This is a genomic window from Thioalkalivibrio sp. ALE25, from assembly GCF_000377285.1.
Lineage (GTDB): Bacteria > Pseudomonadota > Gammaproteobacteria > Ectothiorhodospirales > Ectothiorhodospiraceae > Thioalkalivibrio.
Genome location: NZ_KB897935.1, coordinates 1 through 56110, shown reverse-complemented (window position 1 = coordinate 56110; position 56110 = coordinate 1). Strand labels below are relative to the sequence as shown.

The 56110-nt window shown below is 68.9% G+C and carries 49 protein-coding genes and 2 pseudogenes; 33 read left to right on the top strand and 18 right to left on the bottom strand.

Annotation, left to right across the window (positions count from 1 at the left end; all coding sequences use genetic code 11):
- Nucleotides 1-90 precede the first annotated feature (90 nt).
- Together C996_RS0110930 and C996_RS0110925 are read right to left on the bottom strand one after the other, a co-directional pair.
- Nucleotides 91-1575 (bottom strand): annotated as a pseudogene (locus C996_RS0110930) (putative bifunctional diguanylate cyclase/phosphodiesterase); the annotation flags it as partial.
- A 284-nt stretch (nucleotides 1576-1859) separates the two neighbouring features.
- Nucleotides 1860-2099, bottom strand: a pseudogene (locus C996_RS0110925) (diguanylate cyclase); the annotation flags it as partial.
- 172 nt (nucleotides 2100-2271) lie between these two features.
- On the opposite strand from C996_RS0110925, the gene C996_RS0110920 reads away from it, so the two are divergent.
- The 16 genes from C996_RS0110920 (at nucleotide 2272) to C996_RS0110845 (ending at nucleotide 23205) form a co-directional block, all read left to right on the top strand.
- Nucleotides 2272-3180 carry a LysR family transcriptional regulator gene (locus C996_RS0110920; RefSeq protein ID WP_018867482.1) on the top strand — a complete coding sequence of 303 codons (909 nt, stop codon included), beginning with the start codon at nucleotides 2272-2274 and terminating at the stop codon, nucleotides 3178-3180.
- 131 nt (nucleotides 3181-3311) lie between these two features.
- Nucleotides 3312-4058, top strand: a complete 747-nt coding sequence (locus tag C996_RS0110915; RefSeq protein WP_018867481.1) for a type 1 glutamine amidotransferase — start codon at nucleotides 3312-3314, stop codon at nucleotides 4056-4058.
- Entirely contained in the window at nucleotides 4055-4540 is a 486-nt protein-coding gene (locus tag C996_RS0110910) for a hypothetical protein (protein WP_019583982.1), read from the top strand. The genes C996_RS0110915 and C996_RS0110910 overlap by 4 nt, the downstream gene beginning before the upstream one ends.
- Nucleotides 4537-5646 (top strand): AI-2E family transporter, encoded by a 1110-nt coding sequence (locus tag C996_RS0110905; protein ID WP_018867479.1) that lies wholly within the window; start codon nucleotides 4537-4539, stop codon nucleotides 5644-5646. Before C996_RS0110910 ends, C996_RS0110905 begins: the two co-directional genes overlap by 4 nt.
- Before the next feature lie 79 nt (nucleotides 5647-5725).
- On the top strand, nucleotides 5726-7264 hold the full coding sequence (gene rng / locus C996_RS0110900) for a ribonuclease G (RefSeq protein ID WP_018867478.1): 1539 nt from the start codon (nucleotides 5726-5728) through the stop codon (nucleotides 7262-7264).
- Nucleotides 7265-7412: 148 nt separating this feature from the next.
- Complete coding sequence (locus tag C996_RS0110895) at nucleotides 7413-11339, top strand: YhdP family protein (protein WP_038035771.1); 3927 nt, start codon at nucleotides 7413-7415, stop codon at nucleotides 11337-11339.
- A 55-nt stretch (nucleotides 11340-11394) separates the two neighbouring features.
- A complete protein-coding gene (locus C996_RS0110890) occupies nucleotides 11395-12225 on the top strand; it encodes a carbon-nitrogen hydrolase family protein (RefSeq protein WP_018867476.1) in 831 nt (276 codons plus the stop codon).
- Between the two features lie 134 nt (nucleotides 12226-12359).
- Entirely contained in the window at nucleotides 12360-13802 is a 1443-nt protein-coding gene (tldD, locus tag C996_RS0110885) for a metalloprotease TldD (RefSeq protein ID WP_018867475.1), read from the top strand.
- Nucleotides 13803-13853: 51 nt separating this feature from the next.
- Nucleotides 13854-14117 (top strand): hypothetical protein, encoded by a 264-nt coding sequence (locus C996_RS0110880; protein ID WP_018867474.1) that lies wholly within the window; start codon nucleotides 13854-13856, stop codon nucleotides 14115-14117.
- A gap of 108 nt (nucleotides 14118-14225) precedes the next feature.
- Entirely contained in the window at nucleotides 14226-15614 is a 1389-nt protein-coding gene (pmbA, locus tag C996_RS0110875) for a metalloprotease PmbA (RefSeq protein ID WP_026279295.1), read from the top strand.
- A 474-nt stretch (nucleotides 15615-16088) separates the two neighbouring features.
- Complete coding sequence (locus C996_RS0110870) at nucleotides 16089-18005, top strand: M48 family metalloprotease (protein ID WP_018867472.1); 1917 nt, start codon at nucleotides 16089-16091, stop codon at nucleotides 18003-18005.
- 367 nt (nucleotides 18006-18372) lie between these two features.
- On the top strand, nucleotides 18373-18576 hold the full coding sequence (locus tag C996_RS0110865) for a cold-shock protein (protein WP_018140642.1): 204 nt from the start codon (nucleotides 18373-18375) through the stop codon (nucleotides 18574-18576).
- Between the two features lie 232 nt (nucleotides 18577-18808).
- Complete coding sequence (locus tag C996_RS0110860) at nucleotides 18809-19237, top strand: rhodanese-like domain-containing protein (RefSeq protein WP_018867471.1); 429 nt, start codon at nucleotides 18809-18811, stop codon at nucleotides 19235-19237.
- A gap of 67 nt (nucleotides 19238-19304) precedes the next feature.
- The gene (locus C996_RS0110855) at nucleotides 19305-21665 is read left to right on the top strand and encodes a bifunctional diguanylate cyclase/phosphodiesterase (protein ID WP_196799353.1); all 2361 of its coding nucleotides are present in this window, start codon (nucleotides 19305-19307) and stop codon (nucleotides 21663-21665) included.
- Between the two features lie 44 nt (nucleotides 21666-21709).
- Nucleotides 21710-22174 carry a DsrE family protein gene (locus C996_RS0110850; protein ID WP_018867469.1) on the top strand — a complete coding sequence of 155 codons (465 nt, stop codon included), beginning with the start codon at nucleotides 21710-21712 and terminating at the stop codon, nucleotides 22172-22174.
- Nucleotides 22175-22221: 47 nt separating this feature from the next.
- Nucleotides 22222-23205, top strand: a complete 984-nt coding sequence (locus tag C996_RS0110845) for a GGDEF domain-containing protein (RefSeq protein ID WP_018867468.1) — start codon at nucleotides 22222-22224, stop codon at nucleotides 23203-23205.
- Between the two features lie 65 nt (nucleotides 23206-23270).
- On the opposite strand, the gene C996_RS0110840 is transcribed toward C996_RS0110845, so the two are convergent.
- From C996_RS0110840 to purM, 4 genes are read right to left on the bottom strand one after another with little or no spacing between them, the layout of a single operon-like run.
- Nucleotides 23271-24677, bottom strand: coding sequence for an NAD(P)/FAD-dependent oxidoreductase (locus tag C996_RS0110840; protein WP_018867467.1), 1407 nt, complete (start codon nucleotides 24675-24677; stop codon nucleotides 23271-23273).
- 5 nt (nucleotides 24678-24682) lie between these two features.
- Nucleotides 24683-25417, bottom strand: a complete 735-nt coding sequence (locus C996_RS0110835; RefSeq protein ID WP_018867466.1) for a DUF3108 domain-containing protein — start codon at nucleotides 25415-25417, stop codon at nucleotides 24683-24685.
- Between the two features lie 31 nt (nucleotides 25418-25448).
- Nucleotides 25449-26156, bottom strand: a complete 708-nt coding sequence (gene purN / locus C996_RS0110830) for a phosphoribosylglycinamide formyltransferase (protein ID WP_018867465.1) — start codon at nucleotides 26154-26156, stop codon at nucleotides 25449-25451.
- Nucleotides 26153-27211 (bottom strand): phosphoribosylformylglycinamidine cyclo-ligase, encoded by a 1059-nt coding sequence (gene purM, locus C996_RS0110825; protein ID WP_018867464.1) that lies wholly within the window; start codon nucleotides 27209-27211, stop codon nucleotides 26153-26155. The genes purN and purM overlap by 4 nt, the downstream gene beginning before the upstream one ends.
- A gap of 221 nt (nucleotides 27212-27432) precedes the next feature.
- Here purM and C996_RS0110820 point away from each other — a divergent pair, with 221 nt between their 5' ends.
- Genes C996_RS0110820 through hda form a run of 4 tightly spaced genes read left to right on the top strand, consistent with a single transcriptional unit; the run spans nucleotide 27433 to nucleotide 30921 of the window.
- Nucleotides 27433-28464, top strand: coding sequence for a DUF2066 domain-containing protein (locus C996_RS0110820; protein ID WP_018867463.1), 1032 nt, complete (start codon nucleotides 27433-27435; stop codon nucleotides 28462-28464).
- A gap of 20 nt (nucleotides 28465-28484) precedes the next feature.
- On the top strand, nucleotides 28485-29075 hold the full coding sequence (locus C996_RS0110815; RefSeq protein WP_018867462.1) for a CDP-alcohol phosphatidyltransferase family protein: 591 nt from the start codon (nucleotides 28485-28487) through the stop codon (nucleotides 29073-29075).
- The gene (locus tag C996_RS0110810; protein ID WP_018867461.1) at nucleotides 29072-30190 is read left to right on the top strand and encodes an AI-2E family transporter; all 1119 of its coding nucleotides are present in this window, start codon (nucleotides 29072-29074) and stop codon (nucleotides 30188-30190) included. Before C996_RS0110815 ends, C996_RS0110810 begins: the two co-directional genes overlap by 4 nt.
- A complete protein-coding gene (gene hda / locus C996_RS0110805; RefSeq protein WP_018867460.1) occupies nucleotides 30187-30921 on the top strand; it encodes a DnaA regulatory inactivator Hda in 735 nt (244 codons plus the stop codon). The genes C996_RS0110810 and hda overlap by 4 nt, the downstream gene beginning before the upstream one ends.
- A 283-nt stretch (nucleotides 30922-31204) precedes the next feature.
- On the opposite strand, the gene C996_RS0110800 is transcribed toward hda, so the two are convergent.
- The 3 genes from C996_RS0110800 to arsC are packed head-to-tail and all read right to left on the bottom strand — an operon-like array spanning nucleotide 31205 to nucleotide 32522.
- The gene (locus C996_RS0110800; RefSeq protein WP_018867459.1) at nucleotides 31205-31561 is read right to left on the bottom strand and encodes a DUF2069 domain-containing protein; all 357 of its coding nucleotides are present in this window, start codon (nucleotides 31559-31561) and stop codon (nucleotides 31205-31207) included.
- The gene (gene wrbA / locus C996_RS0110795) at nucleotides 31558-32169 is read right to left on the bottom strand and encodes an NAD(P)H:quinone oxidoreductase (protein ID WP_018867458.1); all 612 of its coding nucleotides are present in this window, start codon (nucleotides 32167-32169) and stop codon (nucleotides 31558-31560) included. Before wrbA ends, C996_RS0110800 begins: the two co-directional genes overlap by 4 nt.
- Nucleotides 32166-32522, bottom strand: a complete 357-nt coding sequence (arsC, locus tag C996_RS0110790; RefSeq protein WP_018867457.1) for an arsenate reductase (glutaredoxin) — start codon at nucleotides 32520-32522, stop codon at nucleotides 32166-32168. Before arsC ends, wrbA begins: the two co-directional genes overlap by 4 nt.
- 23 nt (nucleotides 32523-32545) lie before the next feature.
- Here arsC and yccX point away from each other — a divergent pair, with 23 nt between their 5' ends.
- Nucleotides 32546-32836, top strand: coding sequence for an acylphosphatase (yccX, locus tag C996_RS0110785; RefSeq protein WP_018867456.1), 291 nt, complete (start codon nucleotides 32546-32548; stop codon nucleotides 32834-32836).
- Nucleotides 32837-32848: 12 nt separating this feature from the next.
- On the opposite strand, the gene C996_RS0110780 is transcribed toward yccX, so the two are convergent.
- The 6 genes from C996_RS0110780 to C996_RS0110755 form a co-directional block, all read right to left on the bottom strand.
- Nucleotides 32849-33457 carry an Hsp20/alpha crystallin family protein gene (locus tag C996_RS0110780; RefSeq protein WP_018867455.1) on the bottom strand — a complete coding sequence of 203 codons (609 nt, stop codon included), beginning with the start codon at nucleotides 33455-33457 and terminating at the stop codon, nucleotides 32849-32851.
- Between the two features lie 86 nt (nucleotides 33458-33543).
- A complete protein-coding gene (locus C996_RS0110775; protein ID WP_018867454.1) occupies nucleotides 33544-35406 on the bottom strand; it encodes an SLC13 family permease in 1863 nt (620 codons plus the stop codon).
- Between the two features lie 63 nt (nucleotides 35407-35469).
- Nucleotides 35470-35769, bottom strand: coding sequence for a HigA family addiction module antitoxin (locus C996_RS0110770; protein WP_018867453.1), 300 nt, complete (start codon nucleotides 35767-35769; stop codon nucleotides 35470-35472).
- A gap of 25 nt (nucleotides 35770-35794) precedes the next feature.
- On the bottom strand, nucleotides 35795-36076 hold the full coding sequence (locus C996_RS0110765; protein WP_018867452.1) for a type II toxin-antitoxin system RelE/ParE family toxin: 282 nt from the start codon (nucleotides 36074-36076) through the stop codon (nucleotides 35795-35797).
- A 136-nt stretch (nucleotides 36077-36212) separates the two neighbouring features.
- A complete protein-coding gene (locus tag C996_RS0110760; protein ID WP_018867451.1) occupies nucleotides 36213-37922 on the bottom strand; it encodes a proline--tRNA ligase in 1710 nt (569 codons plus the stop codon).
- Between the two features lie 34 nt (nucleotides 37923-37956).
- On the bottom strand, nucleotides 37957-38298 hold the full coding sequence (locus tag C996_RS0110755; protein ID WP_026279294.1) for a phenylpyruvate tautomerase MIF-related protein: 342 nt from the start codon (nucleotides 38296-38298) through the stop codon (nucleotides 37957-37959).
- A gap of 277 nt (nucleotides 38299-38575) precedes the next feature.
- Between C996_RS0110755 and C996_RS0110750 the strand changes: the two genes are divergently transcribed.
- The 5 genes from C996_RS0110750 (at nucleotide 38576) to C996_RS0110730 (ending at nucleotide 47436) form a co-directional block, all read left to right on the top strand.
- Complete coding sequence (locus tag C996_RS0110750; protein WP_018867449.1) at nucleotides 38576-39601, top strand: efflux RND transporter periplasmic adaptor subunit; 1026 nt, start codon at nucleotides 38576-38578, stop codon at nucleotides 39599-39601.
- Complete coding sequence (locus tag C996_RS0110745) at nucleotides 39598-42903, top strand: efflux RND transporter permease subunit (RefSeq protein WP_018867448.1); 3306 nt, start codon at nucleotides 39598-39600, stop codon at nucleotides 42901-42903. Before C996_RS0110750 ends, C996_RS0110745 begins: the two co-directional genes overlap by 4 nt.
- A gap of 266 nt (nucleotides 42904-43169) precedes the next feature.
- Nucleotides 43170-43388, top strand: coding sequence for a hypothetical protein (locus tag C996_RS0110740; protein ID WP_018867447.1), 219 nt, complete (start codon nucleotides 43170-43172; stop codon nucleotides 43386-43388).
- Nucleotides 43389-43430: 42 nt separating this feature from the next.
- Complete coding sequence (locus C996_RS0110735) at nucleotides 43431-43637, top strand: hypothetical protein (RefSeq protein ID WP_017941374.1); 207 nt, start codon at nucleotides 43431-43433, stop codon at nucleotides 43635-43637.
- Between the two features lie 28 nt (nucleotides 43638-43665).
- Nucleotides 43666-47436 (top strand): PAS domain-containing protein, encoded by a 3771-nt coding sequence (locus C996_RS0110730; RefSeq protein WP_018867446.1) that lies wholly within the window; start codon nucleotides 43666-43668, stop codon nucleotides 47434-47436.
- 23 nt (nucleotides 47437-47459) lie between these two features.
- On the opposite strand, the gene C996_RS0110725 is transcribed toward C996_RS0110730, so the two are convergent.
- Genes C996_RS0110725 through C996_RS0110715 form a run of 3 tightly spaced genes read right to left on the bottom strand, consistent with a single transcriptional unit; the run spans nucleotide 47460 to nucleotide 50098 of the window.
- Nucleotides 47460-48836: a nucleoside recognition domain-containing protein gene (locus C996_RS0110725; RefSeq protein WP_018867445.1), complete on the bottom strand. Its 1377-nt coding sequence runs from the start codon at nucleotides 48834-48836 to the stop codon at nucleotides 47460-47462.
- Nucleotides 48837-48855: 19 nt separating this feature from the next.
- Nucleotides 48856-49710 (bottom strand): SDR family oxidoreductase, encoded by an 855-nt coding sequence (locus C996_RS0110720; protein ID WP_018867444.1) that lies wholly within the window; start codon nucleotides 49708-49710, stop codon nucleotides 48856-48858.
- A 10-nt stretch (nucleotides 49711-49720) separates the two neighbouring features.
- Nucleotides 49721-50098, bottom strand: coding sequence for a DsrE family protein (locus tag C996_RS0110715; RefSeq protein WP_018867443.1), 378 nt, complete (start codon nucleotides 50096-50098; stop codon nucleotides 49721-49723).
- Nucleotides 50099-50265: 167 nt separating this feature from the next.
- Here C996_RS0110715 and C996_RS0110710 point away from each other — a divergent pair, with 167 nt between their 5' ends.
- The 7 genes from C996_RS0110710 (at nucleotide 50266) to ruvA (ending at nucleotide 55944) form a co-directional block, all read left to right on the top strand.
- Complete coding sequence (locus C996_RS0110710; protein ID WP_018867442.1) at nucleotides 50266-50529, top strand: FmdB family zinc ribbon protein; 264 nt, start codon at nucleotides 50266-50268, stop codon at nucleotides 50527-50529.
- A gap of 3 nt (nucleotides 50530-50532) precedes the next feature.
- Nucleotides 50533-51183 carry a DUF502 domain-containing protein gene (locus C996_RS0110705; RefSeq protein WP_018867441.1) on the top strand — a complete coding sequence of 217 codons (651 nt, stop codon included), beginning with the start codon at nucleotides 50533-50535 and terminating at the stop codon, nucleotides 51181-51183.
- Nucleotides 51184-51302: 119 nt separating this feature from the next.
- Nucleotides 51303-53087 carry an aspartate--tRNA ligase gene (gene aspS / locus C996_RS0110700; protein WP_018867440.1) on the top strand — a complete coding sequence of 595 codons (1785 nt, stop codon included), beginning with the start codon at nucleotides 51303-51305 and terminating at the stop codon, nucleotides 53085-53087.
- Nucleotides 53088-53108: 21 nt separating this feature from the next.
- Nucleotides 53109-53738: a triacylglycerol lipase gene (locus tag C996_RS0110695; protein WP_018867439.1), complete on the top strand. Its 630-nt coding sequence runs from the start codon at nucleotides 53109-53111 to the stop codon at nucleotides 53736-53738.
- Nucleotides 53739-54061: 323 nt separating this feature from the next.
- On the top strand, nucleotides 54062-54802 hold the full coding sequence (locus C996_RS0110690; protein ID WP_018867438.1) for a YebC/PmpR family DNA-binding transcriptional regulator: 741 nt from the start codon (nucleotides 54062-54064) through the stop codon (nucleotides 54800-54802).
- Nucleotides 54803-54823: 21 nt separating this feature from the next.
- Nucleotides 54824-55339, top strand: a complete 516-nt coding sequence (gene ruvC / locus C996_RS0110685) for a crossover junction endodeoxyribonuclease RuvC (RefSeq protein ID WP_026279293.1) — start codon at nucleotides 54824-54826, stop codon at nucleotides 55337-55339.
- Nucleotides 55336-55944, top strand: coding sequence for a Holliday junction branch migration protein RuvA (gene ruvA / locus C996_RS0110680; RefSeq protein ID WP_018867436.1), 609 nt, complete (start codon nucleotides 55336-55338; stop codon nucleotides 55942-55944). Before ruvC ends, ruvA begins: the two co-directional genes overlap by 4 nt.
- The last annotated feature ends 166 nt before the right edge of the window (nucleotides 55945-56110 follow it).

The following is a 56110-nucleotide window of genomic DNA, read 5'->3' as shown; positions in this document are numbered from 1 at the left end:
ACTCCGGAATTTGGGTCTACCAGAAAGACGGCGGACTATAGCGCAGCCCCGGGGCCGGTGCAAGGGAAAACCGGGTCTGCCGCGGCGCGCTCAGTTGGCCCCGGGGGCGCAGTGGGCCCGGACCCGGGGCGCCACGCCGCATTCGCGGGCCCAGGCCAGCGTCGCATCCAGCGGCATCGGCCGGGCGATGCCGAAGCCCTGGGCCGCGTCGCAGCCCCATTGTTGCAGGGTGTCCAGGGTGGCGGCGTCCTCGGCCCCCTCGGCCACCACCTTCAGCCCGAGATCGCGGGCCAGGCTGATGCTGGCACGGGTGATCTGGGCATCCACCGCGTGTTCCAGCATCTGGCGCACGAAGGCCTGATCGATCTTGAGGGTGGTGACCGGCATCCGCTTGAGATAGGCCAGCGAGGAGTAGCCGGTGCCGAAGTCGTCGATGGCGAGCGCGAGCCCGGCGGCGGTCAGGCGGTTGAGGGCGGTGATCACCTCGTCCGGATCGGCCATCAGGGCGGTCTCGGTGAACTCGAGTTCCAGGGCGCAGGGGGGCAGGCCGGAGGCGTGTACCTGTTCCAGCAGATGATCGGCGAACGCCGGGTCGAGGAAATTGCGTGCGGAGATGTTCACGCTGACCGGCATGGCCAGGCCGTGCTCGCGCAGGGTGGCGAGGTCCGCGAGGGCCAGGCGCAGGACGCGGCGCGTCAGCTCGTGGATCAGTCCGGTGCGCTCGGCCTGCGGGATGAAGTCGCCCGGCGAGATGCGGCCGCGCGTGGGGTGTTCCCAGCGCAGCAGGGCCTCCAGCCCGATCAGCTGCCGGGTCTCCAGGTCCACCTTGGGCTGGTAGTGCAGGTGCAGCTGGCCGTCGTCCAGGGCGCCCTGAAGCTCGCCGAGGAGCTCGACCGTATGCAGGCTGTGGTCGTCGCTGCGCCGGTCATAGCTGCGGTAGCGCCGGCCCGAATGGCTCGCCTGGTGCATGGCCATCCAGGCCTTGGTCAGCAGCCGGGTTGGCTCGTCCTGCTCGTGGAAGGGGAAGGACGAGATCCCCGCGTGGGCCCCGAGATACACCGGGATGTCGAAGACCTCGAAGGGGGCCTGCAGGGCGTCGATCACGGCCTGGGTCACCGCCAGGGCCTCCTTGCGCCCGCGGTGCGGCAGGATCAGCGCGAAGTGGTCGTCGTGGATATGAAACACATCGGCCCCGGCAGGACCGGCCACGCCCTGCATGCGGTCGGCGATGCCGCGCAGCAGGGGGCGCTCGGCGGCCAGGCCCAGGGCGCTGATGCTGTCCTGGTAGTTGTCCATTTGCAGGCTGATCACGAACACCCGTGTGGCGGCGGCCTGCGGGGCCTCCGCCTGGCGCATCAGCTGCTGGACGTACTGTTCCAGCGACTCGCGGTTGGGCAGGTTGGTTACCGGGTTGGTGTAGGCCTGCTCCAGCAGACGGCCGGAATGCCGCCGCAGGGTGTCGAAGAGCCAGCCGGAGAAGCCGCCCAGCACCACGTAGATGCCCGTGCGCGTGAGCCAGTTCAGGGCGGGCTGGGCCGCCCCGGTGGTGGTGTCCAGGGGCATGAAGGGCCCCAGGGAGACGCTGATTGAATCGCACGTCCGCGCTCGAGTCGCTTTTGCGTGCGAACAAGGCGCGGTGACTGCCGTGCAGTCATTCTGCACAAGGGAGCCGCAACGCCGTGCGCGCGCAAAAGCGGCCGAGCCCCTGATTTCGATGGCTTGTGGGGTTGGTGCCCCCTGTTCCCCGATCCTGCGTTGCGCCGCTTGCGGGTAGAACCACTACCCGCTGCACGCCGCGCCTTGTCTCGGAAAACAGGGGGCGCCAACGCGGACGTGCGATTCAATCAGCGTCTCCCTAGGAGCAGGCCGGCCAGCAGCCCGAAGGCCAGCCCGCCCCACAGGCCGAACAGGGCCGCCCCCAGCAGCACCGGGATCAGGATGAAGTTGAGATAGGCCGTGGAGGTGCCGCCGGTCTGATAGACCAGCAGGGTGACCAGTACCATCAGGAGCGCGGCGGCGGCAGTCCCGGCGACCCTCCAGCGCTTGTGGATGCCTTGCGAGCGCCCATGCGACCAGGCGTGGTACGGGGATGCCCCCATTCCGGTTCCTTCGGCTTGCGCCATGATGTCGTGATTCCCTTATAGACGTTTCTCGCGCGGGCGGGGGCATAATCCGGGCCGATGCATCCGGGCGGCGGGTCGCTGTTGCCCGTCGCGGGGGCTTGGTAGCATCCGGGGATGGTACGGACTTTATTCTCCAGGACGGGGCGGCATGGCTGATCGGCGGTTGCAGGTCTTTCTAACGGTTGCGCGCCTGTTGTCCTTCACCCGCGCCGCCGAGGTGCTGCACATGACGCAGCCGGCGGTGACCTTCCAGGTGCGGCAGCTGGAGGAACAGCTGGATACCCGGTTGTTCGATCGCAATCACAATCGGGTCACACTGACCGATGCCGGGCGGCTCGTGCAGCGCTATGCCGAACGCATCTTCGACACCTACGGCGAGCTGGAGGCCGCCCTGCGCGAGCTGAAGGGCGCGAATGGCGGGGCGCTGGTGATCGGGGCCAGTACCACGGTGGCGGAGTACATGCTGCCGGCCCTGCTGGGGGCCTTTCGCCGCGAGCATCCGGATATCGGCATCCGCCTGCGGGTGGGCAATACCGAGAGCGTGGTGCTCATGGTCGAGGAGGGCAGCGTGGATCTCGGCATTGTCGAGGCCCCGGTGACTCACCGCAGCCTGCAGGTGCAGCCCTGCCTGGTCGATCAGTTGCGCCTGATCGTGCCGCCGGATCACGAACTGGCCACGCGCGAGAGCGTCCGCGTCGCGGACTTCATCGAGCGTCCATTCATATGCCGCGAGGAGGGTTCCGGGACCCGCGAGGTCATCATGGAGTACCTTGGGCGCGCCGGGTACGACCGCAGCAGCCTGCGGGGCTGCATGGAACTGGGCAGTTCGGAGGCGATCAAGGGCGCGGTAGTGGCCCGTATGGGGCTTTCGGTGCTGTCCGAGGCGGTGGTGGCCAAGGAGCTGGAACTGGGCGAACTGGTGGCACTGCCACTGTCACCGCCGCTGGAACGGCCGATCTCCCTGGTGCACGCGCGGCAGAAGTTCCGCGTGCCCACGCTGGAGGTGTTGATGCAGTTCCTGCGCGGATACTGCACGGCAGAGGAAAACCGGGATTGAGGTACGCGGTGCCGGGCAACGGCACCGCCGTCATGCGCCTGGGTCGCCGGTCGGAGTGACGCCGCCGCGAGCCGGCCCCGATCCGTGTTTCCCTCGCCCGGCCCCGAATACAAAATCAGGATAGACGCGACATGAAGAACTACTGCGTAGTGCAGCATACCTATTCCGAGTTTCTCGGACTGATCGAGTCACAGCTGGAAAAACGCGATATTGGCTTTTCCTACTATCGGCCGTTCGTGGGGCAGGATCTGCCCGGTTCCGCGGCCCAGTTCGACGGGCTGTGGCTGCTGGGCGGCGCCTGGCCGACCGCGGATCACGAGGAGAACCCGCAGGTCCCGGACGAGCTGTCGCTGATCGACATCTTTCGCCGTTCGAAGCGCCCGGTAGTCGGGATCGGCATGGGCGGATTGCTGGTGGCCGAGCAGGCCGGTGGCACCGCGCACGAGGACCCGATGTATCGCGCGCGTTTCGTGACCGCACACAAGACCGCGGCGGGCGAGGGCGACGAACTCGCCGAGGCCCTGGATGGCCGACGGGTGCTGCAACTGGTCAATGGCCGGGTCGACCTGCCGGACGGCGTGCAGCCGGTGCTGGTGGACGACGACGGCGACTGGCTGGCGATCCGGCCGGACGAACTGACCTATGGCATGCTGTTTCGACCCGAGATGAAGCCCGGGATGCTCGAGGACATCATTATGGAGGCGCGTCACAACCCGCCGCCGAACATGGGCGAACTCCTGGGCGAGGCGCGCGTGGAATGGGGCGAGATGCAGAAGGTGACCGAGGACGTGATCGTGGCGCTGGTGAAGGCGCTGGGCCTGATGCAGGAGCGCCGCAAGATGCCGGTATTCAGCCTGAAGATCGAGGACGAGGGATGATCCCTCCACTGGGCATGGGCAGCGATGGCGGTCTGTCGGGAGGTGATCTCGGCTCGGTGCTGGGGGGCGCGCGCAAGAAGGGCCGCGAGGACCCGGCGCGGGCGATCGCCGAGATCGCGGCGCGGCTGTCGCCCGAGGACCAGGCCAGCCTGCTGAAGTTTGCCCGCTTTCTGGAGCAGGAATCGCCGGCCCCCGCACCGGAGCCGGTGCCCGAGCCGGAGCCCATTCCGCGGCCGGAGAGCGAGTCGGTGATCAAGGCCATGCGCCGCCTGTCGGCGACCTACCACATGCTGGATCGCTCCAAGCTGCTGAACGAGACCTCGGCCCTGATGGGCCAGCACGTGATGCAGGGGCGCCCGGCGGTGGAGGTGATCGACGAGCTGGAGGTCGTCTTCCGTACCCATTACGAGAAGGCGGTGGCCCAGGACCCGACCCGTTCCGCGGACGGGGATGACCCGGAGGCGGGAGGAGCGTCGCGATGATCGACATCCTGCGTCAGTGGTACCAGCGTCATTTCACCGATCCGCAGGTGGTGATCCTGGCGTTTCTGCTGCTCGCGGGATTCCTGGTCATCATCTTTGCCGGGCGTATCCTGGCGCCGCTGCTGGCCTCGCTGATCATTGCCTACCTGCTGGAGGGCGCGGTACGGAGGCTGGTCCTCTGGCACATCCCGCGTATCCTCGCGGTCACCTGCGTGCTGCTGGCCTTCCTGGCACTGACCGTTGCGGCGCTGTTCAGTGTGGTGCCGCTGATGTCGGCCCAGGTGACCCAGCTGGTGCGCGAGCTGCCGGGCATGATCTCGGAGGGCCAGAAGCTGCTGCTGCAGCTCCCCGAGCGCTACCCGCAGCTGATTACCGACGAACAGGTCCTCGAGCTGATGGGGGCGATCCGCGCCGAGGCGACCCTGCTGGGGCAGCGTGTGGTGTCCTTCTCGCTGTCCTCGGCGCGGCACATCGTGGACGTGGTGATCTACCTGATCGTGGTCCCGCTGATGGTGTTCTTCATGCTGAAGGACCGTGACCTGATCCTCGGCTGGGTGCGCGGGTTCATGCCCCGGGATACCCACCTGGCCAGCCAGGTGTGGCGCGAGGTGAACCTGAAGATCGCCAGCTACGTGCGCGGCAAGTTCATCGAGATCGTGATCGTCTGGGCGGTCACCTTCCTGACCTTCAACTGGTTCGGGCTGGAATACGCGGTGCTGCTGTCGTTCATGGTGGGCATCTCGGTGATCATCCCGTACATCGGGGCGGCGGTGGTGACCATCCCGGTGGCCGCGGTCGCCTATTTCCAGTTCGGCCTGAGTTCCGAGTTCGCCTGGGTGCTGATCGCCTACGGGGTGATCCAGTTCCTCGACGGCAACGTGCTGGTGCCGCTGCTGTTCTCCGAGGTGGTCAACCTGCACCCGGTGGCGATTATCGCCGCGGTGTTCGTGTTTGGCGGCATCTGGGGGCTCTGGGGGGTGTTCTTCGCCATCCCGCTGGCGACCCTGGTGCATGCGGTGATCAAGTCCTGGCCGCGAGCCCAGCACCCGCCGCCCGAAACCTCGACGGACGGCGAGGCCGGTTCGGCCGAAGCCGTCACCAAGTAGCCCGAAATCCCGGACCTCCGCCGCGCTCGCCCGCGGGCCCGGCGGCTGGTTGGTCCCCATTCGATAACAAGAAGAACGCATGACCGGAACCGAGATCCTGATGAATGTGACGCCCCAGGAGAGCCGTGTGGCCCTGGTGGAAAACGGCGTCCTGACCGAGCTGCACCTGGAACGCACCCGTCGCCGCGGGATCGTGGGCAACATCTACAAGGGCCGGGTGGTGCGCGTGCTGCCGGGCATGGACGCAGCCTTTGTCGACATCGGCCTGGAGCGTACCGCCTTCCTGCACGCCTCCGACGTGGCGCCGGTGGAGCGCGAGGAGCTCAATGGCAATGCGCTGTCGGGCGGGGATGCCCCGGCAACCGCCGCGGGCAACGGGACCGCCAATGGCGGCGCGGCGCCGGCGCGCGAGGGCATCCGCGAACTGCTGCGCGAGGGGCAGGACGTCCTGGTCCAGGCGGTCAAGGACCCGCTGGGGTCCAAGGGCGCGCGCCTGACCACCTACATCACGCTGCCGTCGCGCAACCTGGTGCTGATGCCGAACCAGTCGAATGTCGGGGTGAGCACGCGCATCGAGGACGAGGGCGTGCGCGCGCGGCTGCGCGAGTCCATCGAGCAGCTGCGTGACGAGCTGGCCCCGCAGCACGGCTTCATCGTGCGCACCGCCGCGGAGCTGGCCGACTACGAGGCCCTGTACAACGATACCGCCTTCCTGAAGAAGGTCTGGGACAGCCTGCAGGAGCAGGCCGCCAGCGCGCCGCCGGGGACCGAGGTCTACGCCGACCTGCCGCTGGTCGAGCGCATCCTGCGCGACATGGTGGGAGTGGATATCGAGCGCATCCGTATCGACTCGCGCGAGACCTATCAGAAGGTCTGCAGCTTCGTCGAACGCTACCTGCCGGAACTGATCGGGCACATCGAGCATTACCCCGGCGAGCGCCCGATCTTCGACCTGTTCAACGTCGAGGAGGAGATCCACCGCGCCCTGGAGCGCAAGGTGGAGCTGAAGTCCGGTGGCTACCTGATCTTCGACCAGACCGAGGCGATGACCACGGTCGACATCAACACCGGCGGCTTTGTCGGCCATCGCAAGCTCGAGGAGACGATCTTCAAGACCAACCTGGAGGCGGCCCAGGCCATCGGGCGCCAGCTGCGCCTGCGCAATCTCGGCGGGATCATCATCATCGATTTCATCGACATGCAGGACGACGAGCACAAGCGCCAGGTAATCCGCGCGCTGGAAAAGGCGCTGGAACGGGATCACGTGAAGACGCAGATCTGCGACGTCTCGCCACTGGGGCTGGTGGAGATGACCCGCAAGCGTACCCGCGAGAGCCTGGAGCACCAGATGTGCGAGCCCTGCCAGGTCTGTGGCGGGCGCGGCTACCTCAAATCGGCGGAGACCGTCTGCTACGAGTTGTTCCGCGAGATCCTGCGCGAGGTGCGCCAGTACGACGCGCGCGAGCTGCGGGTCCTGGCGTCGCAGAACGTGATCGACCTGCTGCTGGACGAGGAATCCGCCGCGCTGGCGGAGCTGCAGAGCTTTGTCGGCATCCCCATCCGCTTCCAGGTGGAGACGCTCTACACCCAGGAACAGTTCGACGTGGTCTTCGTCTGAGCTATACCTAATCTAGATGCTCGCCCGGTGCGGGCGATCGTCGCCAGCGGGGAGGGAGAGACACCAAGGTGAAGCACGCGTGCGGACCCAGCATGGATCGGGGTCCCGGTCGGCCGGGCAGGCCGCGTTTTGATCGGGTGGGTGAAAAATGAGCATCCGTTCACAAAGTGTACGGGTGGCCCTGGGGATCCTGCTGGCCCTGGTGCTGGCGCTGGTGATCGCCATCCTGGCATTGCGCCTGGCGTTGCCGCACTGGGACGGCCTGCACGCCTGGGTGGAGACGACCGTCAGCGAGCAACTGGAGCGCGAGGTCTCCGCCGCGGGCATCGAACTGGGCTGGGCCGGCTGGTCCCCGGCGCTGGTGGCGCGGGAGGTCCGGGTGGCGATGCCCGAGGGCGAGCCGGTTGCCATCGAGCGCCTCGGGATATCGCTGAGTGCCGGGGCCAGCCTGCGCAGCCGGCATCCGGCGCTGGCGGTGCGGGTCGAGGGGGTGGACCTGCGCCTGGTGCGCCATGCCGATGGCCGGTTTTCTCTCCACGGGCGCGAGATCGGCATGGGTGAGGGGCGCTTGCTCACCATCCCGGTGGCGCAGTGGCCCGATGTCGAGGCGGAGGCGATCCGGCTGATCTGGGAGGACCGCGGCGCGGGCCTGGAGTCCGCCGCGCGGCTGGACCGGGCGGCCCTGCGCACGGCGCACGATGGCTCGCTGCGGCTGTTTCTCGACGGGGCCCTGGATGCGCCGGATGCGGGCGGGCATTTCGTGCTCGGGTTGCAGGCGCCGGCGGCCGATCTGCGCGATGCGCGTTTCTTCCTCGAAGCGGATGCGGTGGACCTGACCGCCTGGCAGCCGTGGCTGGCCTACCTGGGCTGGCCCGCGCCCGAGGGCACCGCGACGCTGCGCCTGTGGGGTGCGCTCGACGATGGCCGCATGGCCTGGCTGCGCGGGGATCACGAGACGACTCTTGGCCTGGCCGGGGAACCGGACGGTCCGGCCATCGGCCATCGATTCGACTGGCGGGTCCGGGACGGTCGGCACCGGTCGTCCTGGAGCGGGACGCGGCCGGGTTCCGGGGACCTGCGCCTGGCCTACCGCCTGGAGGGCGAGCCCCGCGAGCTGGTGGTGGATGCGGTGGAGCTGGCGGCCCGCGATGTCGACGTCGAGCCCTACGCGCCCCTGCTCACCCTGCTGCGCCAGGCGGCGCCCGAGCTGGCCGAGCGTATCGCCGACCTCCATCCGCGCGGAACACTGGACCTGGCCCGGTTCGAGGCACGCCGCGAGTCGGACCGGCTGCAGCCGGTCTGGGCCGAGGCCGATGTGCGGGATCTCGGCTGGCGCGCCGCCGGGCACGGGCTCGGGGTGCAGGGAGCGGCGGGCTACCTGCAGTGGCGTCGCGGCGGCGTGGAGCTGCTGCTGGACAGCCGCGACCTGGAGATCGACCTGCCGCGGGTACTGGCCGAGCCGGTGGTGCTGGACACCGCCCGTGGCCGCCTGCGCGCCGAGCGTGACGACTCCGGGCACTGGCATCTGGCGGGCGAGGGCCTGAATGCCGCGAATGCCGACGCCGCGGTACGCGGGCGCATGCGGATGCGGCTGGACGGGCACGCGGCCGGCCCGCGGGTCGATATCGCCATGGACATCCTGCGTGCCAACGGCGACCGTACCGCGCGCTACCTGCCGCTGTATCACCTGCCGGAGAACACCTATCAGTGGCTGGTGGACAGCATCGTGACCGGGGTCTCCACGGGGGGCGGCATGGCCTACCGGGGACGCGGAGAGGACTTCCCGTTTGCCGACGGCGAGGGGGTGTTCGACCTGTGGGCGGATGTCGAGGCGGGCATCCTCGACTACCAGGAGGGCTGGCCCAGGGCCGAGGACGTCAGCGGGCGGCTGCTGTTCCACAACGCGGGCTTCCGCGCCGAGGACGCGCGGGGCCGCATCCTCGACACCGAGGTGCATGCCACCCGGATCGGGATCGAGGATATGGAGAACGCGGTCCTCGAACTGGAGGGCACGGCCGATGGTGATGCCGCTGATCTGCTGACTTATCTGCGTCAGGCCGACCTGCTGGACGAGGCGGCGGAACTGCGCGATCAGGCGCGCCTGACGGGCCCGACCCGGCTGGGGCTCTCCCTGACCCTGCCGTTGCAGGAGGGGCGCATGGACCAGACGCGGGTCGCCGGCACGCTGGATCTCCAGGGCACGCGCGCCGAGGTCCCGGGCTGGCCCGCGGTGCTGGAGGCCGTCGAGGGCCAGGTCCGGTTCGATACCGCCGATCGCATCGCGGCGGAGGATGTGACCGCGCGTGTCCATGACGAGACCGTCACCCTGGGGGCGGACTGGCCCCTGGGTGGCGAGACCGCACGGCTCACGGCGCGCGGGAGACAACCCCTGGGGCCCTGGCTGGAGGATTTTCCGGAGCTGGCCCCCTACCTGGAGGGTGCGGCTCAGTGGGAGGCGCAACTGCGCCTTGGCCAGGCGGTGGATGGTGTGCGTCTGGATCTGACCTCGGATCTGGTGGGTGTGGCGATCGACTGGCCGGAGCCGATCGGCAAGCCGGCGGAGGAGGCCCGCGCGCTGGAACTGACGCTGCCCTTGGGGCATGACGGCGCGGGCATTGGCCACCTGACACTGGGCTCGGTCCTGCGGGCCCACCTGCGTCTCTCCCCGACTGCCGCCCCCGAGGATCCGGCCGTGCGCGGCGCCGAGCCCCGCACGGCGGCGCGCGGGGTTGCCCTGCAGGCCCTGGCGCTGGAGATCGGCGCTCCCCGGGCCAGCGCCCTGGCCCTGCCGGGGGCGGGTGTGTCGGTGCGTGCCCGCCTGCCACGGCTGGAGGTGGACCCGTGGCTCGAGGCCCTGGGCGAGGCCCCCTGGGGCGGTGCGGTGGATCTGGGCGCGGCCGGCGACGATGCCGAGGAGGCGGCGCAGGCCGTGGCGCTGACGCGCCTGGAACTGGATATCCGCGACCGTATCCGCTGGAGCGGGCGGGACCTGCCCGGGCTGCGCTTTCTGGGCCGGCGCGGGGACGCGGGCTGGGATCTGGAGGTGGCGTCCGACTGGCTGGCCGGCGAGGCCCGCTGGCGCCCGATGGCCGCTGGCGGGCGTGATCGCTGGGAGGCGCATCTGCGTCACCTGATTCTGGACGATCTCGAGTGGACCGGCGCTGGCGAAGAGGCCGAAGCGGAGGTGCAGCCCGTCACAGCCGGGAGTTTCGAGGATCCGCGGGCCTGGCCGGCGGTGGACCTGACGCTCGACAGCCTGGCGCTGGGCGATTACCGTTTCGCGGATATCGAACTGGGCCTGGAGCCGCAGTCCAGCGGTCTGGTGATCCGGGACCTGGAGGTCCGTGCCCCGGAAGGCGATCTCCACGCCGACGCCGTCGGCATCTGGCGGGTGTCCGGGGAGGGTCTGCCGGAGACACGCCTGGATGCGACCCTGTCCGGTGACGACTGGGGCGCGGCCCTGCGGTCGGCGGGGCTGTCGCGGGCCCTGGTCGGGGGCGCCGGCGACGGGTCGCTGTCGCTCGTCTGGCCGGGGCCGCTGTACGCCCCGAGCCTGGCGCAGCTGACAGGGTCCGTGGAGCTGTCGCTGTCCGACGGGCGCCTGGCGGATGTCGAGCCGGGGGCGGGTCGCCTGCTGGGGCTGGTCAGCCTGGACGTACTGCCGCGGCGGTTGCGGCTGGATTTCCGCGACGTGTTCACCGAGGGTTTGACCTTCAGCGAGCTGACCGCGGACGCCGTGCTGCGCGACGGGGACCTGCATGTGCCCGACCTGCGCCTGGAGGGACCCTCGGCCAAGGTGCGTCTGAGCGGCCGCACCGGGCTGGTGGCACGTGACTATGATCACGAGATCGTGGTCGTGCCGAGCCTGCGCACCGCGCTCCCGATCGTCGGGGCCCTGGTGGGCGGCCCCGTGACCGGGGTTGTGGTGCTTCTTGCGGAACGCGTGCTGGGGATCGGGGATCAGATAGAAGAGGCGGCCCGCGTCGAGTACGCGGTGACGGGCCCCTGGGACGACCCGCAGGTACGCGTGCTGGTGGAGCCGGCAGCGGAGACCGACGGGGCCGACAACGACTGATACCGGCGCGGGCAGTGGCGCCCCGACCGGTCTCGCAACGGACAAGCGGAGCAACATGACTCAGGTAGCGGCCATCCAGATGGCCTCCGGACCCCAGCCCCAGGCGAACCTCCTGGAGGCCAAGCGACTGCTGCAGGAGGCGGCCGACAAGGGCGCGCGCCTGGCGGTGTTGCCGGAGAACTTCGCCTTCATGGGCATGCAGGAGACCGATGTCCTCGGCATCGCCGAGGTCGCCGACGGGGCCGGTCCGCTGCAGGCCTTTCTCGCCGAGCAGGCTCGGCGCCTCGGGCTTTGGATCGTCGGCGGGACTATCCCGCTGCAGACCGCGGGCGGCGACCGGGTGCGGTCCGCCTGCCTGGTGTTCGACGATCAGGGGCAGCAGGTGGCGCGCTACGACAAGATCCACCTGTTCGACGTGCGCCTGCCGGACAGCAGCGAGGCCTATACCGAATCGAAGGTCTTCGAGCGCGGCGACCAGGTGGTGGTCGTGGATACGCCGGCCGGCCGCATGGGCCTGGCGATCTGCTACGACCTGCGCTTCCCCGAGCTGTTCCGGGCCCTGCTGGATCAGGGGGCGGAATGGGTCGCCCTGCCGGCGGCCTTCACTGCGCAGACGGGGCAGGCGCACTGGGACGTGCTGCTGCGGGCGCGCGCCATCGAGAACCAGTGCTACATGCTGTCGGCAGCTCAGGGCGGGTTCCATGTGAACGGCCGCGAAACCTATGGCCACAGCGCCCTGGTGGATCCGTGGGGCCGGATCGTCGGCCAGCTCCAGCGCAACCCGGGCGTGCTGCTGGCCGATCTGGACCGGGCCCAGGCCGCGCGCATCCGCAACAGCTTCCCGGCCGTGGAGCATCGCCGCCTGCCGTGCCCCGGGACCACCTGATCCGGCGACATAAACCCGCAACGCCGGCGCGCTTGAAAGCGCGGGCGGTGCCCCAAGCTCCATACTGAACCGACAAGTGCTGCCCCGCCTGCAAGTGCGGCGGGGCAGCCGATCTCCGAACCCGAGAGGACTGCATGATCGACCGTCTTGCGCAACAGACCCTGCTCGACCCCGCCGGTCTCGGCGACAGCGAGCTGAGCACCCTTCTGGGTACCACCTTCGGTCACGGCATCGACGGGGGCGACTGCTACTTCCAGTTCGCCAGCCAGGAGGGGTGGTCGCTGGAGGATGGCATCGTGAAGTCCGCCAGCTTCAATATCGAGCGCGGGGTCGGCATCCGCGTGGTGCGTGGCGAGCAGACCGGGTTCGCCTATTCCGACGACATCGCGATGCCGGCCATGCTGGAGGCCGCGAAGACCGCGCGCAGCATCGCGAGCGCCGGTCAGAGCGGGCGCATCGCTGTGGCCTCGCGGTCGCCGTCGCGCCCGGCGCTGTACGCCCCCGACAACCCGCTGGATTCGCTGGACGAACAGACCAAGATCGACCTCCTCAAGGAGGTGGATGCTGTGGCCCGCGCCGAGGATTCGCGCGTCACCCAGGTGATGTGTTCCCTGGCCGGGGTGCACGAGGTCGTGCTGGTGCTCAACGCCCGCGGCGAGCTGACGACCGACGTGCGCCCGCTGGTGCGCCTGAACGTGCAGGTCATCGTCGAACAGGGAGGGCGTCGCGAATCCGGGACCTCGGGCGGCGGCGGACGCTTCGGCTACCAGTACTTCCGCGAGTCGGACCGGGCCGCCGGCTATGCCCGCGAGGCCGTGCGCCAGGCGCTGGTCAACCTGGAGGCCCGCGAGGCCCCGGCCGGGACCATGAAGGTGGTGCTCGGCCCCGGCTGGCCGGGCGTGCTGCTGCACGAGGCGATCGGCCACGGGCTGGAGGGCGACTTCAACCGCAAGGGCACCTCGGCGTTCTCCGGGCGCGTCGGCGAGCAGGTCGCGGCGAAGGGCATCACCATCGTCGATGACGGCACCCTGGAGGGGCGGCGCGGCTCGCTGAACGTCGACGACGAGGGCAACCCCACCCAGCAGACCGTGCTCATCGAAGACGGCGTACTGCGCGGCTACATGCAGGACGAGATGAACGCCCGCCTGATGGGCACGCGCTCCACCGGCAACGGCCGCCGCGAGTCCTATGCCCGGCTGCCGATGCCGCGCATGACCAATACCTACATGCTCGGCGGCGACGCCGACCCGGAGGAGATCCTGGCCTCGGTGGACGACGGCCTGTACGCAGTCAATTTCGGCGGCGGCCAGGTGGACATCACCTCCGGCAAGTTCGTGTTCTCCGCCTCCGAGGCCTATCGGGTGGAGAAGGGCAAGGTGACGTACCCGGTCAAGGGTGCGACCCTGATCGGGAATGGCCCGGATGTGCTGACGCGGGTATCGATGATCGGCAACGACATGAAGCTCGATTCCGGTATCGGGACCTGCGGCAAGGAGGGCCAGGGCGTGCCGGTTGGCGTGGGTCAGCCCACGCTGCGGATCGATGGCATGACCGTGGGCGGTACCCAGGCGGCGTGAGCGCTGCGGGACCGGAGAATCGGCGTCGAAACGGCGACAAGGAGGCAACAGATGAATCTCGATTTCCTCGAACAGGAACGTTCCCTGCCGGAAGGGCATGGCCACGACCAGATCGTGCAGTGGCATGTGTTCCGCGCGCGCGACAAGGCCGAGCAGTTTGCCCACCACGTCGAGCTGGGCGAGGGCCAGGACCTGGTCGGCGGCTGGACCCGCGACAGCGTCGGCATGCTGTACTGGGTCGGCGTGCATGTCGACGACCTTGAGCGCTGGGGTAACGCCGGCGCGGTCCACAAGCACGGCGCCCGGGTGGACTAGATCGCCCGGCACCGCTCGCGGTCCCGGGTTGAATGGCCCGGGGCCGTTTCCCTGTTTCTGTATCCCTGACGGATATCCCCGACTCGTCCCTTTATAGCGGAACCCTGCATGAGTACATCTCCCGAACGCGTGAGCCCGGAATCCCTGTCCCAGGACGGCGAGGTCCAGGCCCTGTCCCATTCGCCGGAATCCCTCCAGGCACGGGTCCAGCGCACGCTGGAGGCCGCGCGCGAGCGCGGGGCCTCGGACGCCCAGGCGGTGGTCAGCCACAGCGTCGGGCTGGAGCTGGGTGTGCGCAAGGGGGAGATCGAGAGCCTGGAGCACGAGCGCGACCAGAGCCTGTCGCTGATCGTCTACTTCGGCCAGTCCAAGGGGGCGGCCTCCACCACGGACTTCAGCGACCAGGCCCTGATCGACACCGTCGAGGCCGCCTGCCGCATCGCCCGCTACACCGAGCCGGATCCGTATGCCGGGATGCCGGACCCCGCGTTCAAGGCGAGCGACTGGGAGGACCTCGACCTTGACCACCCCTGGGGCTGCAGCGCCACTGAGGCGACCGAACTGGCCCGCGCGATCGAGGCCGCGGGCTTCGCGGCCGACGACCGGATCGAGAACTCCGAGGGCGCCAGCGTCAGTACGCGGCGCGCCATGGCCTTTCTCGGCGACAGCCAGGGCTTCATGGGGGGCTATCGCAGCACCCGGCACTCGCTGTCCTGCGCCTTGGTGGCGCGCGACGCGGCCGGCATGCAGCGCGACTATGCCTACACCGTGGCCCGCCACGCGGGCGACCTGACCGCCGCCGAGGCGATCGGGCGCGAGGCGGCCGAGCGCACCGTGCGCCGGCTGGGCGGGCGCAAGCTCTCCACCCGCACCTGCCCGGTGCTGTTCGCGCCGGAGATGGCGCGTACCCTGATCGGCAGCTTCACCCGCGCGATCTCCGGGCCGGCCCAGTACCGCGAAAGTTCGTTCCTGTTGAATGCCGTGGGCGAGACCGTGTTCCCCGCCTGGATGCAGATCGAGGAACGCCCGCTGACCCCGCGCGCGCTGGGCAGCGCACCCTTCGACGGCGAGGGGGTGCGCACCCGCAACCGGCCGCTGATCGCCGATGGCGTCCTGCAGAGCTATACCCTGGACAGCTACGCCGCGCGTCGGCTGGGGCTGGAGACCACCGGCAACGCCGGTGGCGCGCGCAATGTGACCGTGGCCCCGGGGGACAAGGACTTTGACGCCCTGCTGTCCGAGACGGGTACCGGCTTCCTGGTGACCGAGCTGATCGGGCAGGGCGTGAACATGGTGACCGGCGACTACTCCCGCGGGGCTGCCGGGTTCTGGGTCGAGAACGGCGAGCTGCAGTACCCGGTGGAGGAGATCACCATCGCCGGCAACCTGAAGGACATGTTCCGGCGCATGGCGGCCGTGGGCACCGACGTCGACCGCCGCGGCAACATCCACACCGGCTCCATCCTGATCGAGTCGATGACCGTCGCCGGCGACTGAGCCGCCCTCGCGGCGCGCGCCCGGCAGTGGGCGTGCGCCGCGCATTCCCCGGTACCCTCCACGCTGCTACGCTCGTCGTGTGGCTGCATGGCCGTGACCGCCCGATCCCGCGAGGCGGCGGCCTAGGGAGACGCTGATTGAATCGCACGTCCGCGTTGGTGCCCCCCAGTTTTTCGAAACAAAGCGCTCCGAGACAAGGCGCGTCGTGCAGCGGGTAGTGGTTCTACCCGCCCCTTTTTGATGGATTGGGGCGCAACGCAGGATCGGGGAACAGGGGGCACCAACCCCACAACTCATCGAAAGCAGGGGCTCGGCCGCCCGTTGTTGATCGAAAACGGGCGCGCGCACGGCGTTGCGGCTCCCTTGTGCAGAATGACTGCACGGCAGTCACCGCGCCTTGTTCGCACGCAAAAGCGACTCGAGCGCGGACGTGCGATTAAATCAGTGTCTCCCTAGCGCGGGCGAGGGACAGCCATGAACTTTTTCGAACAGCAGGACCAGGTGCAGCGCAGGACCCGCTGGTTGCTGGTTCTGTTCGCCCTGGCGGTGCTGGCGGTTGTCGGAGTGCTGGGCATTGCGGTCTGGCTCCTGGGCGGCAGCGGTGCGGCGATCGCCTGGACCATGGGGATCACGGCGGGGCTGATCGTGCTCGCGAGCCTGTACCGGGCCTGGCAGCTGCGGGCCGGGGGTGGCGGCCTGATCGCGCAGGAGATGGGCGGCGTGCGCATCGCGGGCAACCCCGCCGACCCCCAGTGGCAGCGGCTGCGCAACGTGGTCGAGGAGATGGCGATTGCCTCCGGGATGCCGGTGCCCGAGGTCTACGTGCTGGAACAGGACCTGGGCATCAACGCCTTCGCGGCCGGGTTTGCCCCGAATGACGCGGTGATCGCGGTCACCCGCGGCGCCCTGGACAGCCTGGAGCGGGCCGAGCTGAAGGGGGTGGTCGCGCACGAGTTCGGACATATCCTCAATGGCGACATGCGCCTCAACATGCGCCTGATCGGCATCCTCTACGGCATCGAGGTCCTGGCGCTGCTGGGCCAGGGCGGGCTGGCGCGCCGGCGCCGCCGCCACAAGGGGGATGTCGCGGATACCGGGGTCGGGGTGCTCAGTGTCACGCTGATCGTGGTCGGCTATGCGGGGTTGGCGCTGGCGCGCTGGATCCGCGCGGGCATCTCGCGCCAGCGCGAATACCTGGCGGATGCCCACGCGGTGCAGTTTACCCGCGAGCCGGACGGCCTGGCCGGCGCCCTGAAGAAGGTGGCGGCGCGCTATGCCGGTCTCAACGGCAATACCGAGGAGATCACCCATATGCTGTTTGCCAGCGACGCGATCGGGCAGCTCTTCGAGACCCATCCGCCGCTGCTGGAGCGCGTACGCATCCTGCAGCCGCAATTCGATCCGGAGGAGCTCAAGGGCCTGCGCGAGCGGCTCAATGCCCGCGTGCGCGAACGGGCGCGCGAGCGCGCGGTGGATGGCATGCAGCGCGAGCGCGAGGGGCGTCTGCCCGGGGCGGAGGCCGTGGAGGACGCCCTGGGTGGCCATCCGGCCCTGACCCACATCCTGGGGGCGGGGATGCTGCTGGCCGCCATCCCGGGGCCGCTGGCCTGGGCCGCGCGCTCGGAGGCGCGGGCGATCGAGGTGGTGCTGTATCTGCTCCTGAACCCGGACCCGGAGGTACGCGAACGGCAGCTGGCGGTGATCGGCGAGGCGCTGGGTGGTGACCTCCAGGAGGCCGTGCGTCGCCTGCAGACAGCGGAACCCGAGCTGCGGGACGATCTGCGCCTGCCCTTGCTGGAGCTCGGATTCCCGGCCCTGCGGCGCCTGGACGCGGACGACAGGGCACGCCTGCGGTCCCTGGTCGATCGCCTGATCCATGCCGACGGGCGAGTGGCGGTCTTCGAATACGCGCTGGGGCGTCTTCTTGACCGGCAGCTCGGGGACATTCAGGACCCGGCCGCCGCGTCCCGGCCGCGCCACGCTGCCCTGGAGGACCACCAGGAGGGCGCGCATTTCCTGCTGGCGGTGCTTGCCCATCACGGTCACGCGGCGGATCCGGCCGCGGCGCGCGCGGCGCTGACGGCCGGCGTGGGTGTCCTGACCGGCGCCCTGCCGCTGACAGTCGAGCTTCCAGAGGCCCTGACCGGTCCCTCCGGGGCCCGCGCCTGGGCCAGTGTGCTGGACCGTGTGCTGGAGCAACTGGATGGCCTGCGCATGCGCGACAAGGACCAGCTGATCCAGGCCATGGTTACCACCGCGAGCCATGGCGGGCAGGTGGTGACCGCCGAGGTCGAACTGATGCGGGTGATGGCGGCCGCGCTGCATGTCCCGTTGCCGCTGGCCGTGGACGATTGGGCTGGATCCCAGCCGACCGGCGAGGGCGGCGTCTGAACGCGATGCCGGCAGAATCGCGGGTTTTGCGCTCGGTTGCCGCGGGGACGGTCTGGCCCGTGTGCGAACCGAAAAATAAATTCGCTGGCAAGTCACGGATCCCAAAGGGGTTTCGGGTCGGCGCCCGAGAAAACCCGAAAAAACACTATCAATGCACCGCGGTTTGGGCGGACAATGGCCGCGAGGTAACGGTAACAGGCTCCATGCAGCACCAGGCGACACCCCGCAAGGGGCGTTCAGATTCGCAGTTCCGGTCCCGGTTGGGGCCGCAGAGAATCACGATCAATCTTCACCGTCGTTCGGTTGCCCTCCAGTCTCTCCCCCCTCGAAATCCCAATCCAGTACGTACAAAACAGAGGTAACCGAAATGGCTACAGGTACAGTGAAGTGGTTCTCCGACGAAAAAGGCTTTGGCTTTATTACCCCGACCGATGGCTCCAAGGACGTGTTCGTCCATCACAGCGCCATCCAGGGTAGTGGCTTCAAGTCCCTGGCCGAAGGCCAGAGCGTCTCGTTCGACGTCGAGCAGGGCCAGAAGGGTCCGGCTGCCGCGAACGTCGAAGCGCAGTAAGACAACCCCGGCGCGCAAGCGCCAGGTTGTTGAAGAGCCCCGCCTTGTGCGGGGCTTTTTCGTGTGGGGCCGGGTGCGCGGGGGAGGGCTGATGCGGGCCGTGCCTGCACGGATCTGCCCCGAAACGGCCGCATTTTCGCGTGGTTCGGGACGCGGACCGTGCTACCGTTCGCGCATGAATGCTGTATTTCACCAGGCCCTTTTCCGGCCCCGCCGCGGATCGCTCGTCCGGGTGGGGCTGGTGGTCCTGTGCCTGCTGTTATTCGCGCAGCAGGCGGCGGCCCAGGGGCCCTACCGCGCGCCGGAGATGATCCCGGGCAGTCAGACCATCGAGGCCGCCGAGGCCTGGGCGCTGTTCCGCGCGGGGGTGCCGTTTGTCGACACCCGGTTGCGTGCGGACTACGAGGCGGGGCGGGTGCCCGAGGCGCGCAATCTGACCATCATGCGGGACCGGGACGACGAGCGGAATCGCTTTACCCGCGAGAACCTGCTGGACTTCATCGGCGATGTCGACGCGCCGGTGGTGATGTACTGCAACGAGCGGGACTGCTGGCGCACCGAGGCGGCGACCCGCCGCGCCCTGGAATGGGGCTTTACCAACCTCTACTACTTCCCCGGCGGCTTCCCGGAGTGGATTCGCTCGGGGTATCCGTTTGAATAATCGGGTGGTGTCCGCAGGCGCACCCACCGGCCGGCGAATCCGGCTCCAGACGATCCTGGCCGGGGTCATGTTCGCCGGGCTCCTGGTGCTGGCCGCGACTCTGGCCACGGGCACTCATCTCGCCGTGGGGCAGGCCGAGCAGCGCCTGGACCGGCTGGGCGTGGAGGGCCAGTCGGCCGCCTGGCGCCAGACGCTGGCGAACGAATGGCAGCGGATGCGCGCCGAGGCGACGGCCGTGACCCGCAACGAGGCGCTGATCGGAGCGCTGCGCGACGATGCCGGCATCCGGACCTATGCCGACCCCCTGTACAACCGGCTGCGCGCCGGGGGTATCGCGGACCGGATCGTGGTCGTCGATGCCCAGGGGGACGTGCGCTACGACTCCGCGGACAACCACGGCGAGCGCGTCCCGTTGGCGCGCGCGGCGCTGGAGGACGGGCGCTTCCACGAGGGGCTGCATCATGTACCCGGGGAGCGGGTCTATGCCGGGCTGGCGATCCCGGTGTATCGGGGGGGCAATCCGATCGGTGCAGTCGTGCAGTTGCGCGACCTGTCGACCTCCGCGCTAGAGTCCATGGCCGAAGCCATCGGGGGGCGCGCCGCGCTGCTGGATGAGCGCGGGCCGCTGGCGCTGACCGCGCCGTTCTTGATGGCGCTCGCGCCGGGCGAGCGACTGCACCAGCAGGCGGCGGCCAGCCGCGTTGACGCAGATGGCCGGCATTCCCAGCTGGTCTACCTGCCGCTGGTCCCGTTTGGTGGCGAAGAGGCGACGGCCACGGTGGTCCTGGCGCGGGATCTGACCGAATCGGTGGCGACCCAGAACCTGATCAATGCCACGACCTACGTCGCCGCCTTCGGGATGCTCGTGCTGATTGCCGGCGGGCTGTACCTGTGGCTGGGGCGTACCCTGCGCCCGATGCGGCGGGCCATGGACACGCTGGACCGGATCGGGCACGGGGACTTCCAGACCGATCTGCAAGCCGACTCGCGCGTGGCCGAGATCGCCCGCCTGCAGGAGGTGACCCGGACCATGGCCGGCCGCCTGGGGCATATCGTGGAGATCGAGGAAGAGAATGCCCGGCTGGCCTTCCGTGATGCGCTCACCGATCTGCCGAACCGGCGGCTGCTGCTGGAGCACCTGGAGCACGCCATCCACACGGTCAATCGCACCCGGCGCCACGCGGCACTGCTGCTGATCGACCTGGACAACTTCAAGACGCTCAACGACACCTGCGGCCATTCCGCCGGCGACCGCCTGCTGCAGGCCCTCGCGCAGCGGTTTACCGCGCGCCTGCGCGATCAGGATATCGTGGCCCGTCTGGGCGGGGACGAATTCGTGGCCCTTCTGGAGGAACTGAGCCCGGATCGCTCGCAGGCCGGCGCGGACGCCCAGCGCATCGCGGGCGAGTTGCTGAAGGCCATGCGCGAGCCGGTGCGCATCGACGATATCGAGCACGTGATGTCCGGGAGCATCGGTATCACGCTGTTCCCGCGTGGCTTTGACACCCCGGAGGAGCTGCTCAAGCAGGCCGATTTCGCGATGTACCAGGCCAAGCAGCAGGGGCGCAACGGGGTGCGCTTCTATGATCCCGCCATGCAGCGCACGCTGCTGCGCGAGGCGGAACTCGAGCGCAAGCTGCGCCGGGCCCTGCAGGGCGAGGAACTGGTGATCCACCTGCAGCCCCAGATCGACCCGGAGGGGCGGATCCTCGGGGCGGAGGCCCTGATGCGCTGGCCGCAGCCCGATGGCAGCTGGATCTCGCCCGGTGAATTCATCCCGGTGGCCGAACACACCGGCCAGATCCTCGAGGTTGGGCGCCTGGCGCTGCAGCAGGCCTGCCACACCCTGCGGGCCTGGCAGGGGCGCCCGGTTCTGGACAGGCTGCCGATCTCGGTGAACCTGTCCCCGCATCATTTGCGCCAGCCCCGGCTCATGGAGGAGGTGACCGCCATCCTGGACGAGACCGGGGCCGCCGCGCAGCGGCTGCATATCGAGGTTACCGAGAGCGTGATGGCGGATGCCTCGCAGCCCCTGATTGCCAACCTGGAGGCTCTGCGGGCCCGGGGCGTCGCCCTGGCGCTGGACGACTTCGGGACCGGCTACTCGTCCCTTGGCTACCTCAAGCGCCTGCCGCTGGACGTGCTGAAGATCGACCGTTCCTTTGTCCAGGACATCGAACACGACGCCGATGACGCCAATATCGTCGCGACCATCGCCGCCATTGCCCACAACATGGGGCTCAGCCTGATCGCGGAGGGGGTCGAGAACGAGGCCCAGCGGGACTTCCTGGTGCGCCACGGCTGCCATCGTTTCCAGGGCTATCTGTACCACCACGCGATGCCGGTGGCCGATTTCGAGGCACTGGTTGCGGCCGGAACGGACGCCGCCGATCACGGGACGATTGATACCCAAGGAGAGCAGGAATGATTCGGATACGGCAGGGCAGGTGGCGGTCGCGGGTGCTTGCCGGATTGTGGATTGGGCTCCTGGCCGTTCCGGCCGCCCTGGTTCACGCGGAGGAGACCCCGGCACCCTGGGGAAGCGCCGCGCCGGTGGAGCAGGACTATGCGGGCCTGAAGGCCGTCTATGATGTGACGGCCGGTACCCCGGAGGCCCTGGAGGACGTGCTGGATCACGCCGCCTACCTGAGCCGCATGACGGGTGACGATCCATTCGACAGTCACATCGTGCTGGTCATCCACGGGGACGCACTGGACCTGTTCGCGCGTGAACACTTTGCCGAACATGAAACCCTGATGACCCGCGCCCGCGGGCTCACGCTGAATGGCGTCATCGAGTACCGAATCTGCCAGGCCGGCGCCGCCCGCCGTGGCTATGGACCGGAGGACTTCCACGGCTTCGCCAGCGTGGTCCCGATGGCCGATGCCGAGATCGTGCGCTTGCAGCAACAGGACGGCTACGGTTACATGCGCTGAGCCCGGGGCTGCCGGGCACGCAACCCGGACCCAGAGGGATCGAACGCATGACGGACCGCCAGCAACCGGGATTTCTGGAAGCCATCGAGCAGGCGGGCCTGCTGGTGGAGATCTGGGAGCACTTCCCGGAGAACATGTTCCTGATCCGGGTCGAGGGGCCGGACTTCCTGGTCGAGGCGGCCAACCCGAAGATGACGGAACTGTTTGGGCAGGACTGCAGCGGCAAGCGCCTGCACGACTTCCTGCCCTGGTCGGTCGCGGAGGAGGTGGTGGCGCACTACCGCGAGTGTCTGCGCCAGGATGCCCCTCTGCGCTACGAGGAACACGCAACCTTTCACGATGCCCGTGGCCAGGAACGCGAGGGGCACTGGCTGACCCTGCTGGTGCCCGTACACGACCCGAACGGGACCATCACGCACCTGTTCGGGGTCTCCCAGAATGTCACCGAGCTGCGGCTGGCGCGCGCGAGCCTGGAGCGCTACAACCGCGACCTCGAGGCCGTGGTCGACGAGCGCACACGGGCCCTGAACGCGGTGAACCAGCAGCTCCAGGAGGCGAACCGGCAACTGGAGGCGCTCGCCTCGAGCGATACCCTTACGGGGGTGGGCAACCGCCGGCATTTCCAGGCGGGGGCCGAGCGCGAGATGGAACGCGCGCGACGGCATGGTGGCGCCTTGTCCCTGCTCATGTTCGACCTCGACGGCTTCAAGAGCATCAACGACCAGGACGGTCACGCGGCGGGCGACGCCGTGTTGAGAAAGGTAGCGGCGAGCGTGCAGACGACCCTGCGCGCGAATGACCTGTTTGCCCGCTATGGCGGGGATGAGTTCGTGCTGCTCCTCCCCGATACGCCCCTCGCGGCCGCGCGCCAGATGGGCGAGCGCCTGCGTACTCAGGTGCAGGAGGACGCGGGTGTGGCCCTGAGCCTGGGGGTCGCCGGTTTCGAGGCCGCCGATACGCAGCTCGAGATGCTCGTACAACGCGCCGACGCCGAGGTCCTCGCGGCCAAGCGCGCCCGCAAGGCAAAGTAGAGCCCGGCCCGGCCCCCCGGATCACCCGCGGCGGCGGTCCTGCCGGCCGCACACGGGCCGGTGGTTCAGAGGCCGAAGATCTCGGACTTGAGGTTCCACTTGGAGGCGAGGGTCTCGGTGGCGTTGAGGAACTCCTCGGCGCGGGCCGGGTGGTTCCACTGGCCCTGGGCGATCCAGGCCAGCGCGGTGTCGCGGTCGGGGGCCAGAGACAGGATGTGGATCAGCTCGCCGGCATCACTGCCGATGACCTCGCCGCCCAGCAGGGCGCCGGTGTCCATGTCGCCGATCAGGCGGACGAAGCCCTCGGGCTCGTCCTGGCCCAGCGCGCGCGGGGAGGTCTCGAAGGCGGCGAAGCCGACCGCCGGTTCCAGTTCCTCGTCCTCGGCGTCATCCTCGTCCATACCCAGACGCGCCATCTCCACCGCGGAGTAGATCGCGATTGGCACGAAGCGCTCGTCCTGTTCGCGGGTATTGCCGTTCTGGATGTTCTCCACCGCGATGGTGGCGTCCGCCAGGGCGTGGTTGGCGGTCTGCCATTCGCTGGCGACATCGCCGATGGCGTAGATGTTGTCGACATCGGTCTGCAGGGTGGGGCGGCGCTTCACGAAGCCGCGGGCGTCGGTCTTCACCCCGATTGCGTCGAGGTTCAGGCCCTCGGTCTGCGGGGTGCGTCCGGTTCCGAGCAGGACCCAGTCGACCTCGAAGCTGTTGCCTTCGCTGTCGGTGATGGTGACGCCGTCATCCGAGGTCTCGACGCTTTCGTAGCCCTTGACCCGCACCGGCTCGATGCCGTCCGCGGCCAGCTGTTCCTTCAGCGTGCCCAGTGCCTGCGGGCTGAACTTCTGGGTGGACAGTGGCTTGGAGCGCGACAGCCAGGTCACCTGCTTGCCGAGATGATGGAAGATCCAGGCGAACTCGGTGGCGACAACGCCGGAGCCGATGATCGCGACGCGCGCGCCCGCCGGCGGTTTGTCGTCGAACAGCATGTCGGTGGTCAGTACGCGCCCGGGGTCGGCCGTGAACGGGGCCGGAACGGCGGCGGTGGCGCCGGTGGCGATGATGGTGTGGCGGGCGCTGACGGTCTCGGTACCGTCATCGGTGACGACCTCCAGGGTCTCGGCGTCGCGGAAGCTCGCAGTGCCGTGGCGGTACTGGATCTTCAGGTGCTTCATGTAGCCGAGGTAGGAGTTGCGCACCTCGGTGACCACGTCCTTCTGGTGGTCCCAGGCGCGATCCATGTCGGCCGTGAGGCTGCCGCTGATGCCGCGGCCCTCGAAGTGGCGCTGCGCGGCGACGGTGCGGGCGGTGTGGTACCAGTCCTTCTTGGGTACGCAGCCGCGGTTGAGGCAGCAGCCACCCCAGTCGCCCTTCTCGATGATGACGACGCTCAGTCCGCGCAGGGCGCCCAGAACGGCGGCACGATAGCCCCCGGGGCCACTGCCGATGATGGCCAGGTCAAAGGTCTCGCTCATGGTGTCTACTCGGTCAGGTCAATGATCGGGTCGTGCCATTCCAGCTGCGTGAGGTTCAGCTCGAACACGCGGCCGTCGGCCTCGTAGTCGAAACGCACCGGGACGTGGCGCAGCTCGCGCGCAAACCAGGCGGACAGCGCAACGTCGCTGTCCTTGCTGCGGCGGTCGATGCGGATGGTCTCCACGCGGCCGATCGGGGAGTCCATGGTCTCGCGTCCGACGACCTCGAACTCGTATTCGCGCAGGCGGTCGCGTTCCAGCGCCTGGATGGTCTCGCGGTCCCCCGCGGCGGCCAGTTCGCCGGTCTCCAGGCGCTGCATCATCAGGTACAGCGAGCCGAGGAAGTCCAGGGTCTGTTCCGGGACCTCGAGATCGAAGCGCTCGCTATTGATGGTGCCGATCGCGCGGTTGCTCTCCCAGTCGAAACGCGTCTCGACCTTGCGCTCGCGGCGCGGGGTGATCTGCTGGCTGCGCGACTGCACCAGCTGGAGGTCGCCGTTGCGGCTGTTCATCAAGGCCTCGCGGCTCAGCTCGAAGCGGCCGAGGATGCGCAGGAAGCCGGAGACGTGGGCATCCATCGCCATGCGGGTCTGCACATCCTCGTGGTTGAGGGTGATGCGCGCCTTGAGCGTATTGCCCATGGCGCTGGCCTCGTAGCTGGCGGTGTAGGGCGGGATCGGGCGCAGGTCGCGGTCCGCGGCTGCCGGGGTGGCCAGCAGGGCCAGCACCAGGGCCAGCATTATGGAAACAGCACGCCGGGTCATCGCGCGGCTAGCGCCGGTCGTCGGGGCCTGAACGTTCATGGGTGTCCTCGTCGAGTTGCAGCGGTGCCTCAAGCGGCCTGCCGTCGTCTTGCAGGATCCGCCCGCACCACTGAATTTCGCCTGAACACACGCGCCGGACGACCTCGGGGTACAGCCGGTGCTCGGCCCGTTGCACGCGGGCGGCCAGGGTGTCGGCCGTATCGTCGGGCGCCACCGGCACGCGTGCCTGCATGATCACCGGTCCGCCGTCCAGCTCCGGGGTGACAAAGTGGACGCTGGCGCCGTGCTCGGTCTCGCCATCGGCCAGGGCGCGGGCGTGGGTGTCCAGGCCGCGATACTTGGGCAGCAGCGAGGGATGAATGTTCAGCATGCGGCCGGTGAATCGGTCCACAAAACCGGGGGTCAGGATGCGCATGAAGCCGGCCAGGATGACCAGGTCCGGGGCATAGTCCTCGATGGCGGCGGCCAGGTCGGCGTCGAAGGCCTCGCGCGAGGGGTAGTCGCGATGGTTCAGGACACGCCGCGGGATGCCGTGCTGTTCGGCCAGCGCGAGCCCGCCGGCATCCGGCCGGTTGCTGATGACCCCGACCACCCGCGCGGGGATGCGGCCCTGTTCGCAGGCCTCGATCAGGGCGCCGAGGTTGCTGCCGCGCCCGGAGATCAGGACGACCAGGCGCCGCGGAGTCGTGTCCGATTGCCCGATGGGTCCGCTCATGCGGCGGCGTAGGTGACGCCGGGCTGGTACTCGTCGCGTTCGCGGATCACGCCGATCGGCCAGCTGCGGATGCCGGCCCGCGCGAGCTGTGTGCTGGCGGCCTCGACCCGGTCCTCGGGGAGGATGACGGTCATGCCGATGCCGCAGTTGAAGGTGCGCAGCATCTCCTCGTCGGCGATGTCGCCAGCCTGCTGCAGCCAGTGGAACACCGGCGGCCGCGCCCAGCTGTCGGGGTCGATGCGTGCGCCCAGGGTGTCGGGCAGCACGCGCGGGAGGTTCTCGGTCAGGCCGCCGCCGGTGATGTGGGCCATGGCGTGCACCGGGAACTGCTCCAGCAGTTCCAGCAACGGGCGCACGTAGATCCGGGTGGGGGCCATCAGGGCCTCGCCCAGCGTGATGCCGTCGGCGCCCGGCAGCGGTGCGTCGAGGCGCGTGCCGGCATGCTCCAGCACGCGCCGGATCAGGGAGTAGCCATTGGAATGGGGGCCGCTGGCCTCCAGGCCGAGGACGACATCCCCGGCGGCGACCCGGCTGCCGTCGATCAGGGCGTCCTTCTCGGCGATGCCGACTGCGAAGCCGGCCACGTCGTAGTCCTCGCCCTGGTACATCCCGGGCATCTCGGCGGTCTCGCCACCGATCAGGGCGCAGCCCGCCTGTTCGCAGCCCTCGGCGATGCCGGTCACCACGTCCGCCGCGATGTCCACATCCAGGTGGCCGGTGGCGTAGTAATCAAGGAAGAACAGCGGTTCGGCCCCCTGGACGACGATGTCGTTGACGCACATCGCGACCAGGTCGATGCCGATGCGGTCATGCCGGCCGGTCTCCTGCGCCAGGCGCAGCTTGGTACCGACGCCGTCCGTGCCGGATACCAGGACCGGCTGCCGGTAGCGATTCATCGGCAGTTCGAACAGGGCCCCGAAGCCACCCAGGCCGGCCATCACGCCGGGGCGTCGGGTGCGCGCCGCATGCGGCTTGATACGTTCGACCAGCTCGGCGCCGGCCTCGATGTCGACACCGGCCTCGCGGTAGGTCAGGCCTGAACGGGATTCGGACATGGGTTCCCCGATGTTGAATGAGCGCGGGTGGAGGCCGCGCGCTGCGGCGGTCTCGCAGAACCCGGCATGGTAGCGAGCCGGGTGCGGGGGTGCAAAGCCGGGAAGCGTTTCGCGGCGAAGAAGGCGGGTGCGAACGGGCGGCGCTGGCGAGCCTTCTCCGGCGATGCCGGGGCGCATGCCTGTGGTATTTTGTGGCGCCTGTCGAACAACCGATCATGACCATGCCCCTGCATCCTCGAGCGCATTCCCGCCTGGCCTTCCTGCTGGGCCTCCTTTTCCTGGTGCTGACCCCGGCCGGGGCCGCCGATGACGCGCTGGTGGTGACGGTCACCGCCGAGGACGAGGCCCGGGCCCTGGAGCAGGGGCTGGAACAGGCGCTGGTAAGGTTGGCGGGGCTGCGTTCGGGCCCGGTGCTGGATCTGGCGGGTGAACTGCTCGAAGGCCGCGACGACGAGGGCTGGATCGCGGCGCTGGAGCGGCGGCAACAGGTCGAAGAAGATCGCTACCGCCTGGAGTTCGACCCGTTTCGTCTGCGCACCGCGTTGCGAGACGCGGGTGTGCCGGCCTTGCTGGGCGAGCGTCCGGCGCTGCTGGTATGGGCCGTACATGATGCCGGCGGGCAGCGTGACCTGCTCGGGGATGCGGTGGACGGCCCGGGGATCCTCGCGGCGCTGGACGAGCTGGCCGAGGCCCGGGACATGCCGTTGCTGTTCCCGCTCGGCGATCTGGAGGATCGCCGGTCCGCCCAGCCCTCCGATATCGTGGGCGGTGTGAGCGAGCCGCTGGTTGCGGCCGCGCGCCGATACGAGGCCGACGGGGTTCTGCTGCTGCACGTGCGCGAGACCGCGAGCGGGGCCGAGGCGCGGGTGGTCGCGGTGCACGACACCCGTGAATACCGCAGTTCCGCCAGTGGGGACAGCCCCGCAGTGGCGGCCCGCGAGGCGGTGGCGCGGGCGCTGGACCGGGTGGCCGAGCCCCTGGCACGGGTCGCGGCCGAGCCGGAATGGCTGCGCCTGGGGTTTGCCGGGATCCAGGGCTTTGCGGCCTTCGAGCGCCTGCGCGCGGAATTGGCGCGGCTGCAGGCGGTGGAGGCGGCGCGTCTGGATGCGCTGGCCGGCGACAGCGTGGTGCTGCAGGTGCGCACCGGCCTTGATCGCGATGACCTGGTCGACCTGCTGCGCGGCTCCGGCTTTGCCCGGGCCGAGGCGCCGGATGCGGCACCCGAGGCCGATGCCTGGCTTGATCGGCGCTGATTGCTGTCACGGCGAACCGGATGCTGCCCCGCCACCAGATCCCCAATGCCGTCACGATCGGCCGGATCCTGCTGATCCCGCCGATTGTCGTGCTGCTGGCGCTGGAGCACTACCTGGTGGCGGTGGTGCTGCTGGCAATCGCCGGACTGAGTGACGCCCTGGACGGCTGGCTGGTCCGGCGTTACGGCTGGCATACGCCGCTGGGTGCCTGGCTGGATCCGGCGGCGGACAAGCTGCTGATGCTGGGGATCTATGTGGCCGTGACCCTGTCCGGACTGCTGCCCCTCTGGCTGCTGTTGCTGGTGGTGGGGCGGGATGTCTGGCTGACCCTTGGCTCCGCGTTGTACCGGGTGTTTGTCGGGCCCCTGGCCATTCGGCCGTTGCTGATCAGCAAGGTGAACACCTTCCTGCAGATCGCGCTGGTGCTGGTGGCCATCGTGAAGGTCGGTCTGCTGGCACTGGACCCGATCTGGGTGCAGCTGCTGATTATTGTCGTGGCCTTCACGACCCTGGCCAGCGGTCTGGCCTATACCGTGCAGTGGGGCCTGTATGCGTGGCGTTACCTGCGCGGCCAGGGCGGGTCGGACGCGGCGAACGGGAGGGCGTCATGAGCACGGGGATCGAGTTGCGCGAGCGCGTCGGCCCGGTCTCGGCCGCGACCCTGGCCGCCCTGGTCGGATTGCTGGTACTGGGCGGGGCGCTGTACCTGCTCGCGCCAATCCTTACCCCCTTCGTCGTGGCGCTGCTGATCGGTTATCTGTTCAATCCGCTGGTGACACGTCTGGCGGTGCGCACCGGGCGTTCGCGCACCCTGGCCACGGTGGTCATCTTCCTGCTGGTGATGCTCGGGCTGGCCGCGCTGATCCTGATCCTGATCCCGCTGGCGATCGCCCAGTTCGAACGACTCACGCTGGCGCTGCCGCAGATCCTCGGCTGGTTCGATGCGCAGGTGCGGCCGTGGCTGGAGGAACTGGCCGGGGACGGCCTGCCGCCGCTGGACGCCGGTGCGCTGCAGGGGCTGGTCACCGAGCACTGGCGCGAGGCCGGCGGGCTGGCCGGGGGTGTACTGCAGTGGATCGGCAGCTCCACCGGCGCGCTGGTGCTGGGGGTATTGAACCTGGTGCTCATCCCGGTGGTGAGTTTCTATCTGCTGCGCGACTGGCCGCGCCTGCTGGACGGATTGCGCGACCTGCTGCCGCGGGCCTGGCGTTCGGCGGTGATGACCTTCGCCGCGGAGTCGGACGAAACGCTGGGGGCCTTTCTGCGCGGACAGATGCTGGTGATGCTGGCGCTGGGCCTGTTCTATGCGGTCACCCTGACCGTGGCCGGGGTCGAGATGGGGCTGGCGATTGGCCTGATCGCCGGGCTGGTCAGCTTTATCCCCTATGTTGGCGTGATCGTCGGGGTGCTGCTCGCCAGCGCCGCCGCGCTGGTGCAGGGCGACGGCTGGACCCTGCTGCTGATCGTGCTGGTGATCTTCGCCGTGGCCCAGGTGCTGGAGTCCATGGTGCTGACGCCCTGGCTGGTGGGCGACCGCACCGGGCTGCATCCGGTCGCGGTGATCTTTGCCGTGCTGGCCGGCGGACAGCTGTTCGGCTTCTTCGGCGTGCTGCTGGCCCTGCCGGTGGCGGCGGTGCTGGCTGTCGGCGTGCGCCACCTGCTGGTGCACTACCGGCGCCTGAATGCCGGGGAAGCGCCCTCGGAGCCGGGAGCCCGCCGGGAATGACTGCCGGCCAGGGTCGCGAGGCTGCCCCGCAGCGCCAGCTGCCGCTGGACCTGCGCCTGCGGGATACGTCGCGCTTTGCCGGCTTCTATCCCGGCGGCAATCCGCTCGCCCGGGATGCCGTCGAGGCGCTGGCCGTCGGGGTCGGCATGAGCGAGCCACAGATCCTGCTGCACGGGCCGTCCGGCGTCGGCAAGACCCACCTGCTGCAGGCGGCCTGTCATCAGGGCCATGAACGTGGCGAGCCGGTGGCCTACCTGCCGCTGGGCGAGGTCGCATCCGCCCCGCCGCTGGCGGTGCTGGACGGCCTGGAGCGCGCCCGCCTGGTGGCGCTGGACGATCTCGACGAGGTGGTCGGGCAGGGCGACTGGGACGAAGCCCTGTTCGGGCTGCTCAACCGCCTGCGCGACAGTGGCTGCCGGGTGCTGCTGGCGGCGACCCATGCGCCGGACGGGCTGGGCAGCCGCCTGCCGGACCTGACCTCGCGCCTGGCTTGGGGACCGGTGTTCCGGATGCAGGCACCGGAGGAAGACGACCTCAAGCGCATCCTCGCCCAGCGCGCCGCACTGCGCGGGCTGGAGCTGCCGGAGGCGGTGGCCGACTACCTGCTGCGCCACTACCGCCGTGATCTGGTGGCCCTGCTGGCCCTGCTGGACCGCCTGGACCTGGCCGCCCTGGCCGAACAGCGGCGTCTGACCATCCCCTTCGTCCGCGACCAGCTCGCGCGTTCCTGATCTTCACCACGAAGCACACGAAGGCACGAAGAAGGGCCAGGTCAAGGGCGTTTAACAGGAAGACGGGAAGGACGGAAGATTCTGGATGGGGCGTACCGGGAGGCGGTCCTCGGCCCGGGGATGCTGGCTGGGCGCCTCGCTCCGGCCGAAGCGTGGGTACATTGCGCACCGGAAAGGACTTTCCCGCAACCTCCTGTAAACAAAATGCCCTCTTCCAGCCTTCCCGTCTTCCTGTGAACGGGTTTTGACCTTCTTCGTGTCTTCGTGCGCTTCGTGGTGAATATCAGGAAGTAAGCTTGCGAGCGCGGCGGGCGTCGAGTTTGACGTAGAGCAGGCAGCCGGCGAACCAGGCGAGGCTGGCGGCGGTCATCAGCAGCCCGTACAGGCGCGCATCGGCCGCCGCGGCCAGCGTGATCCCCAGGGTCACGTAGGCCAGCGCCAGCAGGCTGGACCAGGCGTGGGTGTAGCGGCGCCCGTGCAGCATCCCGCGCAGCGGGAACAGCAGCGGCAGGACCAGGATCACCAGCGCCAAAGAGACCGGCACGATCTCCGGCCGGTCGATCCAGGTGGTCCAGACCAGGATCAGGCCGATCAGGGCCAGATAGGCGACCAGCGCCAGCGCGCGCGCCGCGAGGATCATGCCGATTCCCCGTTCTGCAGGCGGCGCGTGATCCGCCCGACCCGCTCGCCCAGGGCCGTGGCGATGCGCTGCTCCTCGCGGGTCACCGGGTGCTCGCCCTGGCCACCGGCGACATGGCTGGCGCCGTAGGGCGAGCCCCCGGAGGTCGTGGTGCTCAGTTCCGGCACGGTGTAGGGCACGCCGACCCAGAGCATCCCCTGGTGGATCAGGGGCAGGGCCATGGTCAGCAGGGTGGTTTCCTGCCCGCCGTGCTGGGTGGCGGTGCTGGTGAACAGCCCGAACGGGCGATCGACCAGGCCGCCGCTGGCCCACAGGCCGCTGGTGCCGTCGAGGAAGTGCTTCAGCGGCGCGGCCATGTTGCCGAAGCGCGTGGGCGAGCCCATGACCAGCCCGGCGCATTCCTCCAGGTCGCGGGTCTCCGCGTAGGGCGGGCCGTCGGCGGGAACCGCCGGCGCCTCGCCGGTGATGTTGGTGCTCACCGGCGGCACGGTGCGCACGCGGGCGACGGCGCCGGCCCGCTCCACGCCGCTGGCGACGTGACGGGCCAGCTCGGCGGTCGCGCCGTAGCGGCTGTAGTACAGCACCAGGACCTCGGGGGCCGCGCTCATGACAGGATCTCCAGCACCTGCTCGGGCGGACGCCCGATGCGGGCGCGGTCACCCATGACCAGGATCGGGCGTTCGATCAGTTTCGGGTGCTGCACCATGGTCTGGATCAGCGCCTCGTCGTCCAGCTCGGCATCCTTCAGGCCCAGTTCGCGGTACTCCGCCTCGCCGGTGCGCAGGAGATCGCGCGGGGCGATGCCCAGCCGGTCGACGATGGCGCGCAGGGTGGCGGCATCCGGCGGCGTCTTCAGATATTCGACAATCTGCGGCTCCACGCCCTGCTCGCGCAGCAGTGCCAGGGTCGCGCGCGACTTGCTGCAGCGCGGGTTGTGGTACAGCGTAGGGGCATCGGACATGAATCCACTCCGGAGGACGAAAAATGACGGAGGCCAATGATAACCATGCCCGCCGCTGGCGTGTCAGCGGTCAGGTGCAGGGGGTGTTCTTCCGCGCCTCTACCCGCGACGAGGCCCGGCGGCTCGGGTTGACCGGTTATGCCCGTAATGAGCCGGACGGCAGCGTCGAGGTGCTGGCCGTGGGCCCGCGCAGGGCGCTGGACACGCTGGAGGAGTGGCTGGCCGACGGGCCGCGCATGGCGCGGGTGGATGCGGTGGAGGCCGAGGAGCTGGAACCCCCGGAGCCGGCGCCGCGCGAGTTCTCCACGGGCTGACTCGGCGGTGCCTCAGTAGCGCCGCAGCGGGCGACCCGGTGGCGGAATGACCTGGACGAAGGCACGCACGTCGCGCAGCCGGTGCGGACCTTCCGACCGGATGCGGGTCTCGGCCCCCTGCATCCAGGCGCCGTCCCAGGCGAGGCGGGCCGCCCCGGTGCGCGAATGGCGCGGCAGGTCGATCAGCAAGAGGCCGTCTTCATAGGCGACCTCGAGCTCACTGCGGTAGCGCTCGGCGTGTACCTCGATGCTGCGGCTCTCGCCACTGGCGAGGGTAAAGGCCGTTGGCTCCAGCGCGCGTTCGCGACCGCCGATCCGCAGCGTGCCGCCGCTGAGACTGACGCGGATCAGGTCTCCGGGCAGGCCGGCCTGGCCACTGCGGATGGCCGCGACCCGCTCGGCGCGTTCGGCTGCCCGTGCCGCCTCCTGCTCGGCTTCGGCCTGCAGCCGGGCCTCGCGGGCCTTCTGCACCGATTCCCAGGCGCGGATGGCCTCGACCCGTTCGGCCTCGCCCATGGCGTCCCATTGTTCTTCGCTTACCCCGTAGATCCGCGGGCTGCAGGCGGCCAGCAGCAGTGCCAGGGCTGCCAGGACCGGGTACAGACGAAGCGTTGCGGGCATGCGCGATTTCCGTGTGGGTTTGTAGCCGAGTCTGTCCGAGTAGCCTGTACCGGCCCTGAACCGGGCTGAGGGAAACACTGTTTCCCTCAGAACAGCAGGTTGATGACGAGCAGCGAGACGACCATGAACAGCAGGGTCACACCGGCGCCGGCGCGCAGGTAGTCGGCCACGCGGTACCCGCCGGGATCCATGATCAGGGCATTGACCTGGTGGGTGGGCAGGATGAAGGAGTTGGATGCGGCGATCGCGACGATCAGCGCGAACACGCGCGGGTCGGCGTCGATCCCCATGCCCTGGGCGACGCTCGCGAAGCTGACCGCCAGCGGGACCAGCAGAACCGTCGCCCCGACGTTGGACATCACCAGCGTGAAGAAGGTGGTCAGCAGGAACACCGCGACCTGCAGCACCCAGACCGGCATCCCTTCCAGTTGCTGCATGCCGTTGGTCGCGATCCACTCGCCGGCGCCGGAGTTCTCCACCGCCAGCCCCAGCGGGATCAGCGAGGCGAGCAGGAAGACGGTCTTCCAGCTGATGCCGCGATAGGCCTCGTCCATCGTGATCACGCCGGTGAAGATCATCCCCAGGGCCCCGCCCAGCAGGGCCAGTGCCAGCGGCAGGTCGGTGAACAGCACCAGCCCCAGCCCCAGCGCCAGGGAGCCGAGCGCGGCCAGTGGCCGGTGGGTCTTTGACGCCTCCTGCTTGCGTCGTGGATAGCGGCTGGTGACCACGACGAAGTCGCGGTCGTCCTCCAGCGCCTGCAGGTTCTCCCACGGGGTATGCACGACCAGGGTGTCGCCGGCCTTCAGTGGGGTATCCGGGACCTCGTCGACGATCAGGTCATCACCGCGCTGGATGCGCAGCACCGAGATGCCGTAGCTGCGGCGCATGCCCTTGTCGCGCACGGTCTGGCCGATCAGGTCGGAGCCGGGCGGGATAATCACCTCCGCGATGCCGCCGTGGCGAGCGGACAGGGCGCGGGCGAACACGTCCAGTTCGTCCTTCAGCAAGGTGCCGGTGTGGTCGCAGGTCGTCTCGATGGTGGTGACCGGGCCGAGGATGGCGAGGTGTGCCCCGCGCTCCAGCTCCACGTCCCGGTTGGGTTCGATGCGGGTCTCGTCGCCCGTGGTGACGCCCACGACGTGCACCCCGAAGGCCGCCTCGAAATCGCCCACACGCATTCCGGCCAGGGAGCTGTCCTCGTCCAGGCGTGCCTCGCGCACGCCGAAATCCATGCCGTAGACATCGCGGAACCAGGCCGAGGTCGTCTGCACCCGGCTCTCGTCCGGGTCCTCGGTCTGGGGATCGCGGGCCGGCAGGACCCAGCGTCCGAACAGCGCGAAGTAGAGGATCAGCGTACCCAGCAGGGCGAGTCCGATCGGGGTGACGTCGAACAGCCCGAAGCCCTCGACATCCCGCGGCAGCAGGTCGTTGAGCAGGATCAGCGGGCTGGAGGCCACCAGCGTCAGGGTGCCGCCGACGATCGCGGCAAAGCCCATCGGCATCAGCAGGCGCGAGCGCGGGATGCGCGCGGCGGCCCCGATGCGGTTGATCACCGGCATGAACAGGGCGGCGGCACCGATGTTCTGCATGAAGCTGGTGATGATGCCGACGGCCCCCGAGGTGGTGGCCATCACGCGGCGCTCGGTCTGCCCGCCAAAGCGCAGGATCAGGTCCGCCAGGCGGTTCATGACCCCGGAGCGGTCCAGCCCCTTGCCGATGATCATCACCGCGATGATCGCGATCACCGCGTTCGACGCGAAGCCGGAGAACAGCGCCTCGCCCTCGACGATCGGCGCCACCCCCGGCACCAGCGCGACCATGCCGAGCAGGAAGAGCACGCTCAGCGCCGCCAGGTCGATCCGGATCACCTCCGTCACGAACAGCAGGATCGTCAGCCCTAGTAGGCCGAACACGATCCCCATCTCCAGGGTAAAGGCGACCGACCCCATCAGAAGCGGCCCTGTTTGCGGGGATCGGTTGCGGCGGGGCAGTCGATGAGGGGGCCGCGTGAATCAGGCAACGCGCGGATGTACTTCTTGTTCAAGCCGAGGCCCCAGGGACTGGCGGGCCTGCTCGAGCTCGAAGTGATCCTGGAGGTTCATCCAGAACTCGGGCGAGGTGCGGAAATAACGGCCCAGGCGAAGCGCCGTATCCGCCGTGATCGCGCGCTTGCCCTGCACGATCTCGTTGATTCGGCGGGGGGGCACGCTGATGTCGTGCGCCAGGCGGTACTGGCTGATGCCTGCCTCCTCGATGAATTCGGCCAGGTGCTGGCCCGGATGGATCGGGGCCTCGATATCCTGTGCTGTCATCGTTGCCTCCCTGGTGGTCGTCGGATCAGTGGTAATCCACGATCTCGACGTTGTAGGCGTGACCGTCTCGCCATTCGAAACAGATGCGCCACTGGTCGTTGATCCTGATGCTGTATTGACCCGCGCGGTCGCCTTTCAGTGCCTCCAGTCGATGCGAGGGAGGCTGGCGCAGATCCTCGAGGCGGGTGGCAGCGTGGATGCGCGCCAGACGCATTCGTGCCCGGCGCGTTACCTCGTCGGGCAGGCGGCGTGCCCTCTCGCCCCGGGCCAGCCGCGCGGCTTCCTTGCCGCGGTAGCTCTGGATCATGGATAAATGTTAACGCGCTGCGTTATTAGCGCGCAAACGGTTGTCGAACCGGACTCTCCCGGGAAATACCGGTCCCGAATACGCCCGTCACTTCGGCGCTGTTTTCTGCGGGCGAGGCACGGTGACCGCCGAGCCCTTATTGCAAGCGTTGGCGCAGGGCGTCGAGCAGGCCATCCATCGGGAGGTGTTCGGCCTCGGTGGCCGTGCGTGCCTGGTATTCGAGTTCGCCGGCGTCGAGGCCGCGCTCGCCGATGACCAGGCGGTGCGGGATTCCGATCAGCTCCATGTCGGCGAACATCACGCCGGGGCGCTGTTCGCGGTCATCCAGCAGGACCTGGAAGCCGGCGGCCTCCAGCTCGTCGTGCAGCTTCTCGGCCGCCTCGCGCACGCGCTGGGACTTCTTGGCGCCGATCGGGCACAGGGCGATGTCGAAGGGGGCGATGGCGGTGGGCCAGCAGATGCCGCGCTCGTCGGAGTTCTGCTCGATCGCGGCGGCGACCACGCGCGAGACGCCGATGCCGTAGCAGCCCATGGTCACCACCTGTTCGCGGCCGTCCTCGTCCAGTACGCGGGCGCCCAGGGCCTGGCTGTACTTGTCTCCCAGCTGGAAGATATGGCCGACCTCGATGCCGCGGCGGATCTCGATCGCCCCGGAACCGTCCGGGGCCGGCTCGCCCTCGAGGATGTTGCGCAGGTCGGCGGTCTCCGGCTGCGGCAGGTCGCGGCCCCAGTTCACGCCGGTCAGGTGGTAGCCGTCCTCGTTGGCGCCGACCACGAAGTCCGCCATGCCCAGCATGGCCTGATCGGCGAGAACCGGAATCGGGCTGTCCACCGGCCCCAGCGAGCCGGGGTCGGCGCCGAATGCGGCCCGGATCTCGGCGGCTTCGGCCATGCGCAGCGGCTCGGCGACCCAGGGGTGCTTCTCGGCCTTCACCGCGTTCAGTTCGTGGTCGCCGCGCAGCACGATGGCGACCAGGTCGGCGTCGATCGCGTCGGAGGCGGCCACCACCAGGGTCTTCACCGTCCGCTCGGTCGGGATGTCCAGGAATTTCGCGAGATCGTCGATGGTGTGCACGTCGGGCGTGGCGATCTTCTCCAGCGCCGCGCCGGGGGCCGGGGCCGGCGCGGGCACCGGGCAGGGGGCCAGTTCGACGTTGGCGGCGAACCCGGCCGGGGAGAACGCGATGGCGTCCTCGCCGGAGCTGGCCAGCACGTGGAACTCGTGCGAGGTGTTGCCGCCGATGGCGCCGGTGTCGGCCTCCACCGCGCGGAAGTCCAGACCGCAGCGTTCGAAGATGCGGGTGTAGGCCGCGTGCATCTGCTGGTAGGTGTCGCCCAGGGAGTCGGCGTCGATATGGAAGGAGTAGGCGTCCTTCATCAGGAATTCGCGGGCGCGCATCACGCCGAAGCGCGGGCGGCGCTCGTCGCGGAATTTGGTCTGGATCTGGTAGTAGTTGACCGGCAGCTGGCGGTAGCTGCGGACTTCGCGGCGTACCAGGTCGGTGATCACCTCCTCGTGCGTCGGGCCGAAGCAGAAGTCGCGGTCATGGCGATCCTTGATGCGCAGCAGTTCGGCGCCGTAGAAGTCCCAGCGCCCGGACTCCTGCCACAGCTCGGCCGGCTGCACCGCCGGCATCAGCACCTCCAGGGCGCCGGCGCGGTTCATCTCCTCGCGTACGATGTTTTCCACCCGGCGCAGCACCCGCAGGCCCAGTGGCAGCCAGGTGTACAGCCCGGAGGCCAGCCGGCGGATGTAGCCGGCGCGTAGCATCAGCTGGTGGGAGATGATCTCGGCGTCGGCCGGGGTTTCCTTCAGGGTGTTCAGCGGGAATTGCGAGACGCGCATCGGGGGCAGTCCGTGGTTGATGGCTGGAAAGGGTTCAGAACGTGGTGCCGTTGGTGCCCCAGAAGTGGCGCGGGGCGTCGGCGAATTCGATGTAGACGCGGGCCGGCTCGATGCCCAGTTCCGCCTGCAGGCTGTCGCACAGCTTGCGCGACAGCTCGCGGGTCAGGCCCTCGGGCAGGCCGATGCTCTTCAGCTCGCAGTACGCGAGCGGATCGGTGCGCCCGCCAAAGCACATGGCCGGGTTGTGGCGGCAGGCGACCATCACGTAGCCCTCGGGCTTGCCCAGCCAGTCGGCGACCGCGGCGGACAGACGCTGGCACAACGTGGCGGTGTCGTCGGGCAGGGCGGCATTGGTCTCGACTTGCAGCAGCGGCATGGCATCCTCCGGGGCGTTGCGGCGAAAGGTCGCCATGATACGGGGAGCGCGGGGTCGGTGCAGCGCTCGCGTCTCCCTAGCGGGTGAAACCCTTGTCAGGGTGGCTATACTCGCTGCGAGGGAGACGAACGCGGCGGGGCCGGACGGCCGGATTGCGTTCAACATCAGGAAATAATAAATTAGAAAAATCTAATATATGGTTCCGGGCCCGGTGCGCGCCTGCGCACCCCCGACGACCTCTTCGAGCAAGGACAGACGCCTCATGACACGAAACCGGATGCGCCACACCCTGTGGGCCCTGCTGCTGTTGCCGTTTGCGGCCCAGGCGGAGTTGCCGTTCGAGACGGCCACCGCCGAACGCCAGACGATCACCCAGGAACGGATCCTGGATGGCCGCGTCGAGGCAGTGCAGCGGTCCACGATCTCGGCGCAGACCTCCGGGCGGATCCGCGAGATCTACGTGGATGTCGACGACTTCGTCGAGGCCGATGAATTGCTGGTCCGGGTCAGCGACACCGAGCAGCAGGCCCGTGTAAGCCAGGCCGAGGGCGATCTGGCCGAGGCCCGCGCCCGCTTCAACGAGGCCCGTTCGGAGTTCGAGCGCATTCGCGATGTGTTCGATCGCGGGGTGGTGTCGCGCTCCGAGTTCGATCGCGCCGAGGCCGCGCTGGAGTCGGCGCGTGCCCGCCTGCGCTCGGCCGAGGGTCGGGTCGAGGAGGCCCGTGAACAACTGGGCTACACCGAGGTGTACGCGCCCTATTCGGGGATCGTGACCGAGCGCCATGTAGAGGTCGGCGAGTCGGTCAGCCCGGGGTCGCCGCTGCTGTCCGGGATCAGCCTGGACCAGTTGCGGGTGGCGGTGGATGTGCCGCAGCGTCTGATTCACAGCGTGCGTGAGCGGCGCAGTGCCGAGGTCCTGCTGAACGGAGACCGGGTGGCGGCCGAAAGCCTGACCATCTTCCCCTACGCCGATCCCGCCAGCTCGACCTTCCGCATCCGCGTGAACCTGCCGGAGCAGCAGGATCTGGGCTTGTTCCCCGGCATGTTCGTGAAGACCGCCTTCGTCGTGGACGCGGTGGAGCGCCTGGTGGTGCCGACCGAGGCCGTGGTCTATCGCAGCGAGGTCATCGCCGTCTATGTGGTGGATGCGGACGACCGGGTGGCGTTCCGCCAGGTACGGGTCGGGCGTCAGCATGACGGCCTGATCGAGATCCACGGCGGTCTGGAGGCCGGCGAGCGCGTGGCGCTGGATCCGGTCCACGCGCAGATCTGGCTGAAGGAACATCAGCAGGTGAACCCATGAGCGATGCCACCACGGAGGGGGCGTCCGAGCGGATGGGGATCTCCGGGCGCATCGCGCAGGCCTTCCTGACCACCCAGATCACCCCGTTGCTGGCCCTGCTGGGGCTGCTGCTGGGGCTGTTCGCGATTCTGGTGACCCCGCGCGAGGAAGAGCCGCAGATCAACGTGACCATGGCCGACGTGTTCATCCCGTTCCCCGGGGCGAGCGCGCAGGAGGTGGCGCAACTGGTCGCCACGCCGGCCGAGCAGGTGCTCTCGGAGATCGAGGGCATCGATGACATCTATTCCGTCTCGCGCCCGAACATGGCGCAGATCACCATTCAGTTCGAGGTCGGCGAGGACCGCACCGCGGCGCTGGTGCGCCTGTACAACCAGGTGTTCTCCAACCAGGACTGGCTGCCGCCGGGGCTGGGGGTCGGCGAGCCGATCATCAAGCCGATGGGCATCGACGACGTGCCGATCGTCAACGTGACCCTGTGGACCGAGGACCCCGAGCGCGGCGGGCACGATCTGCTGCGCGTGGCGCACGGGATCGAGGCCGAGCTCAAGCGGGTCCCGGGTACCCGTGATATCTACACGGTCGGCGGCCCGGACCACGTGGTGCACGTGCGCTTCAAGCCGGAGACGCTCGCTGCCTACAACCTGTCGGTGGATGACCTGCGCACCAGCCTGCAGGCCTCCAACTTCTCGCGCGACGCCGGTCAGCTCTATCAGGACGATGAAGAGATCCTCGTCCAGGCTGGCGACTTCATTACCGAACCCGAGGCTTTCGCCAGTCTGGTGGTCGGCATGCACGACGGCCGTCCGATCTACCTCGAGGACGTTGCCGAGGTGGTGCAGGGCCCGGCCTATGCCACCGAGCACGTGCGCTTTGCCCATGGCGCGGCCGCCGGCGATCGAGCGCGCGCGGGCGAGAGCCACCCGGCGGTCACCGTGGCGATTGCCAAGCAACCGGGGACCAACGCCCCGGATATCGCCGACGCCCTGGTCGAGCGCCTGGAACAGCTGCGCGGGACCTATATCCCTGACGGTATCGAGACGACTATCACCCGGAATTACGGCGAGACTGCGGACGACAAGGCCAATACCCTGATCCAGAAGCTGATCCTGGCAACCGCGTCGGTGGTGATCCTGGTCTGGATCGCACTGGGCTGGCGCGAGGCCTTCATCGTCGGTGTGGCCGTGGTGATCACGCTCGCGATCACCCTGTTCGCCTCCTGGGCCTATGGCTTCACCCTCAACCGCGTGTCGCTGTTCGCGCTGATCTTCTCCATCGGGATCCTGGTGGATGATGCCATCGTGGTGGTGGAGAACATCCACCGGCACATGGCCAAGGGCGGCAGGAAATTCCTCGAGGCTATCCCGCTCGCGGTGGACGAGGTCGGCGGACCGACCATCCTCGCGACCTTCACCGTGATCGCGGCCCTGCTGCCGATGGCCTTCGTGACCGGGCTGATGGGGCCCTACATGAGCCCGATCCCGATCAACGCCTCGATGGGGATGATCATCTCGCTGGCGGTGGCCTACGTGGTCACGCCCTGGCTGACGTACAAGGTGCTGCGACGCCAGGCCGAGCAGCACGCGCATGCCGCACCGGCCGGCGGCGGGCACGGCGCGGAAGGCGAGAGCGCCTCCGCTGGGCTGATGAAGATCTTCAACCGCCTGCTGCTGCCGTTTCTCGGGACCTCCGGGCGCAAGAAGACCAACCGCCTGGTGCTGTGGGTCGGGACCCTGGTGCTGATCCTCGGCTCGGTGTCGCTGGCCTACTTCCAGCTGGTGGTCATGAAGATGCTGCCGTTCGACGACAAGTCGGAGTTCCAGGTGGTGCTGGATATGCCGGAGGGCACCAGCCTGGAGCGTACCTCCCGCGTGCTGGCGGAGATGGGCGACTATCTGAAGACCGTGCCCGAGGTGCACAACGTGCAGACCTACGCGGGTACCGCGGCGCCGATCAACTTTAACGGCCTGGTGCGGCAGTACTACCTGCGTGAGGGCTCGCACGTCGGCGACATCCAGGTGAATCTGGTGGATGCCTCCGAGCGCTCGCGCCAGAGCCATGCGGTGGCGCTCGGTGTGCGCGAGGCAATCAACGAGATCGCCGATCGTCACGGTGCCGCGGTGAAGGTGGTCGAGGTGCCGCCGGGGCCGCCGGTGATGTCGCCGATCGTGGCCGAGATCTACGGGCCGGACTACGACGGTCAGATCGAGATCGCCCGCCAGGTGCGCGAGCGCTTCGAGAACACCGACGGCATTACCGATATCGACGACTCGGTGGAATATCCGGGGCAGAAGAAGATCCTGCAGGTGGACCGCGAGCGGGCCGCGCGCCTGGGCGTGTCGCAGCAGGCGGTGGTGCAGGCGATCGAGACCGCGCTGTCCGGCGAGGACGTGACCTACCTCTACGGCTCCAACGTGAAGTACGCGGTGCCCGTGCGGCTCGAGTTCGAGCAGGCCGAGAAGGGCAGCCTGGACCCGGTGCTGGGGCTCAAGGTGCGCTCGCGCGACGGCACCCTGGTGCCGCTGTCCGAGGTGGTCAATGTGGTGGACTCGACCCTGGAGCATTCGATCCATCACAAGAACCTGCTGCCGGTCGTCTACGTGATGGGCGACCTGGCCGGTGGTCTGGACAGCCCCCTGTACGGCATGTTCGACATGTTCTTCGGCCTGCGCGATCAGCCGATGGCCTATGGCGAGCCGCTGGAGCAGCTGTTCATCAGCCAGCCGGCCAACCCGTACAACTTCTCCCTGAAGTGGGACGGCGAGTGGCAGGTGACCTACGAGACCTTCCGCGACATGGGCATTGCCTACTCGGTGGGGCTGATCCTGATCTACCTGCTGGTGGTCGCGCAGTTCCGCTCGTACATGGTGCCGCTGATCATCATGGCGCCGATCCCGCTGACCGTGATCGGGGTGATGCCGGGGCATGCCTTCATGGATGCCTTCTTCATGGACGCCAAGTTCACCGCGACCTCGATGATCGGGATGATCGCGCTGGCCGGGATTATCGTGCGCAACTCGATCCTGCTCGTGGACTTCATCAACGAGGAGATCCGCCGTGGCGTGGAGGTGATCGAGGCAGTGGTGCACGCGGGTGCGGTGCGCGCCAAGCCGATCATCCTGACCGGGCTGGCGGCGATGGTCGGCGCCGGGTTTATTCTGGATGACCCGATCTTCTCCGGCCTGGCGATCTCGCTGATCTTCGGCGTGTTTGTCTCCACGCTGCTGACGCTGGTGATCATCCCGGTGCTGTACTACCTGTACGTGCGCAACCGGGTCGAGCTGATCCGCGCCCAGGCGGCGTAAGCGGATCCCGTCATCGCGAGGCGCGCAGCGCCGTGGCGATCTCTGTGGCCGGCCTCGACGCTGGGTGGGGCGAGCATCGGGATTTCGTCGCGGGGTTCCCGCTGCGCTCGCCCTTCGGACCGGCCTGCGGCCGCTCAACGCGCATCGCGCTTTTGTGCCATAGCCCCTTGCGGGGCCTCGCAATGACGCGGGCGGGTTCCGGTGTTTTCGCCGTGTGCCGGCATGCGGCTACAATCGGTGCCACTTAACCGAACCGGAGACGCTCGATGGATGTCGAGATGGGAGAAGAGGGCCTGAACGTCCTCGGAATCAGCCGCGAACAGTGCGCCACCCTGGTCGAGACGCTGAAGGCCAGCGAGGACCAGCGCTTCATGGATGACCCCGAACTGCGCAAGCTGTTCAAGCTGCTGGCCGTGCTGCAGAGCGATCTGTGGGACGACATGACCGCCGGGCAGTTCGACTTCGCCCCCTACAAGAAGCAATAGCCCTGCCCGGTGCCGTCCCTGGCACCCGTACCGGAGTGCTCCATGCCCGACAATGATTCCCGCCGGCCGTCCAATTTCGTGATCGGCAACATCTTCCTTGGCGCCGCCGCCATCATGCTGTTCTTCTTCGTGACGCTCTGGGAGATCCTCGGGGTGTTTGCACTGCTGATGTGGATGGGCCTGGCGGCGATTGGGGTCTACTTCATCGTCAAGGACAAGGACATCAATCCGGGCGGCCCGCCGAACTGATTCGGTGCATCCGTCACGTACGCCTCTCGTGACACCAGCCCCGGCATCGCCGGGGCTAGCGCGCCTGCGGGGCGAATTCCTCGAGTCACTGGGGCAGCGGGTCGCGGATCTGGAGGCCCTGTCCGGTCAGCTCGACGGCACGTTTGCGGATGGCGAACGCCTGATCACCCTGTACCGCGAGGCCCAGGCGCTGGCGCAGTCGGGGCAGGTCTTCGATGTCGGCTTGATCCGCGGCGCGGCGGAATCCCTGCGGGCCGCCGTGGCCGGCGTACGCCGGGCCCCGCCCGGACCGGATCGTGACCTGATTGTCGCGGGGGTGCGCCGCCTGGCCACGGCCGTGGAGGCCTATCGGCAGCGGGCGCGGCCGGCGGCGCAGGCGCGCATGCAGCCTGTGGGGGGGCGTCCGGCGGAGTCACGAGTCCGCCTGATCGACGACGGCGGCGCGGTCGGCGAGGCGGTGGCCCGCATGCTGGCCGACCAGGGTTTTCGTGTAACCCGGGGCGAGGTTGCCGTGGCCGACGACGAGCCGCTTTCCGCAGTGGTGCTGTGTGCCGACGTGGTCGCGGCGGACGGGGGCGGCTTGCCGGGGCTGGCGTCTGCGCTGGCCAGCGGGCTTCCGGTGCTGGCCGTCGCTCAGGCCTGGAGTCCCGGCGCCCGCCTCGAATGCGTGCGCCAGGGGGTGACGCGCTGCCTCGATCACCCCCTGGTAACCGACACCCTGGTCGAGCAGCTGATGCAGATCGGCGGCGTAATCGTGGAGTCGGATTATCGCGTGCTGCTGGTCGCCGGGGAGGCGGACAGCGAACTCGCTCATCATCTGGCCGCTTCCGGGCTGGAGGTATCGACGGTGTCCGACCCGGAGGATGCGCGCCTCCGGCTGGGCGAGATCGGCGCCGATGTGGTGGTCCTCGATCTGCAGGGGCTGGACGAACCGGCGGAATCGTTTGTCGCGCTGCTGCGTACTCGGGACAACGGGGGGGCGGTTCCGCTGCTGTTCCTGACCGAGGACCCCGGACGGATCAACGCCCTGATGACGGTGCACCCCGGTGTGGCGGGGGTGTTTCTGAAGCCCGTGGAGCCAGCCCGTATCCAGGCCGCGATTGCCGCGCGGGCGCGCCAGATGCGCCAGATCGACGGGGTCAGCCAGTCCTATCGCGATGCCCTGTACGAGCGCGAGCGCGAGCATGTGGCCGTCAACGAACATGCCCTGGTCAGTATCGCGGACGTGGCCGGCAACATCGTCTACGCCAACGAGCGCTTTTCCCGGATCAGCGGCTATGCGGTGTCCGAGCTGATAGGCCGCAATCACCGCATCCTGAAGTCCGGCCAGCATCCACCGGAATTCTATGCCGAGCTCTGGTCCACCATCGCGTCCGGGCGCGTCTGGCAGGGCGAAATGTGCAATCGTTCGCGCGACGGCTCGCTGTACTGGGTGGAGACCACCATCGTCCCGTATCTCGGGAGCAACGGGCGCCCCTACCAGTACGTGTCGATCCGCACCGAGATCACCCACGTGAAGCATCAGGAGCACCGCCTGCGCTCCAGCCAGATCTTCGCCAACATGGGGACCTGGGAATGGGCGCCGAACCGCGAGGCGCTGGGCTGGTCGGAGCGCATCCCGCCGCTTCTGGGCTATCCCGAGGGCGGGCTGGAACCCACGGTCGCCAATTTCGTGCAGGCGGTGCACCCCGACGATCGCGTCCGGGTGCGCAATGCGATCGCCAGCAGTCTGCGTCGCGGGTCCTATCTTGAACTGGAGCATCGCGTCATCTGGCCCGACGGCTCGGAGCACTGGCTGCTGGAGCGCGGCGACGTGGTCCGGGATCAGGACGGCGAGGTTCTGTACATGCTGGGTGTGATGCAGGACATCACCAAGCGCAAGACCTCGGAACTGGCATTGTCCCAGCTGTCTACCCGGCTGCTGGAATCGCAGCGCCTGGCGCGCATCGGCAACTGGGATATGGACCCGCAAAGCGGGGCGATCACATGGTCGCGGGTCATCCACGAGATCTTCGAGGCGGATGCGGGGGATGCGTCCTTCGGGCGCGACGCATACCTGGCGCTGGTGCACCCGGAGGATCGCGAGCCGGTGACGGCCTTTCTGCAGGGCCTGAATGCGGCCGGACACCACGAACTCGGTCACCGGGTGCAATTCCGGGACGGGCGGACCCGCTTTGTCCACGTCATCGCCAGTGTCAGCCTGGATGCAGAGGGCCGACCCGCGCACATCGCCGGGAGCCTGCAGGACATCACCGAACTGCACGAGGCCCAGGAACATCTGGCCCTGTTCCAGCGCATCTTCGAGTCCTCCGGGCAGGGCATCGCGGTAGTGGACCGTGCGGGCCGCTTCGTCTACGTGAATGCCGCCGCGCGCGAGATGGTGGGCTACGAGTCGAGCGAGATGCTGGGCCGGAGCTTCCGCGAGATGGATATCATCCCCGAGGACTCCGAAGAGGAGGCGCGGGAGATCGACCGGGTGCTTTCCGAAGGCGGTTCCTGGGCCGGAAAGCTACCCCACCGCTGCGCCAATGGGGCGGTGTTTATCACCGTCAGCAACATCGGGGTCGTCCTCGACGATCGCGGCGAGCCGCAATACGGCTTCAACATCTTCAGCGACTTCACCGACGAGTTGCGCCGTCGCGCCGAGCTGCACCGTGCGCGCGAGGCGGCCGAGGCGGCCAACCGGGCCAAGTCGGATTTTCTGTCCAACATGAGCCACGAGCTGCGCACGCCGATGAACGCGGTTCTCGGGTTTGCCCAGCTGCTGGAGCGCGATCCGGCTCTGGATGAACACCAGCGCGGCCATCTCGATGAAATCATGCGCGCCGGGCGCCATCTGCTGGACCTGATCAACGAGATCCTGGACCTGGCGCGGATCGAGGCGGGGCGCATGCAGGTGGAGCCGGAACCGGTCGCCGTGGACCCGCTACTGGATGAATGCCTGTCCCTGCTGGAGCCCCTGGCGCGCGAGCATCGCGTGGTGCTCGCAGCGGAGCCCCTGCCGACGGTGATGGTGCAGGCCGACCCCCGGCGTTTGAGGCAGGTACTCCTGAACCTGTTGTCCAACGCGGTCAAGTACAACCGGCCGGACGGGCGCGTGCGCGTGACCTGCGAACACGAGGGCTCCGGCGTGCGGATCGCGGTGCACGACGACGGGCCGGGGCTGACGCCGGAGCAGTGCCAGCGGCTGTTCCAGCCCTTCGAGCGCCTGGTGGCCGAGGAGCAGGGAATCGAGGGGAGCGGGGTGGGCCTTGCGGTGACCCGCAACCTGGTGGAGCTGATGGACGGCGAGATCGGCGTCGACAGCATACCGGGTACGGGCAGCACCTTCTGGTTCCGTTTGCCCGCGGCGCAGGAGCACCTCCCGCCCGCGGCCGGAGAGGACGTGGGCGCAGCCTCGGACGTTGCGATCCGGGAGGGTTGCCGGGTGCTCTGCATCGAGGATCATGCCGCCAATCAGCGTCTGCTGCGCGAGATGCTGAGGCAGCAGGGGGTGAGCGACTGCCGGGTGGCGGACTCCGCCGTGGCGGGCCTGGACATGGCCCTGCGGGACCCGCCGGGGCTTGTCCTGCTCGATCTGAATCTGCCGGTGATGGACGGCTTTCAGGTGCTGCGCGCGCTGCGCGCCGAGGCGGCGCTGGCGGCGATCCCGGTGATCGCGGTGACGGCCGATGCCACCGAGGCCACGCGCGAGCGGGTGGCGGCGGCCGGCTTTGATGCTCTGCTCACCAAGCCGATCGGGGCGAGCGATCTGCTGGGCGCGCTGCAGCGCTGTGCCGCGGGTCGCGCGAGCGGCTGAGCCGCCGCGCGCGTCGGCGATTCTCAAAGAAAGAGGAATGCGACGATCGCGATCGCCGCGGCCACGGCGACGGCGTCCGCGGTCAGCGCGGCCGCCAGAGTGTGGCGCACGCGCTTGATGCCGATGGCGCCGAAGTACACCGCGAGCACGTAGAAGGTGGTCTCGGTCGAGCCCTGCAGGGTGGAGACCAGGATGCCGACGTGGGTGTCCGGGCCGGTGGCCGGGTCCTGCATGATGCCGGCCATGATGCCGTAGGCGCCGGAACCGGACAGCGGGCGCAGCAGCGCCATCGGAAGGGCCTCGGCCGGCAGGCCGAACGGCGTGGTCAGCGGCCCGACCAGCCCGACGAACATGCCCAGAGCGCCGCTCTCGCGCAGCATCCCCACCGCGACCAGGATCGCCACCAGATAGGGGATGATGCGCAGGGCCACGTTGAAGCCCTCCTTGGCCCCCTCGACGAAGACCTCGTAGACCGGCACGCCGCGGATCACCCCGTAGGACAGGAAGCCGACCACTAGCCCGGGGATGATCCAGGGCGCGATCGCCTGGCCGTAGAGGATGGTCAGCGGGATCATCGCCAGCACCCCGGCCAGTACCGTCAGCGAGACCCAGGCCGGGTAGCCCTCGGTGGGCACCTCGATGTTCATCGGTTGCTGCTCCGGGGCGGGTTCTTCGGTCGCGCGCACTTTGGCATCGGCCGGGGCGCTGCGGGGCTCGGTCGCGCGAACCGTGTCGTCCAGGTCCGGGGCGCCCTCGCGATCGGTGGCATTCGGGTCGACCGAGCGGGTCGGCGCCGGGCTGCGGAAATAGCGCTGCAGGATGAGGGCGCTGGTGATGCCGGCGATGGTCGCGAACAGCGTGGCGAACAGTGTGGTCGGCAGGATCGCCGCCGGGGCCTCGGAGCCGAGCGAGGCGCGCAGCGCGATCACCCCGGTGGGCAGCAATGTGATGCTGGAGGTGTTGATCGCCAGGAACAGGGCCATCGCATTGGTGGCGGTGCCCGGGTGCGGGTTCAGCTTCTCCAGTTCCTGCATCGCGCGGATGCCGAACGGGGTCGCGGCGTTGCCCAGCCCCAGGATGTTGGCGGAGAAGTTCAGGATCATCGCGCCCATCGCCGGGTGCTCCGGCGGGACCGACGGGAACAGGCGGGTCATCAGCGGGCGCAGCAGGCGGGCCAGTACGGTCAGCAGGCCGCCGGCCTCGGCGATCTTCATCAGGCCCAGGAACAGTGCCATCACCCCGACCAGACCCAGCGCCAGTTCCACCGCGGAACCGGCTGCCTCGATCGCGCCCTCGGACAGCGCCTGCATTGGCTGCTCGTCCGGGTCGGTGGAGCGGATCTCGCGGATCGCGGCCGTGGCCACGGCGATCACGATCAGGGCGAGAAAGATCAGGTTCATGCGGCGCAGTTTGCCACGGTCAGCGGTTCTCTCCGCGTGATACACCGCGCAGCACAGCATCCAGCGCCCGCGCCGGGAGCAGCCACTTGAGGAAGGCGAACAACCGGGTGGGGAAGGTCACGTGATAGCGCACCCGTGGCCGGCGGGCCTCCAGGGCGTGCACCACACAGCGCGCGACCGCCTCGGGCCCCAGTGTGAACGGCGCATCGGACTCGGCGTCCGCCATGCGGGCCTCGGCGGCACGGTAGGTCTCCTGCCAAGGGCTGTGCTCGCGCTGGATGTGGTAGCGGAAGGCCTTCAGGGCGTTGGCGCGGAATTCGCTGCGGATCGGGCCCGGCTCGATCAGCGAGACATGGATACCCGTGCCGTGCAGTTCCTGGCGCAGGGTGTCGCTCATGCCCTCGATCGCGAACTTGGAGGTCACGTAGGCGCCGCGCAGGCGCAGGGCGACCAGCCCAAGGACCGAGCTGTTCTGGATGATGCGGCCCTCGCCGGCGCGGCGCATGGCGGGCAGCACGGCATTCGTCAGCTCCAGCCAGCCAAGCACGTTGGTCTCCAGTTGTGCGCGCAGGGTGGCGCGATTGAGGTCCTCCACCGCGCCGGGCTGACCATAGGCGCCGTTGTTGAACAGGCCGTAGAGGTGGCCGTCGGTGCGGTGCAGAATCTCGGTGACTGCGCTGTGGATGCTGGCGGAGTCATCCAGGTCCAGCTGCAATGCCTCGAAGCCGTCCTTCTTCAGCCGCGCGACATCCTCGCTGCGCCGGGCGGTGGCGAAGACCCGGTAGCCGCGTTCGCGCAGCATGCCCGCGGTGCAGGCCCCGATGCCGCTGGAGCAGCCGGTGATCAGGACCGCGCGCTGGGAGGGTTCGCTCATGGCGGCCGGATCAGTAGGTGAGGGTGGCGACGCCGTCCTCAACGACCTCGCCGATGAAGGCGCCGCCGCCGCGCATCCCGTCCAGTTCCGGGACCGCGTTGTCCAGGGTCAGTCCGTTTTCGTCCATTGCACCGGCGCAGGCGTAGAAGGCGCAGCCGGCCTCGTGGGCGTCCTGCATGAAGCTGTAGACGGATTTCTCCTTCGCCTCGCCGGGGTAGATCTGGTCCGCCACGCCCGCGCGCAGCAGGCGCGTGGTGCCGGCGGCGAAGTAGATCTCGACCTCGAGATCCATCGCGGCGGCGACGGTGGCCTGGAAGAACGGGGCGCCCAGGGTGCCGGGGCGGTCGAGGTCCAGATTCAGCAGCATGATCACGATCTTTTCGGCCATGGCAGGTCCTTGCGGGCAGTACATTCGGGTATGGGGCGAATCATCCGCGCTGCGGCCGCGCGGCGCAAACACCGCCTGTCGGTGCGGAAGGCCTTTTATTCCCGGCGAACGGCCGCATAATACGCCTCAACCCGTGTTTTCGCGGATGTGTTCCGAGGATTCCAGCCATGCCCATCTATGAATACCAGTGCAAGGATTGCGGCGAGATCTCCGAGATCCTGCAGAAGATCTCCGATCCGCCCGCCACCACCTGCCCCGAGTGCGGTGCCGAGGCCCTGACCAAGCAGGTCTCCGCCGCCGGTTTCCGCCTGGCCGGGGGCGGCTGGTACGAGACCGATTTCAAGAAGGACGGCAAGCGCAACCTGAAGGATTCGGGCGGTGGCGCCGGCAAGTCCGATACTTCCACGAGCAAGGCCGCGGCCAGCACCTGACCCATGCTGGTTTCCCTGCGCCGCTACCTGATTGCAGGGCTGCTGGTCTGGCTGCCGCTGATCGTCACCGGCTTCATTATCAAGCTGCTGGTCGACCTGCTGGACTTCACCATCCTCCTCCTGCCGCCGGGCTGGCGGCCGGAGGCGCTGCTGGGCTTTTCCATCCCGGGCGTGGGGATCGTGGTCGCGATCGTCGTGGTGTTCGTCACCGGGGTGATCGTGGCCAACATCGTCGGGCGCAAGCTGGTCGCGCTGGGCGAGTCCATCGTGCACCGCATCCCGCTGGTCAACTCGATCTACGGGGCAGTGAAGAAGGTGACCGAGACGGTACTGGCGGATGGCGGCCAGGCCTTCCGCAAGGTGATGCTGATCGAATACCCGCGTCGCGGCCTGTGGTCGGTCGGGTTCATGACCGGCGTCGGCACCGGCGAGGTGCAGGAGCGTACCGAGCACGAGGTAATCACCGTATTCGTCCCGACGACCCCCAACCCGACCTCGGGCTTCGTGCTGATGGTCCCGCGCGAAGAGGCGATCGAACTCGACATGACGGTGGAGGACGGCCTCAAGTTCGTGATGTCCATGGGGGTCGTCACGCCCCTGAAAGGACCTGAAGAGGCCCCGGCTCCGGTTGCGCAAGGGCAGGGCAAATCGTAAGATTTCCGGCCTTTTCGCGGGTGCGGACGTCGCGTGCGCCCCGTTTTCCCGACTAACCGTGCAGGCCTCTCAGGAACCACCGATCCCTGGCGGGCGTGCCCTTCGGCTGGAACAGCGCAATGCGAACTCATCTGTGTGGACGTGTCACCGAGAACGAACTCGACTCGGAGGTGACCCTTTGCGGCTGGGTGAATCGCCGGCGTGACCACGGGGGCGTGATCTTTGTCGACCTGCGCGACCATACGGGGCGGGTGCAGGTGGTGTTCGATCCCGACCGCGAGGACGTCTTCGCGCGCGCCGAGCAGCTGCGCAGCGAGTATGTGATCCGCATGACCGGCCGCGTGCGCCGGCGCCCCGAGGGCACCGAGAATCCGGACCTGACCACCGGCGCGGTGGAGATCCTGGGTCTGGAACTGGAGGTCCTGAACGCCGCGAAGACCCCGCCGTTCCCGCTGGACGACGAGGACGTCGGCGAGGACACCCGCCTGCGCTATCGCTACGTGGACCTGCGCCGCCCGGTGATGCAGGAGCGCCTGCGTCTGCGCGCAAAGGTCTCCGCGGCCATGCGCCGCTTCCTCGAGGAACGCGATTTCCTCGACCTCGAGACCCCGATGCTGACCAAGGCCACGCCGGAGGGCGCGCGCGACTACCTGGTGCCCAGCCGCACGCATCCGGGCAGCTTCTTTGCCCTGCCGCAGTCGCCGCAGCTGTTCAAGCAGCTGCTGATGATGTCCGGCATGGACCGCTACTACCAGATCACCCGCTGCTTCCGCGACGAGGACCTGCGCGCCGATCGCCAGCCGGAGTTCACCCAGCTGGACATGGAGATGGCCTTCGTCGACGAGGCCGACGTGATGGACGTGACCGAGGGCCTGATCCGGCACCTGTTCCACGAGGTACAGGGTGTCGAGCTGCCCGACCCGTTCCCGCGCATGGCCTACGCCGAGGCGATGGCCCGTTTCGGCTCGGACAAGCCCGATCTGCGCATCCCGCTGGAGCTCACCGAGCTGACCGAGGTGATGCAGGCGGTGGAGTTCAAGGTCTTCAACGGCCCGGCGAACGACCCCGAGGGCCGCGTGGCCGCGCTGCGCGTGCCGGGCGGAGCCAAGCTCACGCGCAAGGAGATCGACGTCTACACCGAGTACGTCGGCCGCTACGGCGCGAAGGGCCTGGCCTACATCAAGGTCAACGACCCGGCGGATATCGAGGGCGGGCTGCAGTCGCCGATCCTGAAATTCCTGCCGGAGGACGTGACCCGGCAGATCCTGGAAAAGACCGCGGCCGCCGCCGGCGACCTGATCTTCTTCGGTGCGGACAAGGCCTCTGTGGTCAACGAGGCGATCGGCGCGCTGCGGGTGAAGCTCGGCCACGACCTCGACCTGGTCGAGGCGGGCTGGCAGCCGCTGTGGGTCGTCGACTTCCCGATGTTCGAGTACGACGACCAGGACAAGCGCCTGTACGCCCTGCATCACCCGTTCACTGCCCCGGCGGTGGACAGCCCGGACGCGCTGCGCAATAACCCGCGCGAGGCCCTGTCCCGTGCCTACGACATGGTGCTCAACGGCACCGAAGTGGGCGGTGGCTCCATCCGTATCCACAACCCCGAGATGCAGCAGGCTGCGTTCGAGGCCCTGGGTATCGGCGAGGACGAGGCCCGCGAGAAATTCGGCTTCCTGCTGGATGCGCTGGAGTTCGGTGCCCCGCCGCACGGCGGCCTGGCCTTCGGCCTGGACCGCCTGGTGATGCTGATGAGCGGCGCCCACTCCATTCGCGACGTAATGGCCTTCCCCAAGACCCAGACGGCCGCCTGCCTGCTGACCGACGCCCCGGCGCCGGTCGGCGAGAAGCAGCTGCGCGAGCTGGGCATCCGCCTGCGCGCCAGCGCTACGCAACAGGCCGGGTAGGCAACGGGCCGGTCGTTCACCATGGCCGGCATGCGTACCAGTGTGGTTACGGTCCATGGCTGGCATATGTCCGGCCTGGAGATGGCCCTGCTCGCCCGGCGCCTGCGCGCGGCCGGTCACGCGGTTCACCCCTTCCGCTACGCCTCGCGGCGCCAGACGCCGGAGCAGGCGGGGCGCGCGCTGGCGGCCTTTCTCGACGACGTCCCCGGCGACCTCGTGCACCTGGTCGCCCACAGCCTGGGCGGCGTGGTGGTGCGCCACCTGTTCGAGGTCGCGCCCGTGCAGCGTCCCGGCCGCATCGTGATGCTGGGTTCGCCCCTGGCCGGCAGCCGCGTGGCGGCCCGGCTGGCGCGCAACCGGGCCGGGCGCTGGTGGCTGGGCGCGCCCCTGGAACGCGGCCTGCTCGGTGGGAGCCCGATCCTGCGCGGGCGCGACATCGGCATGCTGGCCGGCAGCCGGCCGTTCGGGCCGGGCCCGCTGATTGCGCGCCTGCCGCATCCCCATGACGGCCTGGTCGCGGTGGACGAGACGCGGGGCCCCGACGTCTCTCGTCACCTGACCCTGCCGGTGACGCATATGGGCATGCTGTTCGACACCGTCGTGGCGCGCGAGACCCTGCACTTCCTGGAGGCGGGCGAGTTTCTGCCCTGACGCCGGACGGGCCCGTCAAGCCCGACCACCGCGGTCATCGCGAGGCGCGGAGCGCCGTGGCGATCTCCGTGGCTGGCCCCGGCGCTGGCCCGGGCGGGCGTCGGGGGTTCGGTCCGGAGGTTACTCGCTGCGCGCGCCCTTCGAGCCGGCCTGCGGCCGTTCACCGCCCCTGCGCGGCCTCGCAATGACGAAGGGACCACGGCAGGGGCATGCCGCCCGCATTCGTGATTAGCGCGGCCCCAGCGATTAGACTGTGCGCATTCCGGTGCCCGGCGGCATGCCGGGTCGGCATAACCGAACCCAACTCAAGGAGTCGTGACCGAATGGCAGGCCACAGCAAGTGGGCGAATATCCAGCATCGCAAGAACGCCCAGGACGCCAAGCGCGGCAAACTCTTCACCAAGCTGATCCGCGAGATCACCGTGGCCGCCCGCCAGGGCGGCTCGGACCCGGAGACCAACCCGCGCCTGCGCCTGGCGATCGACAAGGCGCTGGGTGCCAACATGACCCGCGACACCATCGAGCGGGCCGCCAAGCGTGGCGCCGGCGAGACCGATGGCGACAACGTCGAGGAGATCCGCTACGAGGGCTATGGGCCTGGCGGTGCGGCCATCCTGGTCGACTGCATGACTGACAACCGCAACCGCACGGTCGCCGAGGTCCGGCACGCCTTCTCCAAGATGGGCGGCAACCTCGGCACCGACGGCTCGGTCGCCTACCTGTTCCAGAACAAGGGCGTGATCCGTTTCGCCCCGGGCCTGGATGACGAAGTGGTGATGGAGGCCGCGCTGGAGGGTGGGGCCGAGGACGTCCAGGTCGAGGACGACGGCGCCATCGAGGTGATCACCGAGCCGGAGACCTATCAGGACGTGCGCGCCGCGCTGACCGAGCGCGGTCTGGAGCCGGAAAACGCCGAGGTGACCTGGCGGCCGGAGACCCTTGCCCCGCTGGATGCGGAGACCGCCGAGTCGGTCCTGAAGTTGCTGGACATGCTGGATGATCTGGACGACGTGCAGAACGTCTATACCAACGCCGACTTCCCCGAAGAAGTCAGCGGTGACTGATCCGGCCGCGGCGTGAGCGGCGTGCGCATCCTCGGGATCGACCCCGGCTCCCGCGTGACCGGCTTTGCGGTCATCGAGTTTGATCGCAGTCGTGGCCGTTCCTGCGGCCACGGCGTGATCCGGCCGAAGGCGAAGGCCTTCCCCGAGCGCCTGGGCGAGATCTTCGCCGGCGTAGTCGAGGTGATCGACGAGCTGAAGCCCGACGTACTGGCCATCGAGTCGGTGTTCGTCGCCCGCAATGCCCAGTCCGCGATCAAGCTGGGGCACGCCCGTGGCGCGGCCATCTGCGCCGCCACCCAGGCCGGTCTGCCGGTACACGAATACGCCCCGCGCGCGATCAAGCTGGCCGTGGTCGGTGTCGGTGGCGCGGACAAGGAGCAGGTCCAGCACATGATGCAGCAACTTTTACGCCTGGCCGAACCGGCCAGCAGCGATGCCGCTGATGCCCTGGCCGTCGCGCTCTGCCACGCCCACACCCGGCAGAACGAGGCGCGCCTGCAGGGCTCGGCTGCTGCGATGATCGGGGGGCGCCCATGATCGCTCGGCTGGAGGGGCGGCTGATCAGTCGCGAGGTGAACGGCGTGGTGATCGACGCCGGCGGGGTTGGTTACGAGGTGGATGTCCCGCTGTCCACGCTGGCGGCCCTGCCGGAACCCGGCGAGACGGTCGTGCTGGCGACCCACCTGGTGGTGCGCGAGGATGCCCACCAGCTCTTCGGATTCCTGAACAAGCGCGACCGCGACCTCTTCCGCCGTCTGATCCGCGTCAACGGTATCGGTGCCAAACTGGCGCTGGCCATGCTCTCGACCTACGCCGGCGACGAGCTGGCGGGCCTGATCAGTGGTGGCGACGTGACGGGCCTGGCCAAGGTGCCGGGCATTGGCAAGCGCACCGCCGAACGGGTGGTGCTCGAGCTGGGCGAGCGCCTGGCCGAGATGGGCTTTGCCGCCGCGCCCGCCGGGGCGGCGGCGGGCAGCGAGCCCACGCCGGCGGCCGCGATGGAGGGCGAGGCCCTGGCCGCGCTGGAGTCCCTTGGCTATCCGCGGGCCAGTGCCGAGAAGATGGTTGCGGCGGTCCGCGACCAGGCCGACTCGGTGGAGACGCTGGTGCGTCTCGCGCTGCGCTCTACCGTCAAGCGCTAGCGCGCGAACCCGCGGTGATCCTGGCAGGGGCCGCGTGGTCGTCAGCGTTTATGTGCTTTCGGTCCGCCGCCTGACTCGTGGTGGCTGGTCCTGGTTCGGCATCCGGTGTTTACGGTGCCTTCGGTCCGCATACTGCCTGGCGCTGACTCGCCAGCGCGCCCCGAGT

Excerpts from the sequence above, each read along its gene's own strand:
- C996_RS0110835 (WP_018867466.1), bottom strand. The coding sequence starts at position 25,417 with ATGCTGGCCCTGGTGCTGGCCCTGCTGGCCACCCCGGCAGCCGCGGAC.
- C996_RS0110895 (WP_038035771.1), top strand. The coding sequence starts at position 7,413 with ATGAGCATCCGTTCACAAAGTGTACGGGTGGCCCTGGGGATCCTGCTG.
- C996_RS0110720 (WP_018867444.1), bottom strand. The coding sequence starts at position 49,710 with ATGAGCGAACCCTCCCAGCGCGCGGTCCTGATCACCGGCTGCTCCAGC.
- yccX (WP_018867456.1), top strand. The coding sequence starts at position 32,546 with ATGACGGAGGCCAATGATAACCATGCCCGCCGCTGGCGTGTCAGCGGT.
- C996_RS0110755 (WP_026279294.1), bottom strand. The coding sequence starts at position 38,298 with ATGCCGCTGCTGCAAGTCGAGACCAATGCCGCCCTGCCCGACGACACC.
- C996_RS0110870 (WP_018867472.1), top strand. The coding sequence starts at position 16,089 with ATGAACTTTTTCGAACAGCAGGACCAGGTGCAGCGCAGGACCCGCTGG.
- C996_RS0110820 (WP_018867463.1), top strand. The coding sequence starts at position 27,433 with ATGCCCCTGCATCCTCGAGCGCATTCCCGCCTGGCCTTCCTGCTGGGC.
- C996_RS0110765 (WP_018867452.1), bottom strand. The coding sequence starts at position 36,076 with ATGATCCAGAGCTACCGCGGCAAGGAAGCCGCGCGGCTGGCCCGGGGC.
- C996_RS0110695 (WP_018867439.1), top strand. The coding sequence starts at position 53,109 with ATGGCCGGCATGCGTACCAGTGTGGTTACGGTCCATGGCTGGCATATG.
- C996_RS0110750 (WP_018867449.1), top strand. The coding sequence starts at position 38,576 with ATGCGCCACACCCTGTGGGCCCTGCTGCTGTTGCCGTTTGCGGCCCAG.
- C996_RS0110880 (WP_018867474.1), top strand. The coding sequence starts at position 13,854 with ATGAATCTCGATTTCCTCGAACAGGAACGTTCCCTGCCGGAAGGGCAT.
- hda (WP_018867460.1), top strand. The coding sequence starts at position 30,187 with ATGACTGCCGGCCAGGGTCGCGAGGCTGCCCCGCAGCGCCAGCTGCCG.
- C996_RS0110775 (WP_018867454.1), bottom strand. The coding sequence starts at position 35,406 with ATGGGGTCGGTCGCCTTTACCCTGGAGATGGGGATCGTGTTCGGCCTA.
- wrbA (WP_018867458.1), bottom strand. The coding sequence starts at position 32,169 with ATGAGCGCGGCCCCCGAGGTCCTGGTGCTGTACTACAGCCGCTACGGC.
- C996_RS0110705 (WP_018867441.1), top strand. The coding sequence starts at position 50,533 with ATGCTGGTTTCCCTGCGCCGCTACCTGATTGCAGGGCTGCTGGTCTGG.
- ruvA (WP_018867436.1), top strand. The coding sequence starts at position 55,336 with ATGATCGCTCGGCTGGAGGGGCGGCTGATCAGTCGCGAGGTGAACGGC.
- C996_RS0110710 (WP_018867442.1), top strand. The coding sequence starts at position 50,266 with ATGCCCATCTATGAATACCAGTGCAAGGATTGCGGCGAGATCTCCGAG.
- pmbA (WP_026279295.1), top strand. The coding sequence starts at position 14,226 with ATGAGTACATCTCCCGAACGCGTGAGCCCGGAATCCCTGTCCCAGGAC.
- C996_RS0110740 (WP_018867447.1), top strand. The coding sequence starts at position 43,170 with ATGGATGTCGAGATGGGAGAAGAGGGCCTGAACGTCCTCGGAATCAGC.
- C996_RS0110840 (WP_018867467.1), bottom strand. The coding sequence starts at position 24,677 with ATGAGCGAGACCTTTGACCTGGCCATCATCGGCAGTGGCCCCGGGGGC.
- C996_RS0110845 (WP_018867468.1), top strand. The coding sequence starts at position 22,222 with ATGACGGACCGCCAGCAACCGGGATTTCTGGAAGCCATCGAGCAGGCG.
- C996_RS0110865 (WP_018140642.1), top strand. The coding sequence starts at position 18,373 with ATGGCTACAGGTACAGTGAAGTGGTTCTCCGACGAAAAAGGCTTTGGC.
- arsC (WP_018867457.1), bottom strand. The coding sequence starts at position 32,522 with ATGTCCGATGCCCCTACGCTGTACCACAACCCGCGCTGCAGCAAGTCG.
- C996_RS0110800 (WP_018867459.1), bottom strand. The coding sequence starts at position 31,561 with ATGATCCTCGCGGCGCGCGCGCTGGCGCTGGTCGCCTATCTGGCCCTG.
- C996_RS0110915 (WP_018867481.1), top strand. The coding sequence starts at position 3,312 with ATGAAGAACTACTGCGTAGTGCAGCATACCTATTCCGAGTTTCTCGGA.
- aspS (WP_018867440.1), top strand. The coding sequence starts at position 51,303 with ATGCGAACTCATCTGTGTGGACGTGTCACCGAGAACGAACTCGACTCG.
- rng (WP_018867478.1), top strand. The coding sequence starts at position 5,726 with ATGACCGGAACCGAGATCCTGATGAATGTGACGCCCCAGGAGAGCCGT.
- tldD (WP_018867475.1), top strand. The coding sequence starts at position 12,360 with ATGATCGACCGTCTTGCGCAACAGACCCTGCTCGACCCCGCCGGTCTC.
- C996_RS0110735 (WP_017941374.1), top strand. The coding sequence starts at position 43,431 with ATGCCCGACAATGATTCCCGCCGGCCGTCCAATTTCGTGATCGGCAAC.
- C996_RS0110815 (WP_018867462.1), top strand. The coding sequence starts at position 28,485 with ATGCTGCCCCGCCACCAGATCCCCAATGCCGTCACGATCGGCCGGATC.
- C996_RS0110770 (WP_018867453.1), bottom strand. The coding sequence starts at position 35,769 with ATGACAGCACAGGATATCGAGGCCCCGATCCATCCGGGCCAGCACCTG.
- C996_RS0110810 (WP_018867461.1), top strand. The coding sequence starts at position 29,072 with ATGAGCACGGGGATCGAGTTGCGCGAGCGCGTCGGCCCGGTCTCGGCC.
- C996_RS0110890 (WP_018867476.1), top strand. The coding sequence starts at position 11,395 with ATGACTCAGGTAGCGGCCATCCAGATGGCCTCCGGACCCCAGCCCCAG.
- C996_RS0110905 (WP_018867479.1), top strand. The coding sequence starts at position 4,537 with ATGATCGACATCCTGCGTCAGTGGTACCAGCGTCATTTCACCGATCCG.
- C996_RS0110780 (WP_018867455.1), bottom strand. The coding sequence starts at position 33,457 with ATGCCCGCAACGCTTCGTCTGTACCCGGTCCTGGCAGCCCTGGCACTG.
- C996_RS0110920 (WP_018867482.1), top strand. The coding sequence starts at position 2,272 with ATGGCTGATCGGCGGTTGCAGGTCTTTCTAACGGTTGCGCGCCTGTTG.
- purN (WP_018867465.1), bottom strand. The coding sequence starts at position 26,156 with ATGAGCGGACCCATCGGGCAATCGGACACGACTCCGCGGCGCCTGGTC.
- purM (WP_018867464.1), bottom strand. The coding sequence starts at position 27,211 with ATGTCCGAATCCCGTTCAGGCCTGACCTACCGCGAGGCCGGTGTCGAC.
- C996_RS0110760 (WP_018867451.1), bottom strand. The coding sequence starts at position 37,922 with ATGCGCGTCTCGCAATTCCCGCTGAACACCCTGAAGGAAACCCCGGCC.
- C996_RS0110690 (WP_018867438.1), top strand. The coding sequence starts at position 54,062 with ATGGCAGGCCACAGCAAGTGGGCGAATATCCAGCATCGCAAGAACGCC.
- C996_RS0110715 (WP_018867443.1), bottom strand. The coding sequence starts at position 50,098 with ATGGCCGAAAAGATCGTGATCATGCTGCTGAATCTGGACCTCGACCGC.
- C996_RS0110725 (WP_018867445.1), bottom strand. The coding sequence starts at position 48,836 with ATGAACCTGATCTTTCTCGCCCTGATCGTGATCGCCGTGGCCACGGCC.
- C996_RS0110745 (WP_018867448.1), top strand. The coding sequence starts at position 39,598 with ATGAGCGATGCCACCACGGAGGGGGCGTCCGAGCGGATGGGGATCTCC.
- C996_RS0110910 (WP_019583982.1), top strand. The coding sequence starts at position 4,055 with ATGATCCCTCCACTGGGCATGGGCAGCGATGGCGGTCTGTCGGGAGGT.
- C996_RS0110855 (WP_196799353.1), top strand. The coding sequence starts at position 19,305 with ATGTTCGCCGGGCTCCTGGTGCTGGCCGCGACTCTGGCCACGGGCACT.